Consider the following 56,401-nt stretch of genomic DNA (forward strand, 5'->3'; position numbering starts at 1 on the left):
TGGTCGCTGCACATTCGCGATGCGCATTCGCCAATGTGCTTCACCAACGGCAAGGGCGCGACCAAAGAAGGCGCACTGGCCTCGGCGCTGGGCGAGTTCATCGAGCGCCTGAACTGCAACTTCTTCTACAACGATCAGTTCTGGGGCGAAGAAATCGCCAACGCCGAGTTCGTGCATTACCCGGACGAGAAGTGGTTCAAGCCAGGGCCAAAGGACGAGTTGCCGAGCGAAATTCTCGACGAGTACACCCTGAAGATTTACAACCGTGACGGCGAATTGCGTGGCTCGAACCTGTTCGACACCAACTCCGGCAACACCCAGCGTGGCATCTGCTCGCTGCCGTTCGTGCGCCAGTCCGACAACGAAGTGGTGTACTTCCCGTCCAACCTGATCGAAAACCTTTACCTCAGCAACGGCATGAGCGCCGGCAATACCCTGGCCGAAGCGCAAGTGCAGTGCCTGTCGGAGATCTTCGAGCGCGCGGTCAAACGCGAAATCCTTGAAGGCGAAATGGCCCTGCCGGACGTGCCGCAAGAAGTGCTGGAGAAATACCCGAGCATCCTCGCAGGCATCAAAGGCCTGGAAGAGCAGGGCTTCCCGGTGCTGGTCAAGGATGCGTCGCTGGGCGGCGAATTCCCGGTGATGTGCGTGACCCTGATGAACCCGCGAACCGGCGGCGTGTTCGCCTCGTTCGGCGCGCACCCGAGCCTGGAAGTGGCGCTGGAACGCAGCCTCACCGAGCTGTTGCAGGGCCGCAGTTTTGAAGGTTTGAACGACTTGCCGCAGCCGACGTTCTCCGGCCAGGCCGTGACTGAGCCGAACAACTTTGTCGAGCACTTCATCGATTCCAGCGGTGTGGTGTCGTGGCGCTTCTTCAGTGCCAAACCGGACTTCGAATTCGTCGAGTGGGACTTCTCCGGCGAAGGCGAAAACTCCAACGCCGAAGAGGCTGCAACGCTGTTTGGCATCCTCGAAGACATGGGCAAAGAAGTCTATATGGCGGTCTACGAGCACATCGGCGCCAAGGCCTGTCGCATCCTGGTGCCAGACTACTCGGAGATCTACCCGGTCGAAGACCTGATCTGGGACAACACCAACAAAGCCCTGCAATTCCGTGCCGACATCCTCAACCTGCACACCCTGAGCAAGGTCGGCCTGCGCAACCTCGCCCAAGGCCTGGAAAACAGCGAGCAGGACGATTACACCGAGATCACCACGCTGATCGGCGTCGAGTTCGACGACAACACGCCGTGGGGCAAGCTGACCATTCTGGAGCTGCGCCTGCTGATCTGCCTCGCGCTGCAGAAGTACGAACAGGCTAAAGACCTGGTCGAAGCGTTCCTGCAATACAACGACAACACCGTCGAGCGCGGCTTGTTCTATCAAGCGGTCAACGTGGTGTTGGAGATGGAGTTGGACGAGGATCTGCAACTGGAAGACTACGAAGCCAACTTCCGCCGCATGTTCGGTGACGAGCGTATGGATGCAGCGATTGGCTCGGTCAACGGCAGCGTGCGCTTCCATGGCCTGACGCCGACGAGCATGAAGCTGGAAGGACTGGATCGGCATTTGCGCTTGATCGAGAGCTATAAAAAGCTGCACACGGCGCGGGCGAATGTGACGGCTTCTTCGCACTGACTACATTATTTCCGCTGACCAGAAAAGCCAGGCAGTTGCCTGGCTTTTCTTTACGCGCGATGTTTTGCCTACTCAGCAAAACTGCGTTGATGCAACGTCAACGAGAGTAAGGCTATCTGGAGATTTTTCGTCGATTGACGATGAAAACGCTTTTTAGCAACTGCGCAAGAAGTTGCGCAGTTGTTTCCAGAAAACATTCCTGAAAATCGCTACAGGCCACGCCGTTCAGGGCGTGCAGCCAAGTGCGCAACTTCTTGCGCAGTACTGCGCAAGAAGTTGCGCACTTACGACGACTCTTCCTGGCTGCAATAGCTACTTTTGTTGAAGTTGTTTACACAAGTTGTTGATGAACAATGGCAATGTAATGACTGGCATGAAAGTTGATATATCCAAATTCGCACGGACAGGCAATGGTGCCTGTCGCTTGTGTCTTTTGAGCAAGGAGAGCATTCCATGGCAACCCCCGCGTACATGTCCGTCACTGGCGAAAAACAAGGCCTGATCACTGCCGGCGCATTTACTGCCGATTCCGTTGGCAACACCTTTCAAGAAGGCCACGAAGACCAGGTGATGGTTCAGGCGTTCACCCACGACGTGATCATCCCGCGTGACCCGCAATCCGGTCAGCCAACCGGTCAGCGCGTGCACAAGCCAGTGGTCATCACCAAGGTCTACGACAAAGCTTCGCCTCTGCTGCAAGCGGCGCTGACCTCCGGCGAGCGCATGAGCGAAATCGTTATCCAGTGGTACCGCACTTCGGCGCAAGGCACCCAAGAGCATTACTACACCACCAAACTGGAAGACGCGATCATCGTCGCCATCAACAACAAAATGCACAACTGCCAGGATCCAGGCAACGCGCACTTCACCCACCTGGAAGAAGTGCAGTTCACCTACCGCAAAATCACCTGGACCCATGAAGTTTCCGGTACTTCGGGTTCCGATGACTGGCGTGCTCCAGTCGTTTAATCGCGGCTGATAGTGATACCGACTCGACCAGTCTGACTGGTCGAGTTCACTGTTCGATCAAGGAATTCTTCGCCTCAGGCTCTTGCACCCTGAGGCGTGTTGCAGCACTGCGCGAGGGACAAGGGAATGTTCTCACCGGCCAACCAGCCTCATTTCAATCTGACCGTCGATGGCATCGACCGCGATTTCCAGGTGCTGTCGTTCACCGGTCGTGAGGCCCTTAACACGCCGTTCGAATTCGAGCTGGAACTGGTCAGTGAAAAGGCCTCGATCAACCTCGAAAGCGTGCTGCACAAACTGGCGTTTCTTCAGCTGTCGCCAACCGGCACTGGCATTCACGGGCTGGTCTACAGCATTGCCCAAGGCGAGGCGGGCAAGCGCCTGACCCGCTACAAGATTTACCTGCGCCCGCAACTGGCCTACCTCGCGCATCGAGTCAACCAGCGCATCTTCCAGCAGATGACCGTGCAACAGATCATCAGCCAGGTCCTGGAAGAGCACGGCATTCTCGCCAGCGACTACCACTTCCAGCTCAGCGCGATTTATCCGGAACGGATCTACTGCGTGCAGTACGACGAATCGGACCTGGATTTCATCCAGCGCCTGTGCGAGGAGGAGGGGATTCACTACCACTTCCAGCACACGTCCAGCGGCCACAAGCTGACATTCGGCGATGACCAGACGGTGTTCCCGAAATTGGCGCCGGTGGCCTATCAGCAGGACTCCGGACTGGTCGCCGACAAACCGGTGGTCAAGCGTTTCGGCCTGCGTCTGGCGACCCGCACCAGTCGCACCACGCGCCGCGATTACGATTTCGTCAAACCGAAGATCGAGCTGGAAAGCGACGCCAAAAGCAGCGCCCAGCCGGACCTCGAGGACTACGATTACCCGGGTCGTTTCGTTGATCGCGAGCGCGGCAAACACCTGGCCAATCGCGCGCTGGAACGTCATCGCAGCGACTATCGTCTAGCCGAAGGCAACAGCGATCAGCCGATTCTGGTCAGCGGGCATTTCCTCGCCCTGACCGACCACGCCAACCCGACTTGGAACGACCTCTGGCTGCTCACTGAAATCTTCCACGAAGGCAAGCAGCCTCAGGTGCTCGAAGAGTCGGTGACCAGCGACACCACCGACAACAAAGACGATTTCCACCAGGGCTATCGCAACCGCTTCAGCGCGATCCCATGGGACGTGCCGTACCGTCCGCCGCTCGATCACCCGAAACCGAAAGTCCTCGGCACGCAAAGTGCGGTGGTCTGCGGCCCTGAAGGCGAAGAGATCTACTGCGACCAGTACGGCCGGGTGAAAGTGCAGTTCTTCTGGGACCGCGAAGGCAAGCACGACGACATGACCAGTTGCTGGATGCGGGTGGCATCGAGCTGGGCGGCGGAAACCTTTGGTTCGATCAATATTCCGCGGGTTGGCATGGAGGTGTTGATCACCTTCCTCGAGGGCGATCCCGATCAGCCGCTGATCACCGGTTGCCTGTACCACGGCGCGAATCTGCCGCCGTACAAGCTGCCGGATTTCAAGACCCTGGCCACGGTCAAGAGCAAGGAATACAAGGGCAGCCGCGCCAACGAACTGCGCATCGACGACACCACCAGCGAGATCAGCATCGCGCTGCGCAGTGATCACGGCGCGAGCGCGATCAACCTCGGTTACCTGACCCATCCGCGCCCGAGCGGGGGGCAGCCGCGTGGTGAAGGTTTCGAGTTAAGAACTGATCGCCACGGTGCGGTGCGTGCGGCTGCCGGTCTGTTGATCACCACCGAGCCGCGTCCGAACGAATCCAAGCACCACAAGGATCTGCCGGAAACCGCCGAGCGCCTCGCGACTGCGAGCGATCAGCAAGATGGATTCGCCGTTCAAGCCAAAGAGTTGCAAGCCCAGGAGGCGGGCGACCAGGACGACGTGGCCAAGGCCTTGCACGCGCAGCACCAAGGCGTAGTCGGCAGCGGTCCGGCCAACCTCACCGCCAACGAATTCCCCGAATTCACCGAACCGCATCTGGTTCTCGCCAGCCCGGCCGGCATCGCCCTGTCCACGCCGCGCTCAACCCACATCGCCACTGGCGAACATTTGGCATTGAGCAGCACCGGCCACACCAGCCTGTCGATCGGCAAACGCCTGCTGGCCAGCGCCAGTCGGGGCATGCGCCTGTTCGTGCAAAGCATGGGCTGGCGCTTGGTCGCGGCCTCCGGCGACATCGATGTGCGCGCGCTGAAGGACAGCATCAACCTGCTGGCCAAACTCAACATCACCGCCAACGCCGACCGCATCACCATCACCGCGAAAACCGAACTGGTGATCCAGGGCGGCGGCAGCGCCACCACCTACAACGCCGGCGGCATCACCCACGCCACCAGCGGCCCGTACACCGCGCACGCGGCGAACTTCGCCTACACCGGCGCGAAATCTTTGGCCGGGGTATTCCCGGAACCGCCGAAACCGGGCAAGGGCAACCTTGAATTGTTCAACCAGTACGCCGGGCGTCAGGGCATCAAGGAAGGCGACTACGAAGTCATCGATGCCCTGGGCAAAAGCATCAAGGGCAAGCTCGATGGCAAAGGTTTCGCCAGCGTCACCGGCGCCGCACCGGGGCCGGCGCAAGTGCTGTTCGGTAAAGATCCGGCGGATACGTGGAGCGATGGCAGTTACATCGGTAAACCTGAGTGGCCGTTGAATCCGCCGGGGGCCGAAGAGGTGCCAAGTCAGGTGCAAGCAATGGTCGCTCAAGTGTTGCCGAGCAAGAGTTGGGAGATGTTGGAGAAGGGCAAGGACATGGCGCAAACAGGGATGAGTGCGATGCAGACGGCGCAAGGTGCGATGCAAACAGCGCAGCAGGTTAAGGGTGTTGTGCAGGGTGGCGCGGCTGGATTGCCGAAATTGGCGAGTGCGGCGTTGCCGAGTGCGTCGAGCATCCTCGGCGCCGCGAGCAAGAACGGCAAGTTGCCGAGTTTGCCTGCCGTTTCGTTGCCCAAAAACGCGATTCAAACGCCCGGCCTGAGTCCGGCCTCAAGCTTGCTGCCAGATGAGTTCATGTCATGACTACTCCGACTCCTGCGCCCGATAAAAAACGTGAACCCCAGGTTGCTGTCGTTCCGCTCAACACCATCGATATTCAAGACGTCGGTCGCGGCGCCGCCAAATTCGATGCCTGGCTGCAGTCGATCAGTGGCGGGGTTGTCACGCTCGACCGTGTGAAGAACGTTGCCGGCGCCTTGCCGGTGGTGGGTAACATCATGGCGCTGGTCGACGCCCTTGGCGACATCGTGACCCTGGCCAAAAGTAAGCAGCGCCAAGTGCTGGACTGGGTCAGCCTGGGGATCAACCTGATTGGCGTACTGCCGGCCCCTCCAACCATGGCATCGGCACGCATGACGCTGCGTCCGACATTGGGCCTGGTGCGCCAGGAACTGCGTAACAGCGCGAAGATGCTTCTGGGTGATTCGCTGATCGAAGTGTTGATCGGGCATTTGAACGCGACCATTGTCGGCACGATCGATGACTTCGTAAAACAGGCGCAGCCCAAACTCGCTGGCATTCTCGACGACGCTGGCAAACTGGGCCAGAGCGCGGTGAACGAGATTGCCAAGGGGCTGGAAACCGTCGTCAATGGCAAACTCGATGCCAAGGGCGACCTCAACGCTGCGGGTTCAAAGATCACGGCGGCGCGCAGCCAGTTACTGCATGACCCCAAAGCGGCCATCGGTAACATCTTTGGTGCAGCGTTCAGTGCCTACAAGGCCGCCGGCAAGGGCGTAGCCAACAGCGCAGCGAAAAACCTGCTGCCGGAAAAAGCCAAGGCATTGGTGCTCAGCAATACGTCCATGCTGCGGACTTTGGGCGTAGAGCTGCGAACACAGCTGAAGAAGCTCAGCGATCCGGGTGTTCAACACTCCATCGGCTGGCTGTTGCAGATGCTCGGTGGCGCCGTGGTCACCTGGCGTAAGCGCAAGGCGCATGGTCAGAGTACGAACGTCAAACCCGGCGGCACCACCCAGGCCAAGCGCAAGGCCGGGGAAGGTCAGCTTGAGATGCAGTCCAAGCAAGCCGGGGCGAAAGCCGACCCTAATTGCAGAAAAAACGTGGTGTGCCCGATTACCGCGCACAGCATCAGTTTCTCGATGGGCTCGGAGACTTTCCGTCACACTGATTTCAGCCTGCCGGGCCCGTTCCCGATCAACTGGACGCGCACGTATTACTCGCGCCTGGAGGCCTATGACAAAGGGGACATGGGCGCTCGCTGGATTACCGAATTCACCACCCGTTTCGATCGCGTCGATGACGGCCTGGTGTTTCACGCGGCAGATGGACGTAGCCACAACTACCCACTGCCCAAAGTCGGTGAGGCCCATTACGACCCGGTTGAAAGCCTGACGCTGGTGCGGGTCGACGAAAACCGGCTGGTGCTGTGCAGCGGTATCGAGCGCAAGGAAACCTACGTGCGCCGCGGTCAGCGTTACGTGCTGATCGGTATCGTCCTGCGCAGCGGTGCCGGGGTCATGCTTCACTACGAACACCGTCATGACGACGAGGCGGTGTTGTCGGATCTGATTACCTACGAAGGCGATATCAGCAACGTCCACTTGCAGCTCGGCACCCTGCTCGACGCGCAAGGACACCTGATCGGTCTCTGGGAAATTCGCGACGGTGCACCCAAGCGTCAATTGTGTGCCTATCGCTACGACACCAGCGGTGATCTGATCCAGGCCCAGGATGAAAACGGCGCGGCCTGGAATTATCAATACCAGCACCATCTGGTCACGCGTTACACCGATCGCACCGGGCGCGGGATGAACCTGCAATGGCAAGGTCAGGGCGCTGATGCCAAAGCCGTCCGCGAATGGGCGGATGACGGCAGTTTCGATACCCGGCTGGAATGGGACGAAAACATCCGCCTGACGTATGTCACCGATGCCCATGGCAACGAGACCTGGCACTACTACGACATCCTTGGCTACACCTATCGCATTCGACACCCGGATGAACGCTCGGAATGGCTGTTTCGCGATGAGGCGAAAAACGTCGTGCGCCATGTGCACACCGACGGCAGCATCGACCGCTTCAGCTATGACGAACGGGGCAATGTGCTTGAGCATATTCGTGCCGACGACACCGTCGTGCATTTTGCGTATGACGATCAAGATCAGTTGATCAAGATCAGCGACGCCGAAGGCGGGCTCTGGCTGCGCGACTATGATGCTCACGGCAATCTGGAGAAAGCCATTGACCCATTGGGCAACCAGACCGAATACGCCTACACCTCGGCAGGCCTGCTCAAAGCGATCAAGGACGCCAACGGCGCCGAGAAGAAACTTGAATACAACGATGCCGGTCAACTGACGAAATATACCGACTGCTCCGGCAAGGCCAGTACCTGGGAGTACAACAGTCTTGGGCAGTTGATTTGCTTCACCGACGCGGCCGGGCAAAGCACCGAGTACCAATACCGTGCCGGCCAGCGGGTGCTGATCAGGCATCCGGATAAAACCGAAGAACGTTTCACTTACGATGCTGAAGGTCGTTTGCTGGCGCATGTCGACGGGCTGGACCGCTGCACCTCCTGGCGTTACACGGCTGCGGGGCTGGTGGCCGAGCGAGTGGATGCCACGGAGCAGACGTTGCGCTATCGCTGGGACCGACTGGGGCGGCTGACCGCCCTGGAAAACGAGAACCAGCAGCGGGTGCAGTTCGAGTACGATCCGGTAGGGCGCTTGCTCCATGAAACCGGCTTCGATGGGCGCAGCAAACACTATCGCTATGACACCGAGACCGGGCGATTGGCCTCCATTCGCGACGGCGAGCGCCTCACCGAATTCCAGTTCGACCCGATGAACCGGATGATCAGCCGTTTGGCGACGCTGGGCAGCGAGTCGCAAGCGGAAACCTTCGCCTACGATGGTAACGGCAACCTGGTGCTGGCCAGTAACGATCAGAGCCGCTTGCAGTGGTTCCATGACCCGGCTGGCAACCTGCTGCGCGAACATCAGCATTTTCTGGGGTTGGAAAAACCCTCGGTCGCGATCTGGCGACATGAATACGATGCGCTCAATCAGCGAGTGGCCACGCTGCGTCCGGACGGTCATCGGGTCAGTTGGCTGACTTACGGCAGCGGTCATCTGTTGGGCATGCGCCTCGATGAACATGACCTTATCGGTTTCGAGCGCGACGACCTGCATCGTGAAGTTGCGCGGCATCAGGGCAATCATCTGTTGCAAACCCAGCAGTGGGACCCCGCCGGACGTTTGCAGGAGCAACTGCTGGGGCGCGCCGACGATAAGCGCACTGTGCTCAAACGCGAGTATCAGTACGATGCGGCAGGTCAGTTGCGCGGTATTGACGATACTCGCCGAGGGACGTTGGCTTATCAATACGACCCGGTCGGTCGTCTGCTTCAGGCGAGCAGTCGCCTGGGTGTGGAAACCTTTGCCTTCGACCCGGCTGGCAATCTGCTCGACGATACGGCCCGGCAAACCCGACGCCCGCTGGATCAGGACCCGACCCGCAGCAAGCTTCTGGATAACCTGCTGCGCGAGTACGCCGGCACTCATTATGAGTATGACGAGCGGGGCAACCTGATCCAGCGCTGGCATAACGGCAGTTACAGCCGGCTGCGCTGGGATCTGTTCGACCGTCTGGTGCATTTTGACGACGCCCGTCTGGAGGTCGATTACGCCTACGATGCGCTGGGCCGCAGGGTTTACAAACACTCCCGTGCGCACTTTAAACAGCACCCTGAAGCCGGCTCTCAATGGAACCATCACGAATACGCACGCAAGCAGCGCGAGTCGGGTTGCGGCTTCACGTTATATGGTTGGGACGGTGACGTTCTAGCCTGGGAAAGTAGCCTGGCACAGGTGGATGGTGACTATGGTCGTACCGTGCATTACGTGTACGAGCCTGGCACCTTTGTGCCTGTCGCTCAGGCACTGCGGCATCAGGCAATCAAACTGTCGGAGCAGCCCGACTACAGCGACGAATATCGACTGGACGATGATCCGTTGTGGAGCCACGCACCCAAGGCCCAACCGATCGATGAGTTGAGCTGGTATCAGTGCGATCACTTGGGCACGCCACAGGAACTGACTGACCAGCGAGGTGAAATCGTCTGGAGTGCGCAATACAAGGCGTGGGGCCAAGTTCAGGAACAGCGTTCAGATCGGGCCAGGCAACAAGGGCTGACGAATCCACTGCGTTTTCAGGGGCAGTACCATGACCATGAGACGGGCCTGCATTACAACCGCTACAGGTACTACGATCCGCAGGTCGGTCGTTTCATCAGCAAAGACCCGATCAGCTATGCCGGTGGCTTGAATCTTTATGTCTATGCACCAAACCCGACGGGCTGGATCGATCCGCTGGGCCTGGAAACCTGTGATCCACGGCAGCAACTGGCTGACCGCAGGAAAGCCTTGGGTCTACCCGTCGCAGGTTCTGCCAATGACACATCGACATTGTCTTTATTGAGGGTCAATGGTCAGAGTTTCGAGGGTATAAACTCAGGTGATCAGAATCCCAAGACGGCGATTACCCTCGATCGGGTAAATGCGCAAACCAAAACCCACGCGGAGGCTGAAGCGGTGCAACATGCCGTGAATGCGGGCATGGCAGGTAAAGCCGAAAGTGCCGAAATGTGGGTCGACCGCGATCCGTGCAAGGCTTGTGGGTTGCCGGGCGCAGGGGGTATTCGTTCACTGGCTCGAAATCTGGGATGTAATATTACCGTGCATTCACCCAGTGGCAGCCGAACTTACACACCAACGAAGTAGTGATCATGAAGCTGGAAAAAATCATAGAAGACGAAGCAAAGGGCGAGACTTTCAAAGAGCGAGAGCACTTGAGTCCCGACCGCGCAAAGGTACTCGAAACTCTGGATCGACTGGATGGAAAGGCGTGCAGTTCGACACTGTTTTTGCTCGATGACGATAACTACATGAGCGTGGGCGGGGGGAACGACCATCGCTATGTTGTGTTTATCGCGGTCAACGTCGACGAGAAGCTGTACACACTGACCACTTCTGATGCATCAAGCGATGAGACGGTTGATGTCGTCGTCGGTGGGCAGTCCGGGAGTTACCCGAAAAACCAGGTTGTCGGCAAAGAAAGTGCCCGGAAAGCGTTGCTGTATTTTTGCGAACACGGCAAAGCGGACCCGGGATTGGCGTGGGAGATTGAAGAATGAGGGGGCGAAGGTCAGACCGTCGGGCCTGATTGAACGGCAAAGGAGTGATGCTGTGAAAGACGCGATTCGCTTGGGTGACTCCACCACGCATGGTGGCACGGTCCTTGAGGCATTCTCTCAAACCGATCTCAATGGCAAGCCCATTGCCGGTGTCGGACACAAGGTAAGCTGCCCTCTGTGCAAAGGGATTTTCCCCATCGCCGAGGGCAGTAGCACTTACACCGTTGATGGCACGCCTGTGGCGTTGGACGGCATGAAAACCGCTTGTGGCGCCGCCCTGATTGCCAGCGGCCCCAAAGGGGCTGTGGTCAGTTGAACAGTCGCCAGGGCCTGCCGGTAACGGTTCGACAAGGCAGGCAGGCTCGCCAGGTTTATCGCCCGTGTGCCGCATCCGCCAGTTGCCCGGTATCGACACGCACAAACACCGAATCGCCCACCGCCGTCAGCACTTCCCCGGCAAACACCTCGCAGATCACCCGGGTCTTGCGCCCGACGTCACCCTCGACTTTCGCGCGCAGAGTCAGCGTCACGCCCATCGGTGTCGGCTTGATGAATTTGATGCCGAGGTTACCGGTGACGCAGTCGATGCGCGGCAGGCTGCCGGGTTCGCGGTGTTCGGCGCGGTAGTGGTAGGCCATGGCCGTCCAGTTGGAATGGCAGTCGACCAGCATCGCGAGCAGGCCGCCGTAGACCAGGTCCGGCCAGCCGCAGTACTTGGCGTCCGGCAGGTGTTCGGCGATCACGTGAACGCCGTCTTCGTGCCAGCGGCTTTTGACGTGCAGACCGTGCGGGTTGCGGCCACCGCAGCCGTAGCAAACGCCTTCGGGTGCTGCGAGGTCTTGCAAAGGGGTAACGAGGCTGGACATGGTTTTTATTATCCTGGAGGAGTGAGTCCGGTCAGGCGCAGACGATTGCGTCCGCCGCGTTTCGATTCGTAGAGGGCGGCGTCACCTTGTTCGATCAGCGCCGTCAGGTGCGCGGGCGGCTTGTCGAACAGGCTGGCGCCGATGCTCAGGGTCACCGCAGCGGTGGTCGGGAACGTCTGGGAGGTCATGCTCAGAAACTGCTCACGCAACGCGTTGCCCAGTTCCATGACGCGCTCACCCGAGGTGCTGCTGAGCAAAATGACAAACTCGTCACCGCCCAGGCGCGCCGTCAGCGCATTGCGCGGCAGCACCGAGCGGATCATCTCGCTCAAGGTAATCAGCAAACGATCGCCGGCGGTGTGGCCGTATTGGTCGTTGACCAGTTTGAAGTTGTCGATGTCGATCAGCAGCAAGGCGCCGGGATGCGCCGGCGAAACCTGCTCGAACAGGCGCGGTGCGCGTTTTTCCAGGGCGCGGCGGTTATACAAAGCGGTTAGCGGGTCGCGTTCGGCGAGGCGGGCGATCTGTTTTTCGCGGCGATAACGCTCGGTGCCGGTCATCGACAGGGCGATCAACATGATTGCCATCGCGCCCTCGACCAGGGAAATCTGAATGATCTCGCCGCGAAACGCCGCCAGATCGATCAGCGTGCCGGGGATCACCACAGTCAGCGCTTTGGCCACGTAGAAAATACCGTGACCGAGCAGCACATAGCGCAACTGCACCGCGCCGACGCTCAACGATTTGCCATGGGGGCGCAGCAGCGAGCTGGCCTTGAGGGTCGACAACGCCACCAGCAACGAATTGGCCGCCAGCATGACCTTCGACCACAGCGGCCCCTCCGGCAACAGCAGCAAGACCAGCCAGGTGACAAAGATCAGGTACCAGGCCGTCGACAAGCGTATCTGCGTGAAACGCGCGACGCCGAGCAGAAACAGGAAATGCGCGGTCACCAGCAGGCCGTTGGCGAACCAGATGCCGATCAGCAAAAAGCCGCTGCTGCGCAGCAGGGCCAGGGTGGAACCGACCGTGATGGTGGCAAAACCGGCGCTCCAGAACAGCAGCGAAGGCTCACGAATGCTGCGCCATTCGATCGCCAGGTACAGCGCTGCGGCGGCTGCGAGGGCGATGGAAAGGGTCAGCATCGTAGGTGGGTCGAGCGGCATTTCTTGATGAGCCTGTCTGAGTGGCAGTTTGACCGGCGATTGTAAGCGTTCGGGCGGTTTTTTCGCAGAGGTCGTGTTGCCGCGCAGATCATTGGCAGCGGGGAGGGCGCGGTCGCTCACCGCCACCCTGACCGCCGTGCCGATCGGTCATGGCTTGGGCTCAAGCCAGGTGTCGACAACTCGGCGATCCAGCTCTTCCCAATAGGCCATGCCCAGCACCCGGGTGGTGTTAAGCCCGCGCAGGTAACCGCGCAACTGGTTGGCGGTGTCTTGGATGAGCTGCGGGTCGGTAATGCCTTTGTCCAGCAATACGCTTTCGTACTGAACCAGGTATTCGGCCACACGCTCACGAAAATCGGGCAGAACGGCGTCACGGATCAGGTCAAACGTTCTCAAGGCGAACTCCTCATGGGCTGTTTTTCTCGTTGTGGTTGAGTGTGTATCAGTCTGCACGTCGCGCAACTATTGCTAGAAGTAATAGTGACCATCACGAAACGCAAGTTCTGCTTTGTCGGCATTCGGCGGAAAATCGCTTCCATCGAACACGCAGCTCAAGGAATTTGCGCGATGAACACCCTGACCCGACTGGCTTTTGTCGCCCTGCTGACAGGCGGCGCACTGTTCACAGCTCCGACTTACGCAGCCGACGCCGGGTCGTGTCACTTCCAGACCATCACGGGCAGCAGCGCCACGTTGCAGCATTCGCAAACCGTGGGTGTGTTGCTCAGCGAGAACACCCTGGACAACCTGCAATACCTTGAGCGTTACCATGACATGGCGGTCAACGGCGCGAAAGACGCGCTGGATTCGCGGATTCGTGAAGCGTTCGTCGACAGTTCCGATCCGGAGCTGGCCATCGACTGGCTGGTGAGTTCGCTGCAACAGCAGTTCTTGTCGGTAATCGTTTACGACAACCTTGATGCCCTGGTACAGGCGCATCCGGACGTGGTGGTGAAGCTCGACACCTTCAACCGCTTGCTGACGCAGCGCAACAGTCTGGTTGAAGCGCGTTTTACCGCACGCTTCTACGACGCCGACCTGCAATACATCGGCAAGGCAGAAGGCGCCGTCGAGAAGCAGTTGCCTTCGGTCTGGGTGCATAACCAGGCGGCACCGGCCATCGCTGCACAGATCGGCAAGCAGCGTGACCTGCAACTCAACGCGTTGAAGCAATTCGATGTGTCGCTCAAGGCGCTGGTGGCGTCGAGCTGATCACTTAAAACATAAATGGCGACGGCGGCTCCGTGAGGCTGAACCGTTGCCGGTTGAACCGAACCTTTATTTTCAGGATGACACCGATGCGTCTTTTATTTGTGCCCGCTCTGGCCGTTGCCTCTTTGCTGCTCGCCGGTTGCGCTTCGGCGCCGAACAATCCGAGCCTGACGTTGCAGACCAGCAAGACGCCTGCGCAGTACGCCGATTGTGTTGTGCCGAAGTTGCAGGGCAGTGCATTGAATCCGACGGTTTCGCAGACTCAGCGTAGTTATCGGATTGTGGTGCCGAGCAAGATTTCTGCTGACAACGTGCTGGAGGCTTATAAGGCCGGTAATGGCGGCAAGGTGTTTATCTATGAGCGCCATTTGCTGGCTTCGAATCTTTTGCCTTCGAGTTTTGAGCGGGCGGCGCAGGATTGCATCTGATTTTGGCTTTTTTACGTATTGACTGAGCTCCTTTGGTTGGCCGCAACCAACCAATTTTTTGCCTCGCGTCTTTCATTCGGTTTGCGGGGCTTTTTTTTGTTTGGTGCCTTGGCGGCCTTTGGGCCGACCATGCTCTGGGTGTTCTTTGTGAATATCCGTTTCTGCGGGTGTCGCCGCTGGCGGTTTCGCTCTTACAGCGACTCACTTTTCCAGACGCCGAAAAGTAAGCAAAAGGCTGGGCCCCGGCGTTCGGCCCGCTCGCTGGGGCTCGGGGTTCCTTCGCTCCGGGATCGATCCGGGCGCAGCGCCTACGGTTTGCTTCGCTGCACCTCCTCTCGCTGTGTTTGGCTTCGCCAAACGGTCGCTGCGCTCCCACCCCCGGATCAATCCCTCCACTCAGCCTGCCGAAGGGGCCAGCACGGCAAGATCAAGAGCTGCAGCCGAGCTAACGCTCATCCTGTGGAGTGGTGAAGAGAGCGGGGTGGGTGCGGCTTTTGATTTGCTTCCGAATTTGAGTGCAGCTCGGTATTTCATGTCGGTGTATTTCCCGCAATCACCTCGGTCAGTTCCCTCTCCCTCCGGGAGAGGGTTAGGGTGAGGGGCTTTTGATCTGCTTCTGGATTTGAGTTCGGCTCGGTATTTCACGTCGGCGTAGCTCTCGCAATCACCTCGGTCAGTTCCCTCTCCCTCCGGGAGAGGGTTAGGGTGAGGGGCTTTTGATCTGCTTCTGGATTTGAGTTCGGCTCGGTATTTCACGTCGGCGTAACTCTGGCAATCACCTCGATCAGTTCCCTCTCCCTCCGGGAGGGCTAGGGTGAGGGGCTTTTGATCTGCTTCTGAATTTCAGTTCAGCTCGGTATTTCACGTCGGCGTAACTCTGGCAATCAGCTCGGTCAGTTCCTTCTCCCTCCGGGAGAGGGTTAGGGTGAGGGGCTTTTGATCTGGGCTATGCAGCCGGTTGTTGTAAGATGCGGCATCTTCAACCTTGCGAGCAGCGAAAATGGATTCTCACTCGATATTGACCTTCACTCTGGTCGCCGCAATTGCCATCGCCAGTCCGGGGCCGGCGACGCTGATGGCGATCAACAATAGCCTTGCTCACGGGCAGCGCAGCACGATCTGGTCGTCGCTGGGGAATGCCAGTGGGCTGTTCTGTTTGTCGGCGGCGGCGATGTTGGGGTTGGGGGCGTTGTTGGCCAGTTCTGAAGTGCTGTTTAACGCGGTGAAGATCATCGGGGCCGGGTATCTGTTCTACCTCGGGGTCAAGCAATTGTTCAAAAAGGGGCCGATGCTGCCGGATGGGATTGAAGGTGAGGCGGGCAGGGTGCGACCGACTCGCGGCAAGCTGTACAAGTCGGCGTTCCTGACGGCGGTGACCAATCCCAAGGCGACGATGTTTTTTACTGCGTTGTTTCCGCAGTTCATTGATCAGGGCGCGGCGTTGCTGCCGCAGTTTCTGATCCTGACCTCGATCTTCATGGCGTTGTCAGTGTCGTCACTGAGTGTGTACGCCGCGCTGGCTTCGCGCGCGAAGGGCGTGCTGACCCGTCCGGCGTTGTCCCGTTGGGTCAGTCGTGTGGTTGGTTCGACCTTTATCGGTTTTGGCGCGGCGATTCTGACAATGCGGCGGCAGGCGGCTTAAAGCCATTTGTACCGGGCCGGGAGTCTCGCCACGAAGCAGGTTCCCGACTCGGCGCTTGAGGTCACGCTTAATGTACCGTTGTGCGCCATCGCGATCTGCGAGGCGATATACAGCCCCAGCCCTAAACCCTCGCAACGTTGCCCGGCCTCGGCGCGGGAGAACGGTTCAAACAGCAGTGGCAGCAGTTGCGCTGGAATCGGTGTGCCCTGGTTGGTCAGGGAGATCACGATCTCGTCATTTTCCGCATACGCCTTGAGGACGATTGGCGCGCTGTTCGAGCCATGGGTGGCCGCGTTGCCCAGCAGATTGGAAAGCAATTGGCTGATGCGCAGCGCATCGCAATAAATGCCCGCCGGCACATCCAGTTCATGGATAAACACCGCTTGGGGATGGGAGACCTGGACTTCGGCGAGGGTCAATTGCAGGGTGTGCTGCAAGTCGTCCACCAACTTGCGCTGCACCGGAATCCCGCCACCCAGACGTCCTCGGGCAAAGTCGAGGATGTTTTCGATCAACACGCCCATGCGCACCGAGCTGTTGCGAATCGCCGCAATCAGGTTGAGTGAACGTTTGTCTTCGGTTTTGCTTTCCAGCAAGTCAGCGCTCATGCGCACCGCGCTCAGTGGTGTGCGCAAGTCGTGGCCGAGAACGGCGATGAATTGCTCGCGCAGGCGCCCGAGTTCATTGGCGTTGTTCAGCTCGATTCGGGTCGCTTCCAGATGGCGTTGGGTGTCCAGGTTCATGGCGATCAATTGAGCGAACAGGGTCAGTGTTTTGGTGATGGCGGGTTCGTCGATATTGGCCGGGACCGAGTCGATGGCGCACAGCGTGCCGAAGAAGTCGCCATTGGCTTTGACGATGGGAATGGAGATGTAGCTTTCCAGCCCATAGGTTTTCGGCGTGTGGTGCAGCGAAAAAACCGGGTGCGCACTGGCGTGCCCGAAGATCACCGGCTGCTTATGCTGGCGGATCTCGTGGCAGATGGTCGATTCAAGTACCAGTTCGCCACCGGGTTTGAGCCCGAAATCAATGGAGTCATCGACAGCGCATGCCACCCAGTTGCTTTCGGTGACCCGCGCGACTGCGGCGAAACGCATGCCAGTGAGGTGTTTGACCATGCTCAGGATGACTGGCACTGCGTCAATGCTGCGGATCGCGTCAATGTCAGGGGTAAAGGCCGGATTGGTCATGGCGCGATGCTTCGTGAAGAGTTCGCTCAGAGACTAACGGTTATTGCTGCTCATGACTAATGAAGAGGCCAGAAAGTACAAGGGCGCCGTGGCTTTCCCCGGCGCCCTTGTTTGTTGCTGATCAGAAGGTCAGCGACTCAGAACTTGTACTTCGCCGTCAGAATATAGCTGCGCGGGTTGCCGTAGTTGTCGTTGGAGCCCCACGTAACATTGGAGCCGATGGCCGAGTAGTAGACGCGATCAAAGATATTGTTCGCGTTGACCTGCAGATCCAGGTGTTTGTTGACCTCGTACCCGGCCATCAGGTCGGTGACCGCATAGCCGCCCTGTTCAAGGCGGTAGCTGCCGTTATTGGCCAGAGCGACGTCGTTGTACATGCGGCTCTGCCAGTAAACGTTGCCACCCACGCGCAAGTGTTGCAGCGGACCCTGGAAGCGATAGACGGTGGACACCTTGAACAGATGCTCTGGCGTGTCGGTTTCGAAACGTTGATTGTTGTTGGCCGGGTTTTCGTCCTTGATGTAGTGCGCGCGCGTATAGGTATAGCCAGCGCCGACCTGCCAGTTGTCGGTCAGCGCGCCTTGCAGTTCCATGTCCACGCCCTGGCTGCGTACCTTGCCCGATGAGCCGTAGCAGGTCAGGACCGGGCAACCGAACTGATTGTCGGCCTGGGTGGCACGACCGGTCTGGTCCATCTGGAACACCGCCAGACTGGCGTTGAGGGCGCCGTCGAAGTACTCGCCCTTGATGCCCACCTCGTAGTTTTCGCCGACGATCGGTTCGAGCACCTTGCCGCCGAGGTCCTTCTGGGTTTGCGGGGTGAAGATGTCGGTGTAGCTGGCGTACACCGAATGATGGTCGTCGAGCTTGTAGATCAGGCCGGCATAACGGGTCAGGTTACGCGTGACTTTGTAGTCGCCATCGGCCGTGCGGTCGTCGTAGTCGTACCAGTCGAGGCGGCCGCCGAGAATCAGTGTCAGCGGGTCGGCCAGGCTCAGGCGGGTGGTCAGGTAGACGGCGTCCTGAGTGGTGACGTTGCGGGTTTTGCCGTCCCGTACGAAATCAGGCTTGGGCGCGCCAATCGGCCAGGCCGTGGTGTACGGATCGTATTCCTTGGTGGTCGCGTCATACACCCGGTTGCTGGCGCCGACCACCAGTTCGTGGCTGCGGCCGAACGCTTCGAACGGGCCACTGGCGAACACGTCGAGCGAGCGCTGCTTGTCGGTGTGATGGGATTGATAGGCCGTGGTTTCCAGCGGGCCGGCGTAACGCGACAGGTAAGTCCCGGAGAACTCGCCGTCGAGGGTCGAGGATGAGCCGGCGACGTGCAGTTTCCAGTCGTTGTCGAAACGATGCTCGACTTCGCCGAACACAGTATCGATCTGCAGCTTGCGGTTTTCCCAGTCGGTGCCCGGGTAGGTGGAGCGGGGCAGGTCGAGGTGGTGGCCGTTGGTGCCGATCGGCAGGCCGCCCCAGAAATAGTTGGTCTGTTCGTTCTGACGCGAGAAGCCGAGGGTCGCGGTGGTGCTGTCGCTGAGGTCGGCTTCACCGATGGCGTAGAACAGGCCATGGTCGTTTTCTTCCTTGTCGCGGAAGCTGTCGGCGCCTTGATAGGAACTGACCACCCGGCCACGCAGGGTGCCGCTTTCGTTCAACGGGCTGGAGGCGTCGATCTCGCCACGGTAGTCATCCCAACTGCCGGCGGCGCCAGTGAGGGTTACACGCTGATCGGCCGTCGGGCGTTTGCGCACCAGGTTGATCGCCGCCGAAGGGTTGCCGGCACCGGTGACCAGGCCGGTCGCACCACGGACAATTTCGACGCGGTCGAACATCGCCAGATTCGGTTGCACCGCCATCGAGAACGGCGAGTACGAACTTGGCAGGCCGTCGTACATGATGGTGTCGATGTCGAAACCGCGCGAGCTGTAGGTCTGCCGACCCGGGCCGCTGGCCTGACTGAGGAACAGTCCCGGCGTGCCTTTCACCACGTCGTTGATGCTGGTCATGTTCTGGTCGTCCATGCGCTGACGGGTGATCACCGTTACCGCTTGGGGTGTTTCGCGCATGGTCAGCGACAGCTTGGTCGCCGTCCGCATCGGGCCGGTGGTGTAGGACTGGGTGTCTTCGGTGGTGCTGCTCATCTGGGTCGCGCCGATTTCAGTCGCATCCAGTTCCAGTGTGGTCGGCGCGGTTTTTTCAGGCGTGGCGGGCGTTGTCTCGTCGGCCAGTGCCGGTGCGATGCTGGCCATGCAGATGGCGAGCGCCAACAGGTTAGGTGAACGGTTTGAGCGGCGGTGTATGGTGCAAAACGACATCAATCTGCTTCCCCAAATGATACGAAAACGAATCCAGTGCGAGTGCGTGTAGGAATTATTCGCATTAGTCTGTCAGATCATTCCGGGTGAAGAAAGGCGTACGGCTCAGTTAGTTAACGAATTTTTCACAATCGGGCGGGCGCTCTACGGCGCGGGTTGGCGCAGAGTCGTGGTTTTTCGGGGGCGAGATAGAAGCAAAACGGGCCGATCACAAACGCTTGTGATCGGCCCGCTGCTGAACGTGATGAAAGGGCTGTCAGTTCAAATCTTCAGCCTGGTGACGCTCGGGTACTTGGGTTGCTTCATCACCCCAGGTGCGATTGACGCGTTGCCCACGAATGACCGCCGGCCGCTGGGCGATGTCCTCGGCCCAGCGCTGTAAATGGGTGTACTCGTGAGCGGCGAGAAACTCGGCCGCCGAATAAACGTTGTTGCGCACCAATTGCCCGTACCACGGCCAGACTGCGATGTCAGCGATGGTGTAGCTGTCGCCGGCCAGATAGGCGCTTTCGGCCAGACGCCGGTCGAGCACGTCCAGTTGCCGCTTGGCTTCCATGGTGAAGCGGTTGATCGGGTACTCCATCTTCTCCGGCGCATAGGCATAGAAATGCCCGAAACCGCCGCCCAGGTAGGGCGCCGAGCCCATCTGCCAGAACAGCCAGTTCAAGGTTTCGGTGCGGCCCGCCGGATCCTTCGGCAGGAATGCGCCGAATTTTTCCGCCAGGTACAGCAGGATCGAACCGGATTCGAACACACGAATCGGCGGCTCAACGCTACGGTCCAGTAGCGCGGGGATTTTCGAGTTCGGGTTGATCTCGACGAAACCACTGGAGAACTGATCGCCCTCGCCAATGCGGATCAGCCAGGCATCGTATTCGGCAGCGCTGTGCCCCAGCGCTAACAGCTCCTCCAGCATAATCGTCACTTTGACGCCGTTGGGCGTGGCCAGCGAGTAGAGCTGCAACGGATGCTTGCCGACTGGCAGCGTCTTGTCATGGGTCGGCCCGGCAACCGGCCGGTTGATGCTGGCGAACTGGCCACCGGACGGGGCTTCGTTTTTCCAGACCTGGGGCGGAACGTACGGTGCTTTGCTCATGTAAGGGGCCTCATCTTGGCAAGTGGAAAAAATACCTCGCTGATAATAGACAGCACACCACAGAACCCGCCTCCTGATCCAGAGTGCGATTGATCGGTCTGATCAGTCATTTCGCGCGCAGGTAGCGAATCCATTCGCTGGCTTTTCTGAAACCATAAAAACCCAGGATCGAGACGGCGATGACCGCGATCATCGGCCCGATCACACCCAGCCCTGTGGTCATCTGGGCGTAGGCCGCGAGGGACAGGGCAAGCACCGCATAGCCGGCGAGGTACCTCCTGTAGGCGATCAAGAGCGTTGGCACCATCAGGACGACGAACAGATGAGTGGCGATGGTGATCAGGATTTGTGCGACCAATTGGACAGGCACGCTGCCCATGGATGCCTGAGCCATGGTTATCTCGGCGTCGTACAGAAACATCTGCAGTGAAATGACGGTTATTGCGGCCATTACCAGCGCAGCCAACGCCGCAATTTTTGAGCGTTTCATCTGATCTCCAATGGGTGAAGCAACGTCTGATAAATGAATCTTTCAGCCTCAGCGCTGCGGCCATTGATCCTTGATTTCAAACCACGGCGCCTTCGATGTTACTTCCACGTGTTGCTGTTTTTCCGTGGTGAACGTCGTGTCGAGCGTGCCCAGCGCAACCGAGATCCAGCCGTTGAATTCCCCTTGATTGCTTGCCCAGAAAAGCGACGAGCCGCAGTGCGTGCAGAACTGGCGTTGAACCGATTCAGACGATTGATACGACTTCAGATGGTCAGCACCTTCCAGCAACTCCAGGTTCTGGCGCTGCACGCTGCCATAGCTGGCAAACGCCGCGCCGTGGCTTTTGCGGCACTGGCTGCAATGGCAATGCGAAAGCGCCTTGGGCCGTGAGCGGATCTGATATTTCACCGCGCCGCACAGGCAACTGCCCCGGAAGGTCTGAGGGGAGGGCGTGAGCATTGTTATTGGGGTTCCTGGTAAGTGATGGCTGGTTTCAAACGCTCAGGTGACGGCGCCAGAAACCCGCTGATCAGGGAAATCACCTGCTGCTGAATCACTGCACGTGGACGACCGCCGTCGCCATCGGTGCAGATGATGCTGTCGCCCGGTACATCCTCGTCGAGCATGGCCACGGCGCCAGGTTTGCAGATTGCCATGAAACTGAAGTGACTGGCGTCGCTGATCTCGACATAACGCGATGAGGTTTTTGGCAGACGTTTCGCGAGGTCGACGGACTCCAGTTCAGCGGGCAGTTCTTTCGACGGCACGCCAGCAGCGATCACCAGGATCGGCACGGGGTAGGCCGCGAGGCTGGCGTCGGTCATCCCGCGCGACAGGCCCAGATCCAGTGAAACCACGGCAGTGACGCGCTTGTCACGCCAGTCGGCGGCCAATTGAGCTTTCGCTTGCGCGGTGTTTGCAGTGTTCATTTGTTGGTAAGCGGTGCAACTGGCGAGTTGCTTGTGAACCTTGCAGTCTTCGGCAAAACGCTCGGGGTCAAAGCGCGCGCCGCCGGCTTCGAGGACCGTCCAGCCGCCGAGCGAATGGCCCACAACAGCAATTCGATCCTTCGTCACTGCGCCGAATTTTTCCGGTTGCGCCGTCACCGCATCAATGGCGCGGCTGAGGTCAACGGGGCGCTGCCACAACTGCGCCGCGGCTTGCGGGCTGCGATCACGGCTGGTGGTGCCGGGGTGGTTGACCGCTGCGACGATGTAACCCTGACGGGCCAGCGCGCTGGCCAGCCATGTCTGGTTGATCCAGCTCCCGCCATTGCCGTGGGATAGCACAACCAATGGATGCTCGCCTTTGGCGGCCGGGGCGTTGAGCACCGCAGGGGCGCCGACGAATACCGGGTTGTCGCCGAACAATTGTGGTGTCGCAGCGGTGGTCGCACTCGGGTACCAGACGACCATTTCTACCGGGCGCTCATTGCGCGGATCCGCCAGCGTGGCGTACTGGAAACCAACGGGTTGGGCGTCAGCGAAGGCGTGGCTGCTCAAGCAGATCAGTAGTAGGGCACCGAGCGTTTTTTTCATTGTTGTTATCTTCCGTGATAGGCCGATTGGGCGAGGTGAACTTTGCCCGATTTCGCGCGCTTCAGCGAGCCTCTTTGAACCCTGCGTCTTAAACATTTTCCATCGGCCAGCGCGTGGCCAGATGCGCTGTCAGATAATCCAGAAAGGCTTTGACCTTCGGCGTCATCGCCGCACGTTCCTGCACGCAGGCATAGATGTCCATTGGCTGGACGACGCTGTGTTCAAACAGCGGCACCAGTTGCCCACTCGCCAGGAAAGGCGCTGCAACAAACTCCGCCAGTCGCGTGATCCCTGCACCGTGAACCGCCATTTGCGCCAGTGCATCAATGTCATCACTGATGGCGGTGGCGTTGATATTTGCGTCGAAACTCTGCCCGTCGCAGATAAAACTCCAGCGCAGAAAACGCCCGTCCAGGGGATAACGAAAGGCCAGGCAGGCATGGTTTTGCAAATCATCCGGCGATTGCGGCCACCCGGCACGCTGCAGATAAGCCGGCGCGGCGCACATGATGAAGGGCAGCGAAACGATCTTGCGTGCAACGATTCCGTCCTCCAGTTGCGGCTTGATCCGCAGGCTCAGGTCGATGCCGTCCTGGATGTGGTTGATCTTGCCATTGGTGGTCGACAGTTCGATGAGCAGGCGCGGGTGCAGTGCGGTGAAGCCGGCAATCAGCGACGCCAGCACATGGCGGCCGAACGCCGATGTCGAGGCGATGCTCAGCCGGCCCTGCAAATGGGTTTCATCGCTGCTGATCGAGCTTTGTGCCGATTCCAGATCCGCGGCAATCCGGCGGACTTTCTCGTAGTACACCGCGCCGTTTTCGGTGAGCGCCATGCTGCGCGTGGTACGTTGCAACAGACGCACGCCAAGGTGCGCTTCCAGCCGATTGATCGTCTGGCTCACCGCCGCCGCGCTCACGCCCAGGGTCTTGGCGGCGCCGACAATCGAGCCGGCTTCGACCACTTTGATAAAACAGGCAATCGCCGTCAGCAGGTTCATTCATCGTCCCGTTGAGGATTGATTCGTAAGTTCTGCTTTATAAAGTACCTGCGATTAACCGTCTAGTTGCAGCAGAAAGGCTTTGTTAACGTGCGGGCTCCCTGTCAATGGATGGAAAAGCCATATGAATCAACCGACAAGCTCTGAAGCCCTGATCATCAGCCGTCGCAAACTGTCGCCACGTGCTACGCCTTATGTGTTTGCGCTGTACATGGCGACGATCATGGCGTTCCTGATGTCGTTGGTGATCACCGCTGCCAATTCGGGCATTGATAACAACTACCTGAGGAATGCCTTGCACGCCTATAAGCTGGCGATGCCGGTGGCGTTCCTGTGCATCCTGGTCGTGCGGCCGATCGTGATCAAACTGGTGGCGTTCACGGTGCATCCGCATCGTTGAAAGCCTCCGCGTCATCAGTGGCTGTTCTACCGACTTCGCGAGCAGGCTCGCTCCCACATTTGCAACTCAATTCCCAGTGGGAGCGAGCCTGCTCGCGAATGGCCTCACCACCGATCGACAGGTCTTGTGGGGGACTCAGAAAAACAAACAAGGATCGGCCTGAGGAAACCAATCGAAACTTCGCCAACGCCCCAACTGTCCAGACCCTTACACCTCCCGGCGGATGTTCTGCTGGGGCAGCTCCATGCAGCGGAGAAAGACGAGGATCGAGATGACGATGACAGTGGGAGATTTTCTGGTTGAGCGGCTCAGTGAATGGGGTGTTACGCGAATATTTGGTTATCCGGGCGACGGCATCAACGGCGTGTTCGGCGCGCTGAGTCGGGCCAAGGGCAAAATCGAATTCGTTCAGGCGCGGCATGAAGAAATGGCCGCGTTCATGGCCTCGGCACACGCCAAGTTCACCGGCGAGCTGGGGGTGTGCATTGCCACTTCCGGCCCGGGCGCCTCGCACCTGATCACCGGCCTCTATGACGCGCGCATGGACCACATGCCGGTGCTCGCCATCGTCGGTCAACAGGCACGCACGGCATTGGGCAGCCACTATCAGCAAGAGCTGGATCTGGTGTCGATGTTCAAGGATGTCGCCGGGGCATTTGTGCAGCAGGCGTCGGCGCCTTCGCAGGTGCGGCATTTGCTCGATCGCGCAGTGCGCACGGCCGTGGGCGAACGGCGGGTAACCGCGCTGATTCTGCCCAACGATTTGCAGGAACTGAAGTACGAAGCACCGGCTCGCGTGCATGGCACCGCGCATTCCGGGGTGGGTTACACGAAACCCAAAGTGCTGCCTTATGACGAGGATCTGCAGCGTGCCGCCGAGGTTTTGAATGCGGGCGAGAAGGTCGCCATTCTGGTTGGCGCCGGGGCATTGCAGGCGACCGATCAAGTCATCGCCGTGGCGGAAAAACTCGGTGCCGGTGTCGCCAAAGCGCTTCTGGGTAAAGCCGTGTTGCCTGACGATCTGTCTTGGGTCACCGGCAGCATCGGCCTGCTCGGCACCGAACCGAGCTACAAGCTGATGAACGAATGCGACACTTTGCTGATGATCGGCTCGGGTTTTCCGTACTCGGAATTTCTGCCCAAGGAAGGCCAAGCGCGCGGCGTGCAGATCGATTTGCAGCCGGACATGCTCAGCCTGCGTTATCCGATGGAGGTCAATCTGGTCGGCGACTCGGCGGAAACGCTCGCCGCGTTATTGCCACTGCTCGAACAGAAAACCTCCAACAAGTGGCGCAAGAAAATCGAAGGTTGGCGCAGCAGTTGGGAGAAAACCCTCGAAAGACGAGCCATGGCCAAAGCCGACCCGGTCAACCCGCAACGGGTGGTCTATGAGCTGTCGTCACGCTTGCCCGATGAGGCGATCATCACCAGCGACTCCGGCTCCTGCGCCAACTGGTTTGCCCGCGATCTGAAAGTCCGCCGTGGCATGCAGTGCTCGTTGTCCGGTGGCCTGGCGTCCATGGGCGCCGCTGTGCCTTACGCGATTGCCGCCAAATTCGCCTATCCCGAACGTCCGGTGATCGCGCTGGTGGGTGACGGCGCAATGCAGATGAACAACATGGCCGAACTGATCACCGTCGCCAAATACTGGCGGCAGTGGGCGAGTCCGAAATGGATCTGCGCGGTGTTCAACAACGAGGATCTCAATCAGGTCACGTGGGAGCAGCGGGTGATGGAGGGCGATCCGAAGTTCGAAGCGTCGCAAAGTATCCCGGACGTGCCTTACCACTTGTTCGCCATTTCCATTGGCCTGAAAGGCATTTTTGTCGATCGCGAAGAAGACGTCGCCGCTGCGTGGGAAAAGGCACTGGCCTCGGAAGTGCCGGTGGTGATCGAGTTCAAGACCGACCCGAACGTGCCGCCCTTGCCGCCGCACATCAAGCTTGAGCAGGCGAAGAAATTCGCCACGACATTGCTCAAGGGCGATCCGGATGAAGCCGGGGTGATCGTGCAAACCGCCAAACAGGTGCTCGGCGCGGTGCTGCCCGGGAAAAAATAACCGGTTAACGCACAGGTTTGATCGTTCCCACGCAGAGCGTAGGAACGATCAGGCAGGAGAAACCCGGAGGTGTGCTTTTGATTTTCATCGGTTGTGCCGGCTGGAGTCTGGGGCGCGAACACTGGCCGGTATTTCCCCTGGAGGGCACGCATTTGCAGCGCTACGCCGCGCGACTCAACGGCGTGGAAATCAACAGCTCGTTCTACCGTCCGCATCGCCGGCAAACCTATGAGCGTTGGGCCGATGGCGTACCGGAGGCCTTCCGGTTTTCGGTGAAAACGCCCAAACACATCACCCATGAGTTACGCCTGGCAGGTTGCGAGGCGGCGCTGGACAGGTTTCTGGCTGAATGCGGCGGTCTGGGCGAACGCTTGGGCTGCTTGCTGGTGCAGTTACCACCTTCGCTGGCGTTTGACGCCGCCAGCGCCGAAACCTTTTTCACGACATTGCGCGAGCGGTTCTCCGGCGCGGTGGTGCTTGAGCCAAGGCATGAATCGTGGGGCAGCGCCGAGCCGATATTAATGACTCATCAGATCGCCCAAGCAGCAGTCGATCCTTCGCGCATCCGCCGTGATATTTCGCCAGCCGGCTGGGCGGGCACCCAGTATTGGCGCCTGCACGGCTCACCGCGCATTTACCACAGCGCCTACGATTCACCTTATCTGCAACACCTCGCACACGCCTTGCTGTCAGCGACCGCTGCAGGTGCCTCGACCTGGTGCATTTTCGACAATACCGCCAGCGGCGCAGCACTGGGTAATGCCCTGGCGCTGGCGACGCTGACCTCCGCTTGAATCAGGCCGACAGGTGCTCATACAGAATCGTCGCACCGACAATCATCAGCACCACGCCTCCGACGATTTCCGCACGCTTGCCAACCACAGCACCGAGCACTCGGCCGAGCATCACGCCAATAGTCACCATGGTCATGGTCGCCAGACCGATCGCCGCTGCCGCGACCCAGATGTTCACGTCGACAAACGCCAGGCCGACGCCGACCGCGAGGGCATCGATGCTGGTGGCAAACGCGGTAACGGCGAGAATCAGGAAGGAGTGCGAACCGGGTTTTTCTTCCTCTTTTTCTTCGTGTTTCAGACCGTTGTAGATCATGTGCAGGCCGAGAACCAGCAGCAGGGTGAAGGCGATCCAGTGGTCCCATTCAGCCACCCAGCGAGTCGCTGCCTGACCGATCAACCAGCCGATGATGGGCGTGATGGCTTCGATCACGCCGAAGATCAAACCGGTGCGCAGGGCTTCGGTGAGGCGTGGTTTGTGCAGGCTGGAGCCTTTGCCGATGGCGGCGGCGAACGCATCCGTGGACATGGCCAGAGCGAGGAAAATGAGGGAAACAGGATTCACGGGGGCACACTTCCGGTCGGGCTATGAGTCAACGACACAACCACACGCCCGACTTTAGGCATGGATGTGTCGTCGGTCTCACCAACCAAAAGGTGTTCGCACCACGGCATGTTGCCGAGAATGTTGATACGAACGCTTCCGAAAGGCTCGGAAACAGGCTACTCCCCAACGAGGCTGCGGATCTTAACAGGTCGATATGAAAATTTCGTCAAAACCATTGCATCGGACGTCAGGTGCAGCGCGTCACGCGGGTTTCTCGTTGATGCGCAATTCAGCACACAAGCCCCCCTGCGGCAGGTTGTATAGCTGCAGGGTGCTGCCGACCTTGCTGACGATCATCTGCACAATCGCCAGGCCCAATCCGGCGCCATTGGCGTGGCCGTGGCTGTAGAAACGCTCAAACAGACGCGCGTAGTCGGCTTCGTCGATGCCGGGACCAGCGTCCTCGACACTGATGTACACCGCGCCGGATGCCTGCGGCTGGACCTGTACGCGCACTTCGCTGCCGGGCGGGGCGAAGTTCAAGGCGTTGGTGACCAGATTCTGCAGGGCGATGGCCAGCGCCAAAGGATCGGTTTCGACCGGGCAGTGATGATCGCTGTCGAGAATCAGTTCGACGTCCTTTTCCCAGGCCAGTGGCGCCAGTTCAGCGAGTTCTTCGCGCACCAGCGCGGTGATTTCCACCGGACTTTTTTGCGGGTTGGCCAGGCGCGGCTCGATGCGCGCCATGGTCAGCAGCTGGCTGGCAATACGGGTCGCGCGGTCTACGGCGCTGACCAGAAACTCCAGCGCTTCTTCGCGTTGTTGCGCGGTACTGGCAAGCTGCGCGTTTTGCGCATGGATGCGCAGGATCGCCAGCGGCGTGCGCAATTCATGGGCGGCATCGGCGATAAAGCGGCGTTCGCGGGCGAGCAGATTGTCGATCTGCTGCAGCAGGCGATTGAGCGCGGTTTGCATCGGTTCAAGGTCGTGGGGCAGGGGCCTGAGGTTCAGCGGCTTGAGGCTGTCAGTGTTGCGCCCGCGAATGGTCTGCGCCATGGCTCGCAACGGTTGCAGCCCCCAGCCAATCGTCAGCCAGATCAGAACCGTCAGCACTGGTACGCCGATCACGCTCGGCCACAACGTGTGGCCAACAATACGCTCGATCAGATCCTGCCGAATGTCATCGCGTTCACCCACCCAGATCAACAACCCTTGCTGCGCGTCCTTGAGCAGAAAGGCGCACCAGTCGCGGCCGTTTTCCATCAGATCATGAGAACCGAGGGTGGTCGGCGGCGTAGTAAGTTCCGGTGCTTCGGCCGAGCGCATCAGCAATTGCCCGTCGCTGCGCCAGACCTGAAAGGTCAGACGGGTTTCGTAGGGATGTGCTGCCTCGCCATCGCCGACCCGGCTCATCGCTTCATCGAAGGCCTGATGCAGCCGCTGCCAGTCGTTATCGCCTGGGGCGCGTGTCGCCAGCACACCCTGAAGCAGGCGTGCGCTCTGCGCCAGTTGTGCGTCGTAGACCTCTTCGATTTCATGATGGCTGTCGCGCAATACCAGCCAACTGATCAGCACATCGCCCATCAACACCAGGATCAGCACCGGTACCAGAATCCGCGCACGTATCGAGATCATGCTTTGCCCGCCACCACGTAACCGACGCCGCGCACGGTGCGGATCAACTCGGTCGAGAGTTTTTTGCGCAGGTTGTGGATCAGCACTTCGAGGGTGTTGCTCTCGACCCGTTCCTGCCAGCCATACAGTGCCCCCGAAAGACGCTCGCGGGTGACGACTTTGCCAGGCCGGGCCAGCAGTTGATGCAGCAGTTGATATTCCATCGGCGTCACCACCACCTCGTTGCCGTGCCAGGTGACTTGTTGACTGACCGGATCAAGGCACACGCCGGCATGTTCCAGCACCGGTTGCGCACGGCCCTGACTGCGCCGCAGCAAGGCGCGGATGCGCGCCTTCAACTCATCGACATCGAACGGTTTGATCAGGTAGTCGTCGGCACCGGCGTCGAGGCCGGCGATGCGTTCGGCGGTGCCATCGCGCGCGGTGAGGATCAGCACCGGCAAATCCTGCTGCTCGCCGCGCAATTGCTGGAGCAAGGTCAGGCCATCGAGGCGGGGCAGGCCAAGGTCGAGCAGCAGCAGATCGAAGCTTTCACTGCGCAGCGCATGCAAGGCACTGACACCGTCCTGCAGCCAGTCGAGGGTGTAGCCTTCGCTGCTCAGGGCAACGCGAATGCCTTGTCCGAGGGCACGATCATCTTCGACCAGAAGCAGGCGCATGGGCGGTTCTCTGTGAACAATAGGGTGTTGGATGGGCGGCATGATGCCGCCACACATCGCGCCGTGGCAGGCTATCCGACGGGAAAGATGTAACGACTCGTTGCCAACTAAGCTTTCGCTAAGGTTGCTTTTGCACAGTGAGGCCTTCCTCATCCCGCGAGAGTGATTCCATGCGCAAACTGCTGCTGTTGTCTTTGATCATCGCCAGCCCGTTGGCCGTCGCCGGCCCGCAATGCACCACCGCCGAGCGCTCGCAATGGCAAGACCAGAACGCCTTTCAGGAACAGCTGAAAGCCCAGGGCTACGAGATTAGCAAGTTCAAGGTCACCGACGGCAACTGCTACGAGATCTACGGCTTCGACAAGGACAAACGCAAGGTCGAGATCTACCACGACCCGGTCAGCGGTAAAGCGGTCAAGACCGAGATCAAGGGCTGATGCCGGACGCATCCCTGCGCCTGTGGGATGCCGTGGTACGGCTGTTTCATCTGTCGATCGCGGGCGTCTTCGTCGCCAATTACTTCTTCAATGAGGCCGGTGATGACTGGCATGTCTGGCTCGGCTATTACGCCATGAGCTGGCTGTCGGTGCGGATGGTGTGGGGATTCGTCGGGCCGCGCAGTGCACGCTGGGCGGACTTCTGGCCAACGCCATCGCGTTTGCTCGGCCATGCACGGTCGTTGCTGGCCGGGCGGCCCGAGCATCGCCTCGGCCACTCGCCGATTGGCGCGCTGGTGATGATCCTGATGTTGCTGGCATTGCTGACCATCGGCCTCAGTGGTTGGGCGATGGAGGAGGTCGACGCTTTGTGGGGCGCCGATTGGCCGCTGCTCGTACACGAACGCGCTGCCGACGGTTTGCTGATTTTGGTCTGCGTCCACATCGCGGCTGCTGTGTTTGAAAGTTTTCAGGTTCGCGACAACTTGCCGTTGTCGATGCTCACAGGACGCCGTCGCCGATTGCCGGATGATTCGACGCGCTGACAAGGATGTCTGCCCATTGTTAACCCTCTTGTCCTTGCCGCGAGTCTCCTATGCGTGCGTTGTCCTTTCGCTTGACATTTACCCTCGGCAGCCTCGCTGTGTGCCTGATCTTTCTGGCGGCGTGGCGCAGTCATCCGACCCACGTGCTGGCGCCATTCGCGCTCTCGGCTGCGCCAGTTGATGCCGCGCAGCCACCTTCCGAGCCGATGTACAGCAGCCGTTTCGTTTCCTCGCAACTGGACGATTTTGTTCATTCGTCGTCGGTCACCGCGCTGCCCGGCGGCGACCTGATGGCGGTGTGGTTTGCCGGCTCGCGCGAAGGCGCTGCCGACGTGCAGATCCGCACGGCGCGGTTCGACGCGAAGACGGCGGAGTGGGGCGCCGAACACGTGTTGGCGACCCGTGAATCCACCCGCGACGGCACGCGCCGTTACATCCGCAAACTGGGTAACCCGGTGATCGCCCTCGCGCCAGATCAGCGTTTGTGGATGTTCTATGTCTCGGTGTCCGTTGGCGGTTGGGCGACCAGTGCGATCAACGTGATGGTGTCCGAGGACTTCGGGCGCAACTGGTCAACGCCACGGCAACTGATCACCTCGCCGTTTTTCAACATCAGCACGTTGGTGCGCGCCGCGCCGGTGTTCCATGCCGACGGCTCGATAGGTTTGCCGGTGTATCACGAATTCATGGGCAAGTTTGCCGAATACCTGTATCTGAGCGCGGACGGCGCGGTGATCGATAAATTCCGCATCAGCCGTGGCAAGCACTCGTTGCAACCGACCATCGTGCCGCTGGACGGCCACCGCGCCGTGGCGATGTTGCGCTATGCCGGCGAGACCCATCATCGCGTGCTCGCCAGCCGCACCAACGACGCCGGTCAGACCTGGAGCGAACCGTATCCGTTGGAACCGGCCAACCCCAACTCGTCGCTGGCGGCGGTGGGCACGGCTGACGACGGCTTGCTGGTGGCGCTCAACGATTTGCAGGACGGCCGTTTCAAACTCAGCCTGTACGGCACCGATGCCAACCTCAACGATTGGCGCGCCGTCATCGATCTGGATCAATCGCCCGATCCGCTCGGCCAGCCGTTCGCCCCCGAAGCCTACAAAGCGATCATTGGCGAAGGCTTCCGGGCCTCCAGTGGCGCGCGCCGCTTGCCATTGGAGCAACGCTTTCTGAGCAATCTCGATTACCGCGTGTGCAAACCACGCGGCTGTGATTTCGAGTACGAATACCCGTATTTCAGCCGGGGTTCGGACGGTCTCTATCACCTGGTGTATTCGTGGAATAACACCTTTATCAAACATGTCAGCTTCAACGATGCGTGGCTGGCGGAGCGCCTGTGATGATGTTTCCCTGGCAAGCCCATTTCAGTTTCATCCTGCTCGGTTTTGTTTTGCTCAGTGCGCTTGGCCTGACCCGACGCTGGCGGCCGTGGCTGCTGCCGTTGTTGGCACTGGCCAGTTTTGTCCCGGTCAGCGAGCTGCCGCTGGCGGCCTATGTGCGCAGCTTTACCGACGATCTGGCGATCACCACGCTGGTGTTGCTGTCCTGGTTCAGCCTGCTGCGCCTGGGCGTGGTTCAGCCGTTGCCCACGCTCAAACGGGTCCAGGTGCTGGTGCTGTTTGGTCTTATGGCACTGATCCTGTACCCGGCGACGATGGGCCTGACCTATGTCGATCCGTACCGCTGGGGCTTCAACCCGCGACCGATGATTGTGCTGATCGGGCTGATCACGCTGGCGCTGTTGTGGCTGCGCAACGGATTGGGCGTCGCGATGTTAGCGCTTGGCACGCTGGCCTTCGCGCTGCGCCTCAAAGCCTCGGAAAACTATTGGGATTACCTGATCGATCCGCTGCTGGTCGGTTACTGCCTGGTCGCCGGCACTGCGTTTTGCTTCCGCGAAGTCTGGCGCCTGTTGCGGCCGGTCTTGGCCGTGCCGACATCTTCAAACTGAATCACGACACTGAGGTCAACGATGGGGTGGTTGCAATCGCGGCGCCTGCGCTACGGCGTAGGGGCGGCAGGTTTGACGTTTTTACTCTTGGCCTTTCTGCGGCTGGGGTTTGTGCTGGGCTTTTCCGGTGTCGATGTCAGCGCGTTCGCCGACGACCCGCAACTGCGTGAAACCCTCGGCATCGGCTTGCGCTTCGATCTGCGCCTTGCCGTGTTGCTGATGTTGCCGCTGGCGATATTGGCCTGGCTGCCGCGCTGGAACCTCACGCGCGTGCCGTTGCTGCGCCGTGTGGCGCGGGTCTATTGGTTGCTGGCGCTGGGCGTAGTTGGTCTGGTTTACATCATCGATTTCGGCCATTACGCCTACCTCGGCGTGCGCATCAACGCCACGGTGCTGCGTTATCTGGAAGATGCGCAGATCTCGCAGCAAATGGTCTGGGAAACCTATCCGGTAATGTCGATCGCCCTTGGTTGGCTGGCGGTGCTGTTGCTGTGGTTCTACGGATTTCTGCGCCTGGAACGCGCGACGCTGGCTCGTGAACCTCGGGCCATCCGCCGTACCTCGTTGATATTTGCCAGCAGCGTGGGCCTGGTGGCTGTGCTGTTGGCGTTGCTCGGTCGCGTTGAAAATCTCAACCTGGAAAACCCGGTGCCGTTGCGTTGGAGCGATGCGTTTTTCTCCGGCAATGCGCAGATTGCCGCCGTAGGCCTGAACCCGGTGCTGTTCCTCTACGACACGCTCAAGGCTGGACAGGCGCAGTTCGATGAAGCGCAGGTGCGCGAGCATTACCCGGTGATTGCGCGCTATCTGGGCGTGGCGCAACCGGATGCGCAGACGCTGAAGTTCGAGCGGCAACAAACGGTGCAACCCTATCGTGTCGCCGGAACGCCGAACGTGATGTTCGTCATGCTCGAATCGTTGGGCACCAGCGCGGTGGGCGCCTATGGCAACCCGCTGAACCCGACGCCGAATCTTGATCGACTGGCGACCGAGAGCTGGTTTTTCCGCCACTTCTACGTGCCTGTCACCGGTACTGCGAAAACCGTGTGGGCCAGCATCACCGGGGTGCCGGACGTTACCCGTCAGGAGACTGCCACCCGGCATCCGCTGATCACCCGCCAGCACACGCTGATCAACGCCTTCAGCGATTATCAGAAGCTCTACATGATCGGTGGCAATGCCGGATGGGCGAACATCAATGCGCTGATCCAGCAAAGTATCGAGGGCGTGAAGCTGTATCAGGAGAGCGACTGGCGTTCGCCGCTGGTGGATGTCTGGGGGATTTCCGATCTGGACTTGTTCAAGGAAAGCGACCGCATCCTGCGTGACTTGCCCAAGGACCGAGCGTTTTTCGCCTACGTGCAAACGTCGGGTAACCATCGGCCGTTCACCATTCCCAAAGACAACGACGGCTTCCAGATCAGTAATCTGTCGCTGGAGCAGGTGCAAGCCGCCGGTTCACGCAGCGTCGAGCAATACAATGCCGTGCGCCTGCTGGACTTCAACATTGGCAAGCTGATGGAACTGGCCAAGGCCGGCGGCTATTACGACAACACGATTTTCGTGTTCTTCGGCGACCACAACACCCGCATCAGCCAGATCCCGCACATGCCACCGGCCTTCGAACAACTGGGGCTGGAAAGCAACCATGTGCCCATGCTGATTCATGCGCCGGGCTTGCTTAAACCCAAGGTGATCGATGAAGCGGTGAGGCTAGTGGATCTGCTGCCGACCGTGGCGGGCATGGCCGGTATCCCGTTCAGCAACGGCGCGATGGGCCGTGACATTCAGCAGCCGGCGCCGGAAGGCGAGCGCGTGGTGCCGCTGGTATTGCGCGAAGGTACGTTCCCGTTGATCGGCGGCGTGACCCAGCATCATCTGCTGCAAATGCAACACGACGGCAGCGCGCCGACCTTGCATGACCTGCGCTCAGCCACGCCGCGGGACAACGTCGCCGAGCAACACCCGCAGGAGTTTCAGCGCTTGGTGGAACTGACGCGGGGGTTGCATGAAAGTGCGCGGTTGATGCTGTATCGCAATGTGCGTTGAGCGCTGAACTGGCGAGACGTACAAGGCTGCGGTGGAAATACCTTTGCCAAGGGTGCGTCACTGATGATCCGGCGGGGTTGTTCAATGCCAGTCTGGAGGGCAATACGCGACGGGCGATTGATTTCCACGAGGGTGACCGGATTGATGAGAAAGCGTTGATTGCGCTGATTCGGGCGGCCGTGAAACTCAATATGGCGAAGAGGCCCTCACCCTAGCCCTCTCCCAGGGGGAGAGGGGACTGACCGGGGTGTTCATGCAAGTTACGCCGACCGGAAATACCGGGGGGAACTGAAGATTCAAAAAGCACACAGATCGGCTCCCATTCCCCCTCTCCTGGACGGTGGGGGAACTGACCGAGGTGTTCATGCAAGTTAGCGATGTGCAATTGCGCGTCGAACTCAGATCGTGAAAAGCACACAAATCGGCTCCCTTTCCCCCTCGCCCCCTTGGGGGAGAGGGCTGGGGTGAGGGGGTAGATCCCGCAGACTGTTGCGATCGCCTGCAAACCACTAATTACCATCGGCCACTTTGCGCTCTATCTCATCGATCTTGCGCTGTAGCGTCTCGGCGTCCTGCTCCTTCACGCGGGTGGATGAAGGCGTGATCACCTCGTCCACGGCTTCGGTGTCGTCGTCCCGGTCTTCAAGATCGCGCTCGACCACATTCACCGGTTCGCCGGAGGTGTCGGTGGGCGGGGCGTTCGGGGTTTTGCTGTCATCGCTAATCATGGTGCTGACCTCCAGTGATGTAAACATTGGAGGTGACGTTGCGGTGGGCGTTCGATATTTTTGCGAGACGCCGGGATGAGCGGTGCGCAGAAACTTATACGCCATACGATGGCCCAAACCGATTCAATCCACGACTGTCCGGATACCTGACGCCATGTCCCCGAAAAGCCTCTTTGCAGCTGTGCTCGGTGTGTCTGTTTTGATGATCGGCGGGGCCAGCCACGCCGCCAGTTTCGACTGCGAGCGCGCCAAGGCCGCCGACGAAAAAGCGGTGTGTGCCCATCGCGCGCTTAACGATATGGACGTGAGCATGGCGCTGCTCTACAAGCTCGACCGGCGTTTTCTGCCCATGGGCGGGCGTGACGCTTTGATCGGGGAGCAGCACACCTGGCTGAAAAAGCGTAGCCAATGCGGGGCTGATGTGAAATGCCTGACGGATATCTACCAGCAGCGTATTCAGGTTCTACAGCAGATCATCGACACCCGTGTGGTCACTCAGGGGCCATTCTGAACTCGCTGACTCCCTTGTAAGAGCTGCCGCAGGCTGCGATCTATTGATCTTGATATTCAAAAAAAGATCAAAAGATCGCAGCCTTCGGCAGCTCCTGCACGGTAATCAGCGTCAGTCCTTGAGAATGTCGCGATCCTTGGTTTCCGGCAGGAAGAACGTGCCCAGTATCGCTGTCATCACCGCAATCACGATCGGATACCACAAGCCGTAGTAGATATCCCCGGTCGCGGCGACCATGGCAAACGCCACCGTCGGCAGGAAGCCACCAAACCAGCCGTTACCGATGTGATACGGCAGCGACATCGAGGTATAGCGGATGCGGGTCGGGAACAGCTCGACCAGCCACGCGGCAATAGGGCCGTAAACCATGGTCACGTAGATCACCAGCACGGTCAGCAGGAGCAACACCATTGGGTAGTTGGTTTTCGCCGGGTCGGCTTTCTCCGGATAACCGGCTTCCTTGAGCGCGGTGCCGAGAGTCGCGGTGAACGCATCGTTGCGGGTCTTGAAGTCGGCGGCCGGCAGGGCGCTGCCTTCGAAACTCTCGACGACTTTATCGCCGATGCGCACTTGTGCGACGGTGCCCGGCTCGGCAATCACGTTCTCATACGGGATCGCCCGTTTTGCCAGCAGGGTCTTCGCCAGGTCGCAGGAACTGGTGAATTTGGCCTTCCCCACCGGGTCGAACTGGAACGAGCACTGATCCGGGTTGGCGATCACTTTGACCGGGTTCTTCTCCTGGGCGATAAACACATCAGGGTTACCGTACTGGGTTAGCGCGTGGAAGATCGGGAAGTACGTCAGCGCCGCCAGCATGCACCCGACCATGATGATCGGCTTGCGCCCGATGCGGTCGGAGAGGCTGCCGAAAATCACGAAGAACGGCGTGCCGATCAGCAGCGAACCGGCGATCAACAGGTTGGCGGTTTGCGGGTCGATCTTCAGCGTTTGCAGCAGGAAGAACAACGCGTAGAACTGCCCGGTGTACCAGACCACCGCTTGCCCGGCCGTGCCGCCAAGCAGCGACATGATCACCACTTTGAGGTTGTCCCAGCGCGCGAAGGATTCGGTCAGCGGCGCTTTCGACGCCTTGCCTTCGGCCTTCATTTTCTGGAACACCGGCGACTCGCTCAGTTGCAGGCGGATGTACACCGAAACGATCAGCAGCAGGATCGACAACAGAAACGGAATCCGCCAGCCCCAGGCTTCGAAGGCTTCAGTGCCCAGCGCCGTGCGGCAGGCGAGGATCACCAGCAGCGACAGAAACAGGCCGAGGGTCGCGGTGGTTTGAATCCACGAGGTGAAGAACCCGCGTCTGTTGCGTGGCGCGTGCTCGGCCACGTAGGTCGCGGCGCCGCCATACTCGCCGCCGAGCGCCAGGCCTTGCAGCAAGCGCAGGGTGATCAGAATGACCGGTGCGGCGACGCCGATGGTCGCGTAGCCGGGCAACAGACCGACTATCGCGGTCGACACGCCCATGATCACGATGGTGATGAGAAACGTGTGTTTGCGCCCGATCATGTCGCCGAGCCGGCCAAACACAATCGCCCCGAACGGCCGTACGGCAAACCCGGCGGCGAAGGCGAGCAGGGCGAAGATAAACGCGGTGGTTTCGTTGACACCGGCAAAGAAATGCTTGGCGATGATCGCCGCCAGTGAACCGTAGAGATAAAAGTCGTACCACTCGAAAACCGTGCCAAGGGACGAAGCGAAGATGACCTTGCGCTCTTCCTTGGTGATGCCGCCGCTGCGCGGTGGACTGCCGGTGGACGTTGTGTAGGTTGTGGCCATGGGTGTTCTCCGTCGTGCTTATTGTTTTAGGCCGGAGTCCCCCGTTGTTGCTTGTCGTACTCTGGCCTTGTGGCAAATGCCGCCATTGCTCTCGCGTGAAACCTGCACAGTCTGACCGCCTCGCACGTTTGCAAGGTTTCTTTGAGCATAATCAGCTTCTGGCAGATATCCACTCGCCAGTCTCTATGATCGAGGCGGCTGAGATGTTTGCGGTGAAGATAGACGTCGTGATGGCACTGAGCTATCTTTCTCCTCACTTCTCCCCGGCCATGTGCCAATGACGAACACAGGATGTGAAGGATGAGCAAAGGATCGCTACTCAAAAGTCATCATGTTTCCTTGCACTAAGTGCGGTCTGTGCTGCAGAAATCTTGATAAATCACACCTCTATGCCTCTTTGAACAGGGGAGATGGCGTGTGCGTCAATTTCGAAGTAAGCACTCATCTGTGCCGTATTTACGATAAGAGGCCGCTGATCTGCCGGATTGATGATTTTTACGATCAGCGACTGGCGGGGACGATGCGCCTTGAGGATTACTACGCTGCGAACGCTCACGCTTGTAAGGAAATGCAGCAGCAGAATTTGATTGTTGTCGCTAATTAATCGAGAGGGATCTGAAATGCCATTACCGTTTATTTTGTGGGGTGCAGCAGCTGCACTGGCGGCTACAGGCGTCGTGAAGGGGGTTCAGGCATCGGGCAACTTCGATAAAGCCAAGGAGATTGGCGAAGAGGCGGAAGCCCAATACAACAAGGCTTCCAAAAGCCTCGACAAGTCTCGCAAGGAGACTCAAGGCGAGCTGGAAGCGCTGGGTGAATTGAAGGTTCACACGTTCACCCACCAGATCAAATATCTGGTCGAAGCGATCAAGAAACAAAAGAACGCCAAAAGCACGCTGAAAGGGTTTAACGAAGACCTGACGATCGAAGAGCTCAAGGATTACGAAAAGCTCGTACTCAACTCTTTGGAAATTGAAAAGGGTCTTGCTTCCGGTATCGGCGGTGGCGCGTTGGCCGCAATCGGTGCCTACGGTTCGGTCGGTGCGCTGGCGAGCGCCTCCACCGGAGCTGCCATTTCCGGACTTTCAGGCGTCGCGGCCACCAATGCCACGCTGGCCTGGCTTGGCGGTGGGGCACTCAGTGCAGGCGGTTTTGGCATGGCTGGCGGTATGTTGGCGTTGGGTGGGATTGTGCTGGGCCCGGCGCTGGCCATCGGCGGTTTCATGATGGCCAGCAAAGCGGAAGAAGCCCTGACCAAGGCACACCAGTATGAAGCGGAGGTTGCCACGGCAATTGCCAATATGGAGGTGGTCAAGACCACACTCAAAGGCGTTCGCTCCAATGCCAAGGAAATCACCAACACCATCAATGAGTTAGTCGTACGTTTCGAGCAGGTCAAAGTCGATAACGATAATGACCCCGTCGCATTCGAACAAATGCTGGCTTTGGGAGTGGGGCTCAAGAAGGTCCTGGATGTCGCGATCATTGCCGATGACGGCGGCGCAACTAAAGACATCAAACGCACACTTACCGGCATTCTGACCCTGGACTGAGACCATGAAAAATGAAATTGCAGGCCTGGTAGGAAAGCTCCCCGTCAATCCGGCTGATACCGCCGGCGAGTCTTTTAAAATGCTCGTGTCGGCTTGGTCCGAGTACAAGAAAATTTCCGAGGTTGAAGAAACCAAACGAACGGAAATCAACGCCTATAAAGAAACGCAGTTGGCCAGAATCGAAGGTCAACGCAAAGTGCTGGAGCAGTATCTCTCGGGGATGTTCAAGGAGAGGGCCACGACCATCAGCGGATTCTTTGAGGCGTTGGACAAAGGTATTGCCAGCGGCAACAGTGAGTTGATCAGTTCGTCGATTGGCGCGATTGTCAGTATCACCAAAGAATCTCCATTGGCAGGCGCACGGGAAATTATCGGGGCAATGTATAACCCCGAGGTGAAAACCATCGAGATCTGACTAAAGTCTCGTCGGGCCGGCGCCGAATGAGGCGCCGGTTACCACTGATACTCACGCATTCACCCAGCGTTGCCGGCTCCACGCACTCAACCAGTCGACCACAAACACCAGCACCAGCATCGCCAGAATCACCGTGCTGGCTTGCGCTTCCTGAAACAGGCTGAGGCTCACATAGAGCATCTGCCCCAATCCGCCAGCGCCGACAAAACCCAGCACGCTGGCCATGCGGATGTTGTTTTCCCAGCGGTACAGAACGTAGGCGAGCAGTTGTGGCGCAAGGTTCGGCAGGGTGCCGTAGCAGAAGGCCAGAATCGGGTTGCCGCCCTGTAAACGAATGGCTTCGGCCGGTTGTGGCGGGGTATTTTCCAGCGCTTCGGCGAACAAACGACCGAGCACGCCAGTGGTGTGCAGGGCGAGGGCGAGGGTGCCGGCGTTCGGGCCGAGGCCGGCGGCGAGCACCATCAATGCCGCCCAGACCAGTTCCGGTATCGCCCGCAAGGCATTGAGCAGCAAGCGCGAGGCACTTTGCAGCGGCCAGCCGAAACGCCCGGCGGCGGGCAGGGCGAGAATGATGCCGAACACAGCGGCGAGCAGGGTGCCGAGGGCCGACATCGCCAGAGTTTCCATCGAACCATGCAAGATGGCTTTCAGGTAGTCCGCGCTCAAGTCCGGGCTGAGAAAACGCTGCACATACGCGCCCATCTGCTTGACGCTGGTGGCGCTGCCCACCTCGCCCAGATCCAGTCCCAGATAAGCGAAAGACGCGATGACCGCCAGCGCAATACCGGCGATCAGCAGCAAGTTGATCAGCCGGTTCATGTCAGCCTCCAGCGCAGCAGGCGACTGAGTTGGTCGGCGGCCAATACCAGCACCAGGAAGCACAGCAGGATACTGGCGACTTCACCGCCGGCGAACATGCGGATCGACAGGTCGATCTGCTGACCCAGGCCGCCCGCACCGACAAACCCCATCACCACTGACGCGCGGATCGCGCATTCCCAGCGATAGACCGTGTACGAGAGCAGTTCTGACCCGACGTTGGGCAACGTGCCGTAAGCAAACGCCGCCAGACGCCCGCTGCCAGCCTGCAACAGTGCGTGCGCCGGACGCTGATCGGTCGATTCAAAAATCTCCGCATAGACTTTGCCGAGCATGCCGCTGTAGGTGATGGCGATGGCCAGCACACCGGCCGCCGGCCCCAACCCTACGGCGCGCACAAACAGCAGCGCCCAGACGATTTCCGGCACGCTGCGCAGGAAAATCAACAGTCCGCGCACCGGCCAGCGCAACAGACGCCCCAGTCGGCTCGGCACGCCACCGCGTGACGCGGCAGACAGCGACAGCGCACGACTGGCGACCAGGCCCGCCGGTATTGCCAACACCAGCGCCAGAGCCATGCCGGCGGTGGCGATGGCCAGAGTTTGCAGGGTGGCTTTGAGCAGTAACTGCAGAAACGCTTCGTCGTGCGCCGGTGGCCAGAACTGCGCGACAAAACGGCCCATTTCATTCTGGCTGTCGGGGAGCAATACGCCCAGATTCAGCTCGCTGAGCTGAATGCCCGGCCACAGCAAAGCAATCGCCAGCAACGTCAGCAGCAGACGTGGCCATGCAGCGGGATCGCGTGAATCGGCTTTCAGCATCGTGGAATCTGCACAGTCAAAGGCGCCACCGCAGCGGTCGGCGATTGCAGTTTTTCGTTGGCGTACAGCGCGTCGAGCATCTCGGGGCTGACTTGAGCGGAGGCGCTGTCGAACAGAATCTGCCCGTCGCGCAGACCGATGATTCGCGGGAAGTGCGACAGCGCCAGATCCACCGCATGCAAGCTCGCCACCAGCGTGACGTTACGTTCGCGGGCATGTCGCGAGAGGATCGACAGCGTGTGCCCGGCCATGACCGGGTCCATGGCTGACACCGGTTCGTCGGCCAAGAGGATTTCCGGCGCCTGATACAACACGCGGGCGATACCGACGCGTTGCAACTGGCCGCCAGATAATTGCTGGCAATGCGCGAATAATTTGTCGCCCAGGTCCAGTCGCGCCAACGCCGCGCGCGCACCGGCCACATCCAGCGGATGCAACAGGTTCAAAAGACTTTTACCCAGACTCCATTGGCCGAGCTTGCCGGCCAGCACCGCCGTCACTACACGCTGACGCGGTGGCAGTGGCGGCGCCTGATGCACCAGGCCGATCCGCGCGCGCAGACGCTGACGCTGGCGGGCAGACAAGTGCCAGGCGCGTTCGCCCAGCACTTCAATCTCGCCGCTGCTGGGCCGCAGGGCGGTGGCCAGCAGGTTGAGCAAACTCGATTTTCCGGCTCCGGACGGGCCAATGATGGCCACCTGTTCGCCGACGCCAATCTGCAAGTCGACACCGCGCAGGGCGTCGACTCCATTGGCGTGGCGCAGGCTGCCTTGTTTGAGGCGTAGGGTCATTTCAGAAGTTCGGCGGCGCGGGCGGCTTCCTCGATGCCCTTGTAGTTCTCGGGCTTGGTGTCGATGAAGCGGCTGGCCGCTTGCAGATCAAGAATCTTCTTCTGCTCAGGGTTGGCCGGGTCCAGATCAAGGAAGGCTTTCTTGATCTTCGCGGCCAGTGCCGGGTCGAGGGTGCCGCGCACAGTCCAGTTGTAATCGAAGTAGGTCGGGGTGGTGGCGAAGACTTTGACCTTGTTGGTGTCGACCTTGCCGGCGTCGACCAGTTTCTGCCAGACACTGGCGTTCAGCACACCGGCGTCAACCTTGCCAGCCTGCACCCAGGCCACGGTGGCGTCGTGGGCGCCGGAGTAGGCGACACGGCTGAAATAGCCCTCAGGCTTGATGTTGTCGTTTTTCAGCATGAAGTAACGCGGCATCAGGCTGCCAGAGGTCGAAGACACCGAACCGAAAGCGAAGGTCTTGCCCTTCAGGTCGGCGAGGCTATGTACATTGGGGTCAGCGGTGATGAATTTGCTGGTGAACTGCGCATCCTGTTCACGCTGCACCAACGGAATGACCGGCGTCGTTGCGTCGGTTTTCAAACGTGCCTGCACGAACGTGAAACCGCCGAGCCAGGCCATGTCGAGGCGATCGGTCGCGAGTGCTTCAACCACAGCAGGGTAGTCGGCCACCGGCACGAACTGCACCTTCATGCCCAGTTGCTGCTCCAGATAAGCACCCAGTGGTTCGAACTTGCGCAGCAACTCGGTCGGGGCTTCATCGGGAATCGCGCTGACGCGCAAAACGTCGGCCGCCTGGGCCATGAATGCAGAAAAGGACAGGGCCAGGCCGGCGGTCAGTGCCAGTGTTCGTTTGAGCATGGAATTCTCCGTTTCGTGAGCGTCAAAAAGTGTGAAGTGCTGAACCAGGGCGCAACGTGAGGGTAGACGAATCGGCGAGGTTATACGTATTCGCACGCGTAAAGGCCAGCGCCATCAGGGCAGGAACGGTCAAAAGCGTTCGTCGAGGATTGCCGGCAGGGTGAGTTCCTTGACGTAGCTGGCCGAAGACAGACTCAGAATCATGCGCACCACCTGAACGACATCGTGAACTGGAATCAGCTGACCCTCGCCACGCTGCGCAGCCAGATCTCGCAGCGTGCTCAGCCGATCCTCGGTGTTGAGATACCCCAGATTCAGGCAAGTCACCGCCAGACGCTGCTGCCGGTAGCCTTCGCGCAGCGTATCGGCAATCCCGCGCAGGGCGAATTTGGAGGCGCCGAAGGCGACTTCCGGACGCCCGCTTTGTGGCAGGCCTGAAGTCGATCCGGTGAGGATGATTCTGGGGTGGGGGCTTTTCAGCAGAAGGGGAAGCAGGCGTTTGATCAACAGGATTGTTGCGCTGATGTTGCAACTGACGATGGCTTGCAATTCGTCGTCCGGACTGTCGAGAAAGTCATAGGCTGGATCGAAAGCCGACTCTTCCCAGATGCCGAGGTTGTAGATCAGCGTATCCAGCCCATCGTCGACGACCGCATGCTCGATGGCGTGCGCGGCTTTGGCCGGGTTCATCAGATCGGTTTCCACCCAGCGTACTGGATGCTCTGCCTCGCACACCAAACCTTCGGGACGCGTGCGGGACACACCAATCAGCGTGTCTCCCGCGTTACCCAAACCTTCGATAAAAGCTCGGCCCAAGCCTTTACTGGCACCCACCACCAAAATGTTCATCGATCCTCTCCCTGATCTGAATGCTGATGTGGGGCAGCATGCAAACAGACGACCTCTGAAATGGCAAACGAATGGGTGTGTCCGGATATTTACGGCAACCTGGCAATCACCTTGATCTCAAAATCAAACCCATACAGCCACGTCACGCCAACCGCCGTCACGGTCGGATGCGGCGCCTCGCCCCAGAACTCGGTCAGCACCACATTCCAGATCGTCTCGAATTTCGACTGGGGATCAACGATGAAGACGGTGACATCCACCACGTCATCGAAGCTGGCACCGGCTTCTTCAAGGATTGCATTGAGGTTAGTGAACGCCTGACGCACCTGGTTTTTCAGGTCTGGTTCTGGCGTGCCGTCCTCGGTGCTGCCGACCTGTCCCGAAACAAACAGAAAACCGTTGGAGCGAATGGCGGGCGAGTAACGGTGGCGTTCGTAAAGCGTGCGGCGTGCGGATGGAAAAACAACATCGCGCTGAGTCATGGGAGTGTCTCCTTCATTTGAGTTGATGGAGCCACTGTAGGTATTTGCAGGCCAGCGATAAACGCGCAAGCTTGGCGTTCACTGTTTGTGAAATCCAAACAATCGAGGGCACACCTTGGACCGTTTTGACGCAATGCAGGCCTTCGCCCGAGTGGTCGAGGCGGGGAGTTTCACCAAAGCGGCGGAAACCTTGCACATGAGCAAGACCACCGTGACCCAACTGGTTCAGCAACTGGAGGCGCGCCTGCGGGTCAAGTTGCTCAATCGCACCACGCGCAAGGTCAACGTCACCGCCGATGGCGCGGTTTATTACGAACGGGTGATCCGCTTGCTCGCCGACCTCGATGATGCCGAAACCAGCTTGCCCGGCGCGGCGGCATCACCTTCGGGCCGGCTGCGAGTGGACGTCCCGAGTCCGCTCGCACGGTTGATTCTGGTGCCGGCCCTGCCTGAGTTTCACGCGCGCTATCCGGATATCCAGATCGACATGGGCGTCAGTGACCGTATCGTCGACATCATTGATGAGAACGTCGATTGCGTGGTGCGCGGCGGCGAACTCATGGACCTGTCGCTGATGGCACGCAAGGTCGCCGATCTGCAGTTGGGGGTGTTTGCCGCACCGCAATACCTGGCGCGCGCGGGCATCCCCGCGCACCCGAGAGACCTGGAAGACAGCCACCATCGCGTGGTCGGTTTTCTCTGGGCACGCACCGGCAAACCGGTGCCATATGCCTTGCACAACGCCACTGAAAACCTGCAAATCAAGGGACGGCACGTATTGGCAGTCGATGACGGCAACGCTTATCTCGCGGCAGGCCTGGCGGGCATGGGCGTGCTGTGGCTGCCCAAGTACATGTCTGCCGCCCATCAAGCGCGTGGCGAGCTGGTGCCGCTGTTCGAAGACTGGAAACTCGCGCCGATGCCGCTCTACATTGCTTATCCGCCGAACCGGCATGTCAGCCTGAAATTGCGCGTGTTCATCGATTGGGTCGTTGAGTTAATGGCGTAGAAGCATTGTGGTGCAGTTATTGCTAGCTGCTGTGCCAGTGCCGTCAAAATACCAACACAATCAGGCGACTTGAAAGCCCGTAGTGATGAGATGCATGGCTTTCAATTCTAGGAGCTTCACCCGCATGAATATGTACATCGATATCGTCGGTGCGTGCAATCTGAGCTGCCCGTCTTGCCCAATGGGCAACTCGGAAAATCTCAATTTCAAAAAAGCCATGCAGCTCGACATGTTCAAGCAGATTGTCGATAAGGCCAAGACAGAGGGCGTCGACACCATCTACCTCTATAACTGGACCGAGCCGCTGATTCATCCAAAAATTGGCGAATTTATCGAGATCATCAATGCTGCCGGCATGGGCAGCGGTATCAGCACCAACCTTAATCTCGCCAAGAATATGGAAAAGGCCCTGATGGCCGAGCCGAGTTACTTCCGTATTTCGCTCTCGGGTTTTTACCAGGAGACCTACGAAAAGGGCCATGTCGGCGGCGATATCGAAGTTGTAAAACAAAACATGATCGCCCTGCAGGAGATCAAACAGCGCCTGGGTCTGAGAACCCGTGTGGATGTTTACTATCACCGCTACCTGGATAACATCGAAGAAGAATCACTGATGCGCGCGTTCAGTGAGCGTCTTGGCTTCATCTTCACCACCGGGTATTCGGTGATGATGCCGCTGGAGAAGACACTGGCCATTGTCGAGCGTGACCCGTCTGTCACGGCTACGGACATTGACACCCTGAAACGCCTCGCATTGCCGCCGTACGACGATCTCGTCAACGTCATCCAGCAATTTCCCAAGATGGCGTGCACGCTCAAGGATGACTGGCTGGTCATCGACTGCAATGGCAACACGGTGCTTTGCTGCACGATCTTCAATCAGACCGAGTATCAGGTTGGCAAGTACCTCGACATGCCGCTTGAAGAGCTGACGCGGCGTAAATCGACGCAGAAAAACTGTGTCGACATGTGCGACCGCTGCGCCAATAAAGGCCTGCATATCTACTCGATGCATCCCAATCAGGGTGTGCTGGAGCGGCACGCGGTGAATCGCATCATCGATTTCGAGCACTTCGCCAGCCAGGGTCTCACGGTGGACAGCGAGCGTCTCGGGCGTGCGGGCGAAGTCAGCGCAGAAAACTTTGATGAAGCCCAGTACCTTCGATTGAATGACGATGTCAGGATCGCGATTTCCCAGGGATCGTTCTCCAGCGGTTATCAGCACTACGTGCTGTGTGGGCGTCTCGAGGGGCGTTTAGGCGCCGGGGTTTTCTCGGCTGTTTGAGCCAAGGCTCAGGTTGGCGGATAACCAATCGATAAAAGACCTGGCCATGGGGTCATTTTCACTGTCGCGGTGGGTCAGCAGTGCCCAGTTTGGCCCGCGAATAGTCGCCTCGACCAGCGGTTGCAACAAGCCGTCAGCTCGCGCCTGACGGCTTAGCAACTGACTCACCAGCGCAATCCCAAGCCCCGCGCAAGCCGCGTCCAGTAGCAGCCCCGGGTCGGAAAAATTCAACCCCTGAGCCTGCTGGCCGACATCGATACCGGCCTCGACCGCCCAATGGCTCCAGTCCATTTCCCGCTCGCCATGCAAGGTGCTGCGTTGCGCTGCCGGCGTGTTCAGCAGGCGCGGATGGCACGCCGGGTAAAGTCGATCGCTTTGCAGCACTTTGAAACTGCACTCAGCCTGCGCGCTGATATCGTCGCGAATCGCGATGTCGATGGTCTGCGTGGCCATATCCGGCACCTCGTCGGTACTGTAGATCCACAGATCCACGTCGGGATGCTGATTGCGAAAGTCCGCCAATCTTGGCAACAACCAATGCCGGGCAAACGCCGGCGTCGTGTTGAGCACCAGTTGATTGGGTTTCTGATACTGCCCCAGGCGCCGAATCCCCACTGCCAATTGCTGCAACATCGCTTGCGTGGTGCTGAGCAAATCGTGCCCGGCATCGGTTAACGCGACGCTGCGACCGCTGCGAAAAAACAACGGCTGCTCAAGGTAAGCCTCAAGGCTGCGAATCTGCTGACTGATCGCCGATTGAGTGAGGTTCAACTCGTCGGCAGCCTTGTGAAAACTGCCCAGCCGGGCGGCGGCTTCAAAACCGCGCAGGGAGCTGAGTGGCGGCCAGTGCTTGAGCATATCGATAAGTTCCTCTAATCAGTTGTGCGCTAAATCCATCGTTTGTTTGCCTGTTTGCGCGTCCGTAGCATTGGCGGCGTGAACACATTGGCTTAACTAACGAGGCTTATCATGCAGCACAACGATAATAAAAACAGCGTCTGGATGATGCCGGCAGAGTGGGCTACCCACGCCGCAACGTGGATGGTCTGGCCGCACAACAAAGCGCTGTGGGAGTCGGGCTGGGGTGTGACCCTTGCACAAGTGCAGGAAGATTTCGCTCGCGTGGCCAACGCCATCGCCCGATTCGAACCGGTGAAACTGGTGGTCGATCCGTCCGCCGTCGCCAGCGCCAAGGTGTTGTGCGGGCCGAACATCGAGCTGATTGCGCTGGCCGTGAATGACAGCTGGTGCCGCGACTCAGGCCCGACCTTTGTTTGCCATCCGCAGCAAGGCCTGGCCGGTGTCAGCTGGCGCTTCAACGCTTGGGGTGGCAAGTCGGCGCATGAACTGGATGAAAGCCTGGCTCGCCGTGCGCTCAATCACCTTGGCCTGGAATGCTTCGGCACGCCACTGAGTAATGAAGGCGGGGCGATTCATGTCGACGGCGAAGGCACGCTGATCACCACTGAATCGGTGCTGCTCAACCCTAATCGCAACCCCTGCATTGGCAAAGCGGAGATGGAAGAGATCTTCAGCCGTTTGCTCGGCGTCAAGAAAACCATCTGGTTGCCGGGTGATCCTGATTACGTCACTGGCGACATGACGGACGGCCACGTTGATGGCGTCTGCGCCTTTGCCCGTCCGGGTGTGTTGCTGGTTGACGCCACCCACGACAAATCTTCGGTCTACGCCGAAGTGGCACGGGAAAACCGCCGTGCGCTGGAACTGGCCACCGATGCGCAGGGCCGCAAATTCGAGCTGATCGAACTGTTCGAAGCCACCGACGCTGTCGACACCGAAGCCGAAGTGTTCTGCGCCTCGTACACCAACTTCTACATCGCCAACGGCGCGATCATCATGCCAGCGTATGGCATCGAGGCTGACAACGTCGCCGCCAAAGTACTGGAGCAAGCCTTCCCCGGCCGCGAAGTGGTGCCGGTGCGCATCAATCATCTGGCCCATGGCGGCGGCGGGGTGCACTGCATCACGCAACAACAGCCAGCCTGGCCGCTGAGAGGTTGAAAGCATGAGCATTCTGACCATCGCCAGCACCCAGATGCCGTGCACCTGGGACTTACCCGGCAACCTTGATCGCGCCGAGCAGCTCGTCCGTGACGCAGCGCAGCAGGGCGCGCAAGTGATCCTGTTGCAGGAGCTGTTCGCCACGCCGTACTTCTGCATCGAACAAAGCCATAAACACATGGCTTTGGCCGAGGAATATCGCGACAGCCATGTGCTCGCGCGCTTCGCCGCACTGGCCCGCGAGTTGGGCGTGGTATTGCCGCTGAGCTGGTTCGAAAAGGCCGGCAACGCCTACTTCAACTCGCTGAGCGTGGCCGATGCCGACGGGCGCCTGTTGGGTGTGTATCGCAAGACCCACATTCCCAACGCCATCGGCTATCAGGAGAAGGAATACTTCAGTCCCGGCGACACCGGTTTCAAAGTCTGGGACACCGCGTTCGGCCGCCTCGGCGTCGGTATCTGCTGGGACCAGTGGTTCCCCGAAACCGCCCGCTGCCTGGCGTTGATGGGCGCCGAAGTGCTGCTGTATCCGACGGCTATCGGCTCTGAACCCGGCTGCACGGCGCTGGATTCTCGTGACCATTGGCAGATGACCATGCGCGGCCATGCTGCTGCCAATCTGCTGCCGGTGGTGGCGGCGAACCGGGTCGGGCGAGAGGTCGCGACTACCGATCCGAGCCTGCAAATGAGCTTCTATGGCTCGTCGTTCATCAGCGATCACAAGGGCCAATTGCTCGCCAGCGCTGATCGCGACAGCACTGGCGTGTTGCTGCACTGCGTCGATCTGGCGGCCATGCGCGAAGAGCGATTGAGCTGGGGCATATACCGCGATCGTCGTCCGGACATGTACGGGCCGCTTCTCAGTCAGGATGGTCGCCAACTTCACGCACGCTGGAACACTCAAGGGGTTTGATATGGCTATCCACCACAAACGCTTGCGCGGTGCGATCGGTCTGGCGTTGATCTGCTTGATACCGTCGCTGCACGCCGAAGACAAAACCCTGCGGCTGTACAACTGGGCCGATTATTTTGCCGAAGACACCTTGAGCCGTTTTACTGCCGAAACCGGGATCAAGGTGATCTACGACGTCATGGACGGCAGCGAAACACTGGAGGCGAAGATGCTATCCGGCGGCAGTGGCTACGACCTGATCTTCCCCGGCGACACCGTCGCCGAGCGCTTGATGCGTGCCGGCAGCCTGATGCCGCTGGATCAAGCGAAGCTGACCGAACTGGCCGACATCGAACCCGGTTTGCAGAAGCTGCGCGGTCATTACGAGCACTCCAGCAAAGCCACGGTGCCTTACACCTGGGGCACCATCGGCCTGACCTACAACGAAGAGCAGATCAAAAAACGCATGGCCGACGCGCCGGTCAACAGCCTAGACATGCTGTTCAAACCGGAGCTGGCGGCGAAATTCGCCGATTGCGGGATTTCGATGATCGATTCGCCGGACGAAGCCTTGGCGGTGGTGCTCAATTACCTCGGTCGCGATCCGCGCAGCGGCAAAGCCGAAGATCTGGCAGCGGCCAGCGAGTTGCTGATGAAGTTGCGGCCGTACATCCGCAAGTTCCAGTCGCAACCGGTCACTGACCTGGTCAATGGCAACCTGTGCCTGTCGCTCGGCTACAGCGGCGACATGACCCAGGCGCAACGCACTTCGGACAGCGCCGGTAAGCACACCAAGTTTCAGTATCGCGTGCCGCGCGAAGGCACCACGGTGTGGATGGACACCATGGCCATTCCGGTCGACGCGAAACACCCGGAATACGCCTACGCGTTTATCAACTTTGTCATGCGCCCCGAGAACATGGCAGCGATCAGCAATTTCACCGGTTACCCGACCTCCAACGCCAAGGCGCGGGCGAGTGTCGATGAAAGCATGCGCGACAACCCGGATATCTACCTCGACGAAGCGACCTATGCTCGATTGATTCCGGGCAAGGATATTCCCCAGGCCGACATGCGCGCGCGCATGCGCACCTGGACCAAATTCAAGACTGCCACTGGCAAATGATCAACGGCCGGCGTACGCGTCGGCCCTTCACTGAAAGACAGGAAACCCACATGACGACTCGTCGCGATTTCATCAAACAGGCCTCGGTGGTCGCCGCTGTCAGCGCTGCGGTGACAGGCCTGGGCCTGTCGCCGGGCAAAGTCCTGGCCGCCGCGCAAGGCCGCTGGTTCATGCCCGACGAGGGCGATAAACATGAGCGCGCCTACATCGCTTTCGGCGCGCAGGATGCGATTTGGGAAGACTTCACCGAAGACGTCCAGGAAGCCCTCGGCCGCATCGCCCGCGCCATTGCCCGGTTTGAACCAGTCACGGTGTTCTGCCGTAAAAATGAGCGCAGCATCGCCGAAGAATTCTGCGGCACGCGCAATATCACTTACGTCACTGCCGGGCTGGATGACATCTGGATGCGCGACATCGGCGCCAACTTCGTCATCGACGACAAGGGTGGTCTCGGCGCGGTGGACTTCAACTTCAACGGTTGGGGAGGCAAACAACAGCACAGTAAAGACGCGAAGATCGCCGCACTGGTCGCCGACGACGCGCAAGCCACGTACATCCGCACCGATCTGGTGGGCGAGGGCGGCGGCATCGAGGTCGACGGCCACGGCACCGGGATCATGACCGAGAGCATCTGGATCAACAGCAACCGCAATCCGGACTGGAGCAAGGCCGATGTCGAAGCTGAACTGAAGGAACGCCTGGGCCTGCGCAAAATCATCTGGCTGCCGGGCATTAAGGGCAAGGACATCACTGACGCTCACGTCGATTTCTATGCGCGCTTCATCAAGCCCGGCGTGGTCATCGCCAACCTCGACACCGACCCTGAATCCTACGATCACAAGGTCACCCTGGCGCACTTGGAAATCCTCAAAAACGCCACTGATGCTGACGGTCGCAAATTACAGATCCACACGATGTCGCCGCCGCTGAAACCGCGCCAAAGCAAGTTCAACCAGAACAACCCGGACTTTGCCGCCGGTTACATCAACTACTTCGTCATCAACGGCGCAATCATCGCTCCGGAATTTGGCGATAAAGCGGCAGACAAGAAGGCCTTTGATCTGCTCTCGCAGCTGTATCCGCAGCGCGAAATCGTCCAGCTCAACATCGATGCAATCGCCGCCGGTGGCGGTGGAATTCACTGCGTCACCAGCCATCAACCACAGGCGTGATTGACTCTGACGCGGATCAAGCCAACTATCGGCGCACAACAACATGACCGATGGACCACAACTTGATCGAACGACGCCAATTCAGCGGAGGCATGAAGGGGAAAAACCTCCGCTATCTGAATGAGCAAAGCGCGGATGAAACGCGCATGACCCGCACCGGTTTTCTGCTGCTCGAACACTTTTCGCTACCGGCGTTTACCCAGGCGCTGGACACGGTTGTCACCACCAACCTGTTGCGTCCGGGGTTGTTTTCGTCGCGCACGTTTGGCTTGGGTGACGGCGAAGTCATCAGTGATCTGGGGCTGGTCATCCGCCCTGACGCACGTCTGGATTCAGCCGCGCTGGCGCAACTGGATCTGCTGGTGGTGTGTGGCGGGTATCGCACTGAGCTGCGGGCGAGTGAGGAGTTTATTCATTTGCTTCAGGTTGCAGCGGAGCGGGGCATCAGCCTCGCCGGGTTGTGGAACGGTTCGTGGTTCCTCGGCCGCGCCGGATTGCTCGACGGCTATCGCTGCGCGATCCACCCGGAACATCGCCCGGCGCTGACTGAAATCGCCAAAACCACCCATGTCAGCAGCGAGCCTTACGTGATCGACCGCGACCGACTGACCGCATCGAGTCCGTCCGGCGCTTTCCACATGGCATTGGACTGGATCAAGAGCCTGCACGGCAAAGCCCTGGTCGAAGGGATCGAAGACATCCTCGCCTTCGAGGAATCGCGTTACCGGCGCATCAAACCAGACGAGAACATCTGCGTCAGTGCGCCGTTGCGTGAAGTGGTGAAGCTGATGGATGCCAATCTGGAAGAGCCGCTGGAGCTGGAGCAACTGGCGGTGTATGCCGGCCGTTCTCGTCGGCAGTTGGAGCGCTTGTTCAAGGAGCAACTGGGCACCACGCCGCAGCGCTATTACCTGGAACTGCGCATCACCGAAGCGCGACGGTTGTTGCAGCACACTGAGCTTTCACAAGTGGAAGTGCTGGTCGCGTGCGGCTTCGTCTCGCCAAGCCATTTCAGCAAATGCTACAGCTCATATTTCGGCTATCGCCCATCAAAAGAAAAACGCCTGGTCAAATAACCCAAGCCGTCACCCACCTGAATTCACCTCGATATCCCACGTCGGCGTACCTCCCCCAAACACCACGGTCAGTTCCCTCTCCCTTTGGGAGAGGGCTAGGGTGAGGGAACTTGCAGGCGGCACCAACCGCTTCGTCACCAAAATTCACCTCGGTATCCCACGTCGGCGTAGCTCTCCCAAACACCCCTCACCCACGCACGTTTAACTTACACGCACTGTTACGCCATAACGGCTACAACACCTTGCGCCGTTGCCTACGCGTACGCCAGAATCCGCCGGCTTACGCGCCTTGAGGCGGGCTGTATCGTTTCCCTGTCACTGCAAAACAGTGATCGGGTTTGGTAGCCCGTTTTCTAAGCGTTATGCGCCGCTATATGCAGTCTCTTTTCGGGGCTCGGTTTTTTATGGTGGCCATGCGTGGGGCTCCTTCGGGAGCGCCGGGGTTTACTCGCTTAGACCGGTCTACCAACCTGCGCAATGGTCACCACCTCGTTTGGTAGCGTGAGTGATGGCTCCTTATTTTTTGCTAAGCGAGTGTCATCTATGTTCAAAATTACGCCAAACCCGCCAGAAACCGATCCAATCCCCTACGACGCCGCACTCGAGCCTCAAAACATCAAAGAGGCCTCCGACCGCGCGATCAACTTCTACCTCAATCCCTCCGCGCTGAAGACCTCAGTACCCACCCGCAAGACCGGCAAGATCTACCTCATCGACCCCACAGTGGATAACGAAACCCTGCTCGTCGAAGCCACTGAAACCTTGTCCTCCGCCACTGACATGGCCCGTGAACTCGCCGATTCGATAGAACCCTCACAGCGCAAAAAGATGCTGATCCTGCAACAGGTGATCATGCTCAGCGAGCTGGTGGTCGGCCGAGTTCTGGACAACCAGCGCTTGCCGCACTAGTCGCGGAGCAGATGGGTGAGGGGGCTCGCTCCCTCATTGCACAGAAGCGTCCGTAATCGCGGCGCTTCACGCCTTCTATCAAAGAGCCGCCAACGGTTCTTGTCTGGAGTTTCAGCTGATGTCCCAGCCACCCGAACCACCGGTCACTGACCTGATATCGCCGTACGCCTCGCCCAATTCAAGAAAGCTCCACGAAGCGGCAGAGCGTGCACTCGACCATTACCTGTTGCCTGCCGCGATCATGGCCACACCCTATACGCCCAATGCTCTGTTCATGGCCAACCCGCAAGCAGACACGGAGTCGCTGCTGACCAATGCTTGCGGCTCCCTGGCGTCCGCGTCGGTCATGCTCGGTAATTTTGCCGGAATGCTGGAGGGCGCAAATCGTCATACCCTGCTGGGTATTGCGCAAGTGGTCATGTTGGGGGAGTTGGCGGTGAACAAGGCGTTGGATCTGGTTGTGCCAACCGAGTGATCGCGCACGTTATTCGGGGTTGAGGGTGTCTGGTCGGGCGTGATCGCGAGCAGGCTCACTCCTACATTTGAAATGCGTTCCCCCTGTAGGAGTGAGCCTGCTCGCGATGGCGTCCGTTCAGGCAAAGCATCTGCAAAACGTGACCATCCCTCCACCCTCAAATAATCAAGCAGTCAGCCTGAGCGGCTGACTGCTTTTTTGTTTCTACAGGTGATCCGCATCAATCACCGCTTTGGCAAACGCCTGCGGATCTTCCTGCGGCAAGTTGTGGCCAATCCCGCCGTTGATCAAACGGAACTGATACTTGCCGGTAAAGCGCTTGGCGTAATCCTCCGGCGCCGGGTGCGGCGCACCGTTGGCATCGCCTTCAAGGGTGATGGTCGGCACGCTGATCGACGGGGCGGTGGCGAGTTTCTGTTCCAGCGCGGCGTATTTCGCTTCACCCTGCACCAGGCCCAGACGCCAGCGGTAGTTGAACACGGTGATGTCGACGTGATCGGGGTTCTCCAGCGCTTTGGCACTGCGATCGAACGTGGCGTCGTCAAATTTCCACTGCGGCGAGGCCAGTTGCCAGATCAGCTTGGCAAAGTCGTGAGTGTTTTTCTCGTAACCGGCACGACCACGGTCGGTAGCGAAGTAGAACTGATACCACCACTGCAATTCAGCCTTGGGCGGCAGCGGGTTTTGCCCGGCGGCCTGATTGCCGATCAGATAACCGCTGACCGAAACCAATGCCTTCACGCGTTCCGGCCACAGCGCCGAAACGATGTCCGCCGAACGCGCGCCCCAGTCATAACCACCGAGCACCGCTTGTTTGATCTTCAGCGCATCCATGAAGTCGATGACATCACTGGCCAGCGCCGCTGGTTGACCGTTGCGCAGGGTGTCTTTGGAGAGGAACTGCGTATCGCCATAACCGCGCGCATAGGGCATCAACACCCGATAACCCTTGGCCGCGAGCAGCGGCGCGACTTCATCGTAGCTGTGAATGTCGTAGGGCCAACCGTGCAACAGGATCACCACCGGGCCGTCTGCTGGGCCGGTTTCGGCATAGGCGACGTCAAGCACGCCAGCCTTCACTTGCTTGAGCGGGCCGAAGGGTGAGGGCGCGGAATAGCTGACGGCGGCCGGTTCAGTGGTTTGCGCCTGAGCGCTGCCAAAAGCGCCGAACAGCGCCACAGCCAGAATCGACAAGCCGAATGCAGTTTTGCGGGTGTGCAGTGCCATCTTCATGGTGACGTCTCCTTTGCGAGCCTTTGGCCAAGGGTTCTGAATGAACACCTGAAACCTTGAGTGCATTTGAGCGCGGAGACGTATCTGGCCTGTGTCGAAGAACGGCTTTGTTGAAAGTCGATGTGTCGCGGCGGGGGGCGTACACAGTGTGATACACGGCGGCGAAACCGACTCCCCCTGGACCTGATTCAGGCCAAAATATTAAGTCGCTGTTTTAAAACAAAAAATATTTCACTTCGCGCTTCCCAAAGCAAAAAAACCTTGGTAAATTGCGCCCCGTTCTCACAGCGAAACTAACGGAGTAGCTGGAAAGAGCAGTAGGGGCGTCGCCAAGCGGTAAGGCAGCAGGTTTTGATCCTGCCATGCGTTGGTTCGAATCCAGCCGCCCCTGCCATATTCGAAAAAAACGCCAACTTCGCAAGAAGTTGGCGTTTTTTTATGCCTGCGATTTAGCCCGGTGGTGCAGGGCAGGCGTGCGCGGCGCCGAAGCACCGCGCACGTCATCCACTCAGTGCGGTGCGCGCGGGATGGTTTTCATCAGGTCTTCGGGGCTGATGTGGCCGACCACGCTGCCCGGTTGCGGCAGGTTGAGGATGTGGCCTTTCATCTTGCCGATGATGTGCATTTCGCACGGCTTGCAATCGAACTTCAGCGTCAGCACTTCATCGCCGTGGATCAACTGCATCGGTGCAACCTTGGTGCGCACGCCGGTCACGCCTTTCGCCTGTTTCGGGCACAGGTTGAAAGAGAAGCGCAGACAGT

The 56,401-nt window shown here is 59.4% G+C and carries 54 protein-coding genes, 1 tRNA gene, 1 pseudogene and 1 riboswitch (2 of these 57 cut by a window edge); of the genes and pseudogenes, 32 read left to right on the forward strand and 24 right to left on the reverse strand.

Annotated features, from left to right (window positions below; genetic code table 11):
• From AB4N74_RS07915 to AB4N74_RS07940, 6 genes are all read left to right on the forward strand, one after another.
• Positions 1-1,638, forward strand: the 3' portion of a protein-coding gene (locus tag AB4N74_RS07915; RefSeq protein WP_460099233.1) for an OsmC domain/YcaO domain-containing protein. 567 nt of this gene lie to the left of the window's left edge; the window shows 1,638 of its 2,205 coding nt (coding positions 568-2,205); its start codon lies off the left edge, out of view; it ends in the stop codon at positions 1,636-1,638.
• Between the two features lie 453 nt (positions 1,639-2,091).
• Positions 2,092-2,607 (forward strand): Hcp family type VI secretion system effector, encoded by a 516-nt coding sequence (locus AB4N74_RS07920; protein ID WP_008084998.1) that lies wholly within the window; start codon positions 2,092-2,094, stop codon positions 2,605-2,607.
• Positions 2,608-2,733: 126 nt separating this feature from the next.
• Positions 2,734-5,658, forward strand: coding sequence for a type VI secretion system Vgr family protein (locus AB4N74_RS07925; RefSeq protein WP_460099237.1), 2,925 nt, complete (start codon positions 2,734-2,736; stop codon positions 5,656-5,658).
• On the forward strand, positions 5,655-10,382 hold the full coding sequence (locus tag AB4N74_RS07930) for an RHS repeat-associated core domain-containing protein (protein ID WP_460099240.1): 4,728 nt from the start codon (positions 5,655-5,657) through the stop codon (positions 10,380-10,382). The genes AB4N74_RS07925 and AB4N74_RS07930 overlap by 4 nt, the downstream gene beginning before the upstream one ends.
• 5 nt (positions 10,383-10,387) lie before the next feature.
• Positions 10,388-10,795 carry an Imm1 family immunity protein gene (locus AB4N74_RS07935; protein ID WP_257354789.1) on the forward strand — a complete coding sequence of 136 codons (408 nt, stop codon included), beginning with the start codon at positions 10,388-10,390 and terminating at the stop codon, positions 10,793-10,795.
• Positions 10,796-10,847: 52 nt separating this feature from the next.
• Positions 10,848-11,111, forward strand: coding sequence for a PAAR domain-containing protein (locus AB4N74_RS07940; RefSeq protein WP_093433215.1), 264 nt, complete (start codon positions 10,848-10,850; stop codon positions 11,109-11,111).
• 55 nt (positions 11,112-11,166) lie between these two features.
• Here AB4N74_RS07940 and AB4N74_RS07945 read toward each other — a convergent pair whose 3' ends face one another.
• The 3 genes from AB4N74_RS07945 to AB4N74_RS07955 form a co-directional block, all read right to left on the reverse strand.
• Positions 11,167-11,661: a PaaI family thioesterase gene (locus tag AB4N74_RS07945; protein ID WP_093433212.1), complete on the reverse strand. Its 495-nt coding sequence runs from the start codon at positions 11,659-11,661 to the stop codon at positions 11,167-11,169.
• Positions 11,662-11,669: 8 nt separating this feature from the next.
• Complete coding sequence (locus AB4N74_RS07950) at positions 11,670-12,827, reverse strand: GGDEF domain-containing protein (protein WP_116255600.1); 1,158 nt, start codon at positions 12,825-12,827, stop codon at positions 11,670-11,672.
• A 147-nt stretch (positions 12,828-12,974) separates the two neighbouring features.
• A complete protein-coding gene (locus tag AB4N74_RS07955) occupies positions 12,975-13,223 on the reverse strand; it encodes a hypothetical protein (protein WP_093433206.1) in 249 nt (82 codons plus the stop codon).
• A 171-nt stretch (positions 13,224-13,394) separates the two neighbouring features.
• Here AB4N74_RS07955 and AB4N74_RS07960 point away from each other — a divergent pair, with 171 nt between their 5' ends.
• The 3 genes from AB4N74_RS07960 to AB4N74_RS07970 all read left to right on the forward strand — a co-directional run bounded on the left by AB4N74_RS07960 (position 13,395) and on the right by AB4N74_RS07970 (position 16,109).
• Entirely contained in the window at positions 13,395-14,039 is a 645-nt protein-coding gene (locus AB4N74_RS07960; RefSeq protein WP_460099247.1) for an ATPase, read from the forward strand.
• A gap of 86 nt (positions 14,040-14,125) precedes the next feature.
• Positions 14,126-14,467 carry a hypothetical protein gene (locus AB4N74_RS07965; protein ID WP_095126388.1) on the forward strand — a complete coding sequence of 114 codons (342 nt, stop codon included), beginning with the start codon at positions 14,126-14,128 and terminating at the stop codon, positions 14,465-14,467.
• Between the two features lie 1,000 nt (positions 14,468-15,467).
• Entirely contained in the window at positions 15,468-16,109 is a 642-nt protein-coding gene (locus AB4N74_RS07970) for a LysE family translocator (protein ID WP_093433198.1), read from the forward strand.
• Here AB4N74_RS07970 and AB4N74_RS07975 read toward each other — a convergent pair.
• The 7 genes from AB4N74_RS07975 to AB4N74_RS08005 form a co-directional block, all read right to left on the reverse strand.
• Complete coding sequence (locus AB4N74_RS07975; protein ID WP_460099251.1) at positions 16,106-17,299, reverse strand: GAF domain-containing sensor histidine kinase; 1,194 nt, start codon at positions 17,297-17,299, stop codon at positions 16,106-16,108. The two genes, AB4N74_RS07970 and AB4N74_RS07975, sit on opposite strands and share 4 nt — an antisense overlap.
• 137 nt (positions 17,300-17,436) lie before the next feature.
• A complete protein-coding gene (locus AB4N74_RS07980; RefSeq protein ID WP_460099254.1) occupies positions 17,437-19,614 on the reverse strand; it encodes a TonB-dependent siderophore receptor in 2,178 nt (725 codons plus the stop codon).
• Between the two features lie 256 nt (positions 19,615-19,870).
• A complete protein-coding gene (gene yghU / locus AB4N74_RS07985) occupies positions 19,871-20,710 on the reverse strand; it encodes a glutathione-dependent disulfide-bond oxidoreductase (RefSeq protein ID WP_460099257.1) in 840 nt (279 codons plus the stop codon).
• A 106-nt stretch (positions 20,711-20,816) separates the two neighbouring features.
• Complete coding sequence (locus AB4N74_RS07990; RefSeq protein WP_093433186.1) at positions 20,817-21,200, reverse strand: hypothetical protein; 384 nt, start codon at positions 21,198-21,200, stop codon at positions 20,817-20,819.
• 48 nt (positions 21,201-21,248) lie between these two features.
• Positions 21,249-21,659, reverse strand: a complete 411-nt coding sequence (locus tag AB4N74_RS07995; RefSeq protein ID WP_099758983.1) for a GFA family protein — start codon at positions 21,657-21,659, stop codon at positions 21,249-21,251.
• Between the two features lie 2 nt (positions 21,660-21,661).
• On the reverse strand, positions 21,662-22,738 hold the full coding sequence (locus tag AB4N74_RS08000; RefSeq protein ID WP_460099262.1) for an alpha/beta hydrolase family protein: 1,077 nt from the start codon (positions 22,736-22,738) through the stop codon (positions 21,662-21,664).
• A gap of 88 nt (positions 22,739-22,826) precedes the next feature.
• The gene (locus tag AB4N74_RS08005) at positions 22,827-23,738 is read right to left on the reverse strand and encodes a LysR family transcriptional regulator (RefSeq protein ID WP_460099264.1); all 912 of its coding nucleotides are present in this window, start codon (positions 23,736-23,738) and stop codon (positions 22,827-22,829) included.
• 124 nt (positions 23,739-23,862) lie between these two features.
• On the opposite strand from AB4N74_RS08005, the gene AB4N74_RS08010 reads away from it, so the two are divergent.
• The 3 genes from AB4N74_RS08010 to AB4N74_RS08020 all read left to right on the forward strand — a co-directional run bounded on the left by AB4N74_RS08010 (position 23,863) and on the right by AB4N74_RS08020 (position 26,991).
• The gene (locus tag AB4N74_RS08010) at positions 23,863-24,138 is read left to right on the forward strand and encodes a DUF2798 domain-containing protein (protein WP_460099267.1); all 276 of its coding nucleotides are present in this window, start codon (positions 23,863-23,865) and stop codon (positions 24,136-24,138) included.
• 271 nt (positions 24,139-24,409) lie between these two features.
• Positions 24,410-26,197 carry a thiamine pyrophosphate-requiring protein gene (locus AB4N74_RS08015; RefSeq protein ID WP_460099270.1) on the forward strand — a complete coding sequence of 596 codons (1,788 nt, stop codon included), beginning with the start codon at positions 24,410-24,412 and terminating at the stop codon, positions 26,195-26,197.
• A 77-nt stretch (positions 26,198-26,274) separates the two neighbouring features.
• A complete protein-coding gene (locus AB4N74_RS08020; RefSeq protein WP_460101081.1) occupies positions 26,275-26,991 on the forward strand; it encodes a DUF72 domain-containing protein in 717 nt (238 codons plus the stop codon).
• 1 nt (position 26,992) lies between these two features.
• Here AB4N74_RS08020 and mntP read toward each other — a convergent pair whose 3' ends face one another.
• From mntP to AB4N74_RS08035, 3 genes are all read right to left on the reverse strand, one after another.
• Complete coding sequence (mntP, locus tag AB4N74_RS08025) at positions 26,993-27,556, reverse strand: manganese efflux pump MntP (protein ID WP_460099272.1); 564 nt, start codon at positions 27,554-27,556, stop codon at positions 26,993-26,995.
• An 8-nt stretch (positions 27,557-27,564) separates the two neighbouring features.
• Positions 27,565-27,736, reverse strand: a riboswitch (yybP-ykoY riboswitch).
• A 63-nt stretch (positions 27,737-27,799) separates the two neighbouring features.
• Positions 27,800-29,173: an ATP-binding protein gene (locus AB4N74_RS08030; RefSeq protein ID WP_460099275.1), complete on the reverse strand. Its 1,374-nt coding sequence runs from the start codon at positions 29,171-29,173 to the stop codon at positions 27,800-27,802.
• Complete coding sequence (locus AB4N74_RS08035) at positions 29,170-29,832, reverse strand: response regulator (RefSeq protein WP_186624314.1); 663 nt, start codon at positions 29,830-29,832, stop codon at positions 29,170-29,172. The genes AB4N74_RS08030 and AB4N74_RS08035 overlap by 4 nt, the downstream gene beginning before the upstream one ends.
• A 170-nt stretch (positions 29,833-30,002) precedes the next feature.
• On the opposite strand from AB4N74_RS08035, the gene AB4N74_RS08040 reads away from it, so the two are divergent.
• The 6 genes and pseudogenes from AB4N74_RS08040 to AB4N74_RS08065 all read left to right on the forward strand — a co-directional run.
• The gene (locus AB4N74_RS08040) at positions 30,003-30,269 is read left to right on the forward strand and encodes a PepSY domain-containing protein (protein ID WP_093433166.1); all 267 of its coding nucleotides are present in this window, start codon (positions 30,003-30,005) and stop codon (positions 30,267-30,269) included.
• On the forward strand, positions 30,269-30,814 hold the full coding sequence (locus AB4N74_RS08045; protein ID WP_460099278.1) for a cytochrome b/b6 domain-containing protein: 546 nt from the start codon (positions 30,269-30,271) through the stop codon (positions 30,812-30,814). Before AB4N74_RS08040 ends, AB4N74_RS08045 begins: the two co-directional genes overlap by 1 nt.
• A gap of 50 nt (positions 30,815-30,864) precedes the next feature.
• A complete protein-coding gene (locus AB4N74_RS08050; protein ID WP_186624312.1) occupies positions 30,865-32,160 on the forward strand; it encodes a sialidase family protein in 1,296 nt (431 codons plus the stop codon).
• On the forward strand, positions 32,160-32,771 hold the full coding sequence (locus tag AB4N74_RS08055; protein ID WP_460099282.1) for a hypothetical protein: 612 nt from the start codon (positions 32,160-32,162) through the stop codon (positions 32,769-32,771). The genes AB4N74_RS08050 and AB4N74_RS08055 overlap by 1 nt, the downstream gene beginning before the upstream one ends.
• 21 nt (positions 32,772-32,792) lie before the next feature.
• Positions 32,793-34,820: an LTA synthase family protein gene (locus tag AB4N74_RS08060; RefSeq protein WP_460099285.1), complete on the forward strand. Its 2,028-nt coding sequence runs from the start codon at positions 32,793-32,795 to the stop codon at positions 34,818-34,820.
• Positions 34,821-34,827: 7 nt separating this feature from the next.
• Positions 34,828-35,035, forward strand: a pseudogene (locus AB4N74_RS08065) (DUF1801 domain-containing protein); the annotation flags it as partial.
• Between the two features lie 294 nt (positions 35,036-35,329).
• On the opposite strand, the gene AB4N74_RS08070 reads toward AB4N74_RS08065, so the two are convergent.
• Entirely contained in the window at positions 35,330-35,548 is a 219-nt protein-coding gene (locus AB4N74_RS08070; protein ID WP_460099287.1) for a hypothetical protein, read from the reverse strand.
• Positions 35,549-35,702: 154 nt separating this feature from the next.
• Here AB4N74_RS08070 and AB4N74_RS08075 point away from each other — a divergent pair, with 154 nt between their 5' ends.
• Positions 35,703-36,059, forward strand: a complete 357-nt coding sequence (locus AB4N74_RS08075; RefSeq protein ID WP_460099290.1) for a lysozyme inhibitor LprI family protein — start codon at positions 35,703-35,705, stop codon at positions 36,057-36,059.
• 111 nt (positions 36,060-36,170) lie between these two features.
• Here the strand turns inward: AB4N74_RS08075 and AB4N74_RS08080 are convergent, their stop codons facing one another.
• Complete coding sequence (locus AB4N74_RS08080) at positions 36,171-37,850, reverse strand: MFS transporter (protein WP_093433152.1); 1,680 nt, start codon at positions 37,848-37,850, stop codon at positions 36,171-36,173.
• A gap of 331 nt (positions 37,851-38,181) precedes the next feature.
• Here AB4N74_RS08080 and AB4N74_RS08085 point away from each other — a divergent pair, with 331 nt between their 5' ends.
• The 3 genes from AB4N74_RS08085 to AB4N74_RS08095 are packed head-to-tail and all read left to right on the forward strand — an operon-like array spanning position 38,182 to position 39,818.
• Positions 38,182-38,454, forward strand: coding sequence for a YkgJ family cysteine cluster protein (locus AB4N74_RS08085; protein ID WP_186624309.1), 273 nt, complete (start codon positions 38,182-38,184; stop codon positions 38,452-38,454).
• Positions 38,455-38,470: 16 nt separating this feature from the next.
• Positions 38,471-39,403, forward strand: a complete 933-nt coding sequence (locus tag AB4N74_RS08090) for a hypothetical protein (RefSeq protein ID WP_093433150.1) — start codon at positions 38,471-38,473, stop codon at positions 39,401-39,403.
• 4 nt (positions 39,404-39,407) lie between these two features.
• Positions 39,408-39,818 carry a hypothetical protein gene (locus tag AB4N74_RS08095; protein WP_007919113.1) on the forward strand — a complete coding sequence of 137 codons (411 nt, stop codon included), beginning with the start codon at positions 39,408-39,410 and terminating at the stop codon, positions 39,816-39,818.
• Positions 39,819-39,869: 51 nt separating this feature from the next.
• Here AB4N74_RS08095 and phnE read toward each other — a convergent pair whose 3' ends face one another.
• From phnE to AB4N74_RS08125, 6 genes are all read right to left on the reverse strand, one after another.
• On the reverse strand, positions 39,870-40,637 hold the full coding sequence (gene phnE, locus AB4N74_RS08100; RefSeq protein WP_186624307.1) for a phosphonate ABC transporter, permease protein PhnE: 768 nt from the start codon (positions 40,635-40,637) through the stop codon (positions 39,870-39,872).
• A complete protein-coding gene (locus tag AB4N74_RS08105; protein ID WP_093433144.1) occupies positions 40,634-41,458 on the reverse strand; it encodes a PhnE/PtxC family ABC transporter permease in 825 nt (274 codons plus the stop codon). The genes phnE and AB4N74_RS08105 overlap by 4 nt, the downstream gene beginning before the upstream one ends.
• Complete coding sequence (locus AB4N74_RS08110) at positions 41,452-42,249, reverse strand: phosphonate ABC transporter ATP-binding protein (protein WP_460099296.1); 798 nt, start codon at positions 42,247-42,249, stop codon at positions 41,452-41,454. Before AB4N74_RS08110 ends, AB4N74_RS08105 begins: the two co-directional genes overlap by 7 nt.
• Positions 42,246-43,109 (reverse strand): putative selenate ABC transporter substrate-binding protein, encoded by an 864-nt coding sequence (locus tag AB4N74_RS08115; RefSeq protein ID WP_220558788.1) that lies wholly within the window; start codon positions 43,107-43,109, stop codon positions 42,246-42,248. Before AB4N74_RS08115 ends, AB4N74_RS08110 begins: the two co-directional genes overlap by 4 nt.
• A 129-nt stretch (positions 43,110-43,238) precedes the next feature.
• A complete protein-coding gene (locus AB4N74_RS08120) occupies positions 43,239-43,958 on the reverse strand; it encodes an SDR family NAD(P)-dependent oxidoreductase (RefSeq protein WP_093433137.1) in 720 nt (239 codons plus the stop codon).
• 89 nt (positions 43,959-44,047) lie between these two features.
• Positions 44,048-44,440, reverse strand: coding sequence for a RidA family protein (locus AB4N74_RS08125; protein ID WP_099758999.1), 393 nt, complete (start codon positions 44,438-44,440; stop codon positions 44,048-44,050).
• Between the two features lie 115 nt (positions 44,441-44,555).
• Here AB4N74_RS08125 and AB4N74_RS08130 point away from each other — a divergent pair, with 115 nt between their 5' ends.
• Positions 44,556-45,449 (forward strand): LysR family transcriptional regulator, encoded by an 894-nt coding sequence (locus AB4N74_RS08130; protein ID WP_116255581.1) that lies wholly within the window; start codon positions 44,556-44,558, stop codon positions 45,447-45,449.
• Between the two features lie 124 nt (positions 45,450-45,573).
• Entirely contained in the window at positions 45,574-46,734 is a 1,161-nt protein-coding gene (locus AB4N74_RS08135) for a radical SAM/SPASM domain-containing protein (protein ID WP_093433127.1), read from the forward strand.
• Here the strand turns inward: AB4N74_RS08135 and AB4N74_RS08140 are convergent.
• Positions 46,705-47,592: a LysR substrate-binding domain-containing protein gene (locus AB4N74_RS08140; RefSeq protein ID WP_427120709.1), complete on the reverse strand. Its 888-nt coding sequence runs from the start codon at positions 47,590-47,592 to the stop codon at positions 46,705-46,707. The genes AB4N74_RS08135 and AB4N74_RS08140 overlap by 30 nt on opposite strands.
• A gap of 111 nt (positions 47,593-47,703) precedes the next feature.
• On the opposite strand from AB4N74_RS08140, the gene AB4N74_RS08145 reads away from it, so the two are divergent.
• The 7 genes from AB4N74_RS08145 to AB4N74_RS08175 all read left to right on the forward strand — a co-directional run bounded on the left by AB4N74_RS08145 (position 47,704) and on the right by AB4N74_RS08175 (position 54,406).
• Positions 47,704-48,756, forward strand: a complete 1,053-nt coding sequence (locus tag AB4N74_RS08145; protein ID WP_320336897.1) for an agmatine deiminase family protein — start codon at positions 47,704-47,706, stop codon at positions 48,754-48,756.
• Between the two features lie 4 nt (positions 48,757-48,760).
• Positions 48,761-49,669 carry an N-carbamoylputrescine amidase gene (aguB, locus tag AB4N74_RS08150; protein WP_099759004.1) on the forward strand — a complete coding sequence of 303 codons (909 nt, stop codon included), beginning with the start codon at positions 48,761-48,763 and terminating at the stop codon, positions 49,667-49,669.
• A 1-nt stretch (position 49,670) separates the two neighbouring features.
• Positions 49,671-50,774 carry an extracellular solute-binding protein gene (locus tag AB4N74_RS08155; protein ID WP_116255580.1) on the forward strand — a complete coding sequence of 368 codons (1,104 nt, stop codon included), beginning with the start codon at positions 49,671-49,673 and terminating at the stop codon, positions 50,772-50,774.
• A 50-nt stretch (positions 50,775-50,824) separates the two neighbouring features.
• On the forward strand, positions 50,825-51,946 hold the full coding sequence (locus AB4N74_RS08160) for an agmatine deiminase family protein (protein WP_460099303.1): 1,122 nt from the start codon (positions 50,825-50,827) through the stop codon (positions 51,944-51,946).
• Between the two features lie 50 nt (positions 51,947-51,996).
• Positions 51,997-53,022: a GlxA family transcriptional regulator gene (locus AB4N74_RS08165; protein WP_460090756.1), complete on the forward strand. Its 1,026-nt coding sequence runs from the start codon at positions 51,997-51,999 to the stop codon at positions 53,020-53,022.
• A 543-nt stretch (positions 53,023-53,565) separates the two neighbouring features.
• Positions 53,566-53,931 (forward strand): DUF6124 family protein, encoded by a 366-nt coding sequence (locus AB4N74_RS08170; RefSeq protein ID WP_460099307.1) that lies wholly within the window; start codon positions 53,566-53,568, stop codon positions 53,929-53,931.
• Between the two features lie 118 nt (positions 53,932-54,049).
• Positions 54,050-54,406, forward strand: a complete 357-nt coding sequence (locus AB4N74_RS08175) for a DUF6124 family protein (protein WP_099759009.1) — start codon at positions 54,050-54,052, stop codon at positions 54,404-54,406.
• A gap of 204 nt (positions 54,407-54,610) precedes the next feature.
• On the opposite strand, the gene AB4N74_RS08180 is transcribed toward AB4N74_RS08175, so the two are convergent.
• Positions 54,611-55,639 (reverse strand): alpha/beta fold hydrolase, encoded by a 1,029-nt coding sequence (locus AB4N74_RS08180; protein ID WP_257354833.1) that lies wholly within the window; start codon positions 55,637-55,639, stop codon positions 54,611-54,613.
• Positions 55,640-55,958: 319 nt separating this feature from the next.
• On the opposite strand from AB4N74_RS08180, the gene AB4N74_RS08185 reads away from it, so the two are divergent.
• Positions 55,959-56,033 (forward strand) — tRNA-Gln (locus AB4N74_RS08185).
• A 114-nt stretch (positions 56,034-56,147) separates the two neighbouring features.
• On the opposite strand, the gene AB4N74_RS08190 is transcribed toward AB4N74_RS08185, so the two are convergent.
• Positions 56,148-56,401, reverse strand: the 3' portion of a protein-coding gene (locus tag AB4N74_RS08190; RefSeq protein WP_099759010.1) for a peptidase U32 family protein. 1,735 nt of this gene lie beyond the right edge of the window; the window shows 254 of its 1,989 coding nt (coding positions 1,736-1,989); its start codon lies beyond the right edge, outside the window — the gene reads right to left on this strand; its stop codon occupies positions 56,148-56,150.

It is taken from the genome of Pseudomonas sp. H3_C08 (genome assembly GCF_054669455.1).

Bases quoted from the DNA above. Each gene is read 5' to 3' on its own strand.
- AB4N74_RS07920 (WP_008084998.1), top strand. From the start codon at position 2,092: ATGGCAACCCCCGCGTACATGTCCGTCACTGGCGAAAAACAAGGCCTG.
- AB4N74_RS07925 (WP_460099237.1), top strand. From the start codon at position 2,734: ATGTTCTCACCGGCCAACCAGCCTCATTTCAATCTGACCGTCGATGGC.
- AB4N74_RS07930 (WP_460099240.1), top strand. From the start codon at position 5,655: ATGACTACTCCGACTCCTGCGCCCGATAAAAAACGTGAACCCCAGGTT.
- AB4N74_RS07935 (WP_257354789.1), top strand. From the start codon at position 10,388: ATGAAGCTGGAAAAAATCATAGAAGACGAAGCAAAGGGCGAGACTTTC.
- AB4N74_RS07945 (WP_093433212.1), bottom strand. From the start codon at position 11,661: ATGTCCAGCCTCGTTACCCCTTTGCAAGACCTCGCAGCACCCGAAGGC.
- AB4N74_RS07950 (WP_116255600.1), bottom strand. From the start codon at position 12,827: ATGCCGCTCGACCCACCTACGATGCTGACCCTTTCCATCGCCCTCGCA.
- AB4N74_RS07960 (WP_460099247.1), top strand. From the start codon at position 13,395: ATGAACACCCTGACCCGACTGGCTTTTGTCGCCCTGCTGACAGGCGGC.
- AB4N74_RS07965 (WP_095126388.1), top strand. From the start codon at position 14,126: ATGCGTCTTTTATTTGTGCCCGCTCTGGCCGTTGCCTCTTTGCTGCTC.
- AB4N74_RS07970 (WP_093433198.1), top strand. From the start codon at position 15,468: ATGGATTCTCACTCGATATTGACCTTCACTCTGGTCGCCGCAATTGCC.
- AB4N74_RS07975 (WP_460099251.1), bottom strand. From the start codon at position 17,299: ATGACCAATCCGGCCTTTACCCCTGACATTGACGCGATCCGCAGCATT.
- AB4N74_RS07980 (WP_460099254.1), bottom strand. From the start codon at position 19,614: ATGTCGTTTTGCACCATACACCGCCGCTCAAACCGTTCACCTAACCTG.
- yghU (WP_460099257.1), bottom strand. From the start codon at position 20,710: ATGAGCAAAGCACCGTACGTTCCGCCCCAGGTCTGGAAAAACGAAGCC.
- AB4N74_RS07990 (WP_093433186.1), bottom strand. From the start codon at position 21,200: ATGAAACGCTCAAAAATTGCGGCGTTGGCTGCGCTGGTAATGGCCGCA.
- AB4N74_RS07995 (WP_099758983.1), bottom strand. From the start codon at position 21,659: ATGCTCACGCCCTCCCCTCAGACCTTCCGGGGCAGTTGCCTGTGCGGC.
- AB4N74_RS08000 (WP_460099262.1), bottom strand. From the start codon at position 22,738: ATGAAAAAAACGCTCGGTGCCCTACTACTGATCTGCTTGAGCAGCCAC.
- AB4N74_RS08005 (WP_460099264.1), bottom strand. From the start codon at position 23,738: ATGAACCTGCTGACGGCGATTGCCTGTTTTATCAAAGTGGTCGAAGCC.
- AB4N74_RS08010 (WP_460099267.1), top strand. From the start codon at position 23,863: ATGAATCAACCGACAAGCTCTGAAGCCCTGATCATCAGCCGTCGCAAA.
- AB4N74_RS08015 (WP_460099270.1), top strand. From the start codon at position 24,410: ATGACGATGACAGTGGGAGATTTTCTGGTTGAGCGGCTCAGTGAATGG.
- AB4N74_RS08030 (WP_460099275.1), bottom strand. From the start codon at position 29,173: ATGATCTCGATACGTGCGCGGATTCTGGTACCGGTGCTGATCCTGGTG.
- AB4N74_RS08035 (WP_186624314.1), bottom strand. From the start codon at position 29,832: ATGCGCCTGCTTCTGGTCGAAGATGATCGTGCCCTCGGACAAGGCATT.
- AB4N74_RS08040 (WP_093433166.1), top strand. From the start codon at position 30,003: ATGCGCAAACTGCTGCTGTTGTCTTTGATCATCGCCAGCCCGTTGGCC.
- AB4N74_RS08045 (WP_460099278.1), top strand. From the start codon at position 30,269: ATGCCGGACGCATCCCTGCGCCTGTGGGATGCCGTGGTACGGCTGTTT.
- AB4N74_RS08050 (WP_186624312.1), top strand. From the start codon at position 30,865: ATGCGTGCGTTGTCCTTTCGCTTGACATTTACCCTCGGCAGCCTCGCT.
- AB4N74_RS08055 (WP_460099282.1), top strand. From the start codon at position 32,160: ATGATGTTTCCCTGGCAAGCCCATTTCAGTTTCATCCTGCTCGGTTTT.
- AB4N74_RS08060 (WP_460099285.1), top strand. From the start codon at position 32,793: ATGGGGTGGTTGCAATCGCGGCGCCTGCGCTACGGCGTAGGGGCGGCA.
- AB4N74_RS08070 (WP_460099287.1), bottom strand. From the start codon at position 35,548: ATGATTAGCGATGACAGCAAAACCCCGAACGCCCCGCCCACCGACACC.
- AB4N74_RS08075 (WP_460099290.1), top strand. From the start codon at position 35,703: ATGTCCCCGAAAAGCCTCTTTGCAGCTGTGCTCGGTGTGTCTGTTTTG.
- AB4N74_RS08080 (WP_093433152.1), bottom strand. From the start codon at position 37,850: ATGGCCACAACCTACACAACGTCCACCGGCAGTCCACCGCGCAGCGGC.
- AB4N74_RS08085 (WP_186624309.1), top strand. From the start codon at position 38,182: ATGTTTCCTTGCACTAAGTGCGGTCTGTGCTGCAGAAATCTTGATAAA.
- AB4N74_RS08090 (WP_093433150.1), top strand. From the start codon at position 38,471: ATGCCATTACCGTTTATTTTGTGGGGTGCAGCAGCTGCACTGGCGGCT.
- AB4N74_RS08095 (WP_007919113.1), top strand. From the start codon at position 39,408: ATGAAAAATGAAATTGCAGGCCTGGTAGGAAAGCTCCCCGTCAATCCG.
- phnE (WP_186624307.1), bottom strand. From the start codon at position 40,637: ATGAACCGGCTGATCAACTTGCTGCTGATCGCCGGTATTGCGCTGGCG.
- AB4N74_RS08105 (WP_093433144.1), bottom strand. From the start codon at position 41,458: ATGCTGAAAGCCGATTCACGCGATCCCGCTGCATGGCCACGTCTGCTG.
- AB4N74_RS08110 (WP_460099296.1), bottom strand. From the start codon at position 42,249: ATGACCCTACGCCTCAAACAAGGCAGCCTGCGCCACGCCAATGGAGTC.
- AB4N74_RS08115 (WP_220558788.1), bottom strand. From the start codon at position 43,109: ATGCTCAAACGAACACTGGCACTGACCGCCGGCCTGGCCCTGTCCTTT.
- AB4N74_RS08120 (WP_093433137.1), bottom strand. From the start codon at position 43,958: ATGAACATTTTGGTGGTGGGTGCCAGTAAAGGCTTGGGCCGAGCTTTT.
- AB4N74_RS08125 (WP_099758999.1), bottom strand. From the start codon at position 44,440: ATGACTCAGCGCGATGTTGTTTTTCCATCCGCACGCCGCACGCTTTAC.
- AB4N74_RS08135 (WP_093433127.1), top strand. From the start codon at position 45,574: ATGAATATGTACATCGATATCGTCGGTGCGTGCAATCTGAGCTGCCCG.
- AB4N74_RS08140 (WP_427120709.1), bottom strand. From the start codon at position 47,592: ATGCTCAAGCACTGGCCGCCACTCAGCTCCCTGCGCGGTTTTGAAGCC.
- AB4N74_RS08145 (WP_320336897.1), top strand. From the start codon at position 47,704: ATGCAGCACAACGATAATAAAAACAGCGTCTGGATGATGCCGGCAGAG.
- aguB (WP_099759004.1), top strand. From the start codon at position 48,761: ATGAGCATTCTGACCATCGCCAGCACCCAGATGCCGTGCACCTGGGAC.
- AB4N74_RS08155 (WP_116255580.1), top strand. From the start codon at position 49,671: ATGGCTATCCACCACAAACGCTTGCGCGGTGCGATCGGTCTGGCGTTG.
- AB4N74_RS08160 (WP_460099303.1), top strand. From the start codon at position 50,825: ATGACGACTCGTCGCGATTTCATCAAACAGGCCTCGGTGGTCGCCGCT.
- AB4N74_RS08165 (WP_460090756.1), top strand. From the start codon at position 51,997: ATGGACCACAACTTGATCGAACGACGCCAATTCAGCGGAGGCATGAAG.
- AB4N74_RS08170 (WP_460099307.1), top strand. From the start codon at position 53,566: ATGTTCAAAATTACGCCAAACCCGCCAGAAACCGATCCAATCCCCTAC.
- AB4N74_RS08175 (WP_099759009.1), top strand. From the start codon at position 54,050: ATGTCCCAGCCACCCGAACCACCGGTCACTGACCTGATATCGCCGTAC.
- AB4N74_RS08180 (WP_257354833.1), bottom strand. From the start codon at position 55,639: ATGAAGATGGCACTGCACACCCGCAAAACTGCATTCGGCTTGTCGATT.